The sequence below is a fragment of the Allobosea sp. P1_A7 genome (assembly GCF_056406775.1).
This window is the reverse complement of sequence record NZ_JBFTZN010000012.1, coordinates 1-47,964: the sequence shown is the minus strand read 5'-3', so window position 1 is coordinate 47,964 and position 47,964 is coordinate 1. Positions and strand designations below refer to the sequence as shown.

Here is a 47,964-nt window from a genome sequence, read left to right as displayed (position 1 = left end):
GCCATGGACCCCATGGATCCCTGCGGTCGCCCGGGACGACAATCAGGGACTGTCCCCCGATTTCACTCGTCCGGGGTGTGGGGCGGCCCGTCGCCGTCGTCAAGCGGGGTAAAGAGGTCCCCAAGCGGATCCTCGTCCTCCTGCAGGTCGAGACCATCATCGGGGATTGGCACGGTCAGGTCCTTCGAGAGCCGCCCCTCGATGAAGCCCGAGCCCTTCAGTTCGTCCAGGCCAGGGAGGTCGTCGATGCGGTCGAGCCCGAAATGATCAAGGAAGCCCGGCGTCGTGCCGTAGGTCACAGGCCGGCCCGGCGTCCGACGCCGCCCGCGCAGCCTGACCCACCCGGCTTCGAGCAGGATGTCGAGCGTACCTTTGGCGGTGGCAACGCCCCGGATCTCCTCGATCTCGGCCCGTGTCACCGGTTGATGATAGGCAATGATCGCCAACACCTCGAGCGCCGCCCGCGACAACTTGCGCGGCGGCTCCGCCTCGGCCGCCAGCAGGTAGCCGAGGTCCGGTGCGGTCCGAAACGCCCATTTTCCGGCGACCTGCCGCAGATTGACGCCACGCGTCGCGTAGATGTCTGTGAGTCGGGCAAGGAGCTGCCGTACGGCGACGCCGGACGGCACGGAATGGCTGAGTTCCTCTTCCGAGAGCGGTGCAGCCGATGCGAAGAGCAGCGCCTCGACGATGCGCAGCGACTGGGCGAAGAGCTGCGCCTCGCTCCCCTCGTCATCGTCGATCCGCTCAGGCGCCGCAGACATCGTCACCGAGCCATCATAGCGGCAGGGTCGGCGGCCGCGCCGAGCGCCGCCGGATATAGAGCGGCGTGAAGGCACCATCCTGGCGCAGATCGAGAATTCCCTCGCGCACCATCTCCAGCATGGCAGACAGCGCGGAGGCACGAACGGTCGCGCGCATTTCGCTTTGCGACAGCCCGTGGCTCGCCATGTAGCGGGTCAGGTAGGGGTCGATCGCCGTCCAGTCCGCCGCCTCGCCGACCAGTCGCTGCAGGACCTCCCGCGCCTCGACCAGGGACCAGACCATGCGATGCCCGACGGAGATATGGCTTTGCGCCCGCTTCTGGCGCTGCTGGCCATAGGCCGAGAGCAGATCGTAGAGTTCGGCCTCCCAGACCGGGCGGGCGCCGGCAACGATCGGCTCCGGCGCACCACGGGCGAAGACGTCCTGTCCCAGCCTTTCCCGGGACGCCAGCCGCCGCGCCGCCGCGCGGATCGCCTCGAGCCGGCGCAACCGCAAAGCCAGCGCCGTCGCCAGATCCGCGGCACTCGGCTCCTCGCCCTTCGGTGGTTCGGGCAAAAGCAACCGCGACTTCAGATAGGCGAGCCAGGCCGCCATCACGAGATAGTCAGCGGCAAGCTCAAGCCTGAGCGCTCTCGCCTGCTCGACGAAGGCTAGATACTGCTCGGCAAGCGCCAGGATCGAGATGCGGTGCAGATCGACTTTTTGCCGCCGGGCCAGGTCGAGCAGCAGGTCGAGCGGGCCTTCATAGCCGTCGACATCGACGAGCAGCGCCGGCTCGCCGTCAGTGCGCGCCGGCCTGGCCTCGTCCTCGAACGGCAGTTCGGCGTCCATTCCCGCCGCGTCCCCAAGCTGTCACCCCTGAGAACGCAGGTTCCGACTATCGGCCGCCCAACGCAAGGGCGCTGGTCAACTGGGCGCGCGCAGCCTCCACATCGAGCGGTTCGGGCTCATGCCGGATCCGGGCGAGCGCCATCGCGGCGCGGCGGGCCCGTGCCCCCGTCATGTCCGGCACAGCGCCGGCAACGGCGATCATCTCCTCCATGATGCCGTGGCAATGCAACACGATGTCGACCCCGGCGCGGATCGCCGCCCGCGACTTCTCGGCGAAGCTGCCTGAGAGCGCCTTCATCGAGATGTCGTCGGTCATGATCAGGCCGTCGAAGCCGAGTTCGCCGCGCATGATCTCTTTGACGACCCGACGCGAAACCGTGGCCGGATGCCCTTGATCGAGTGCCGTGAACACGACATGTGCCGTCATTGCCATCGGCATGTCGGCGAGATGTCGGAACGGCCGGAAATCATGCCCGCGCAGCGCCTCGAGCGAGGCGTCGACGACCGGCAGGTCATGATGGCTGTCGGCCCGCGCCCGGCCGTGGCCGGGCATATGCTTGACCACGGGGATGACCCCGCCCGCCAGGAGTCCCTCCGCCGCCGCGCGGCCGAGGCGCGCGACCATGTCGGGGTCATGGGCATAGGCGCGATTGCCGATCACGTCATGGCTGCCGGAGACCGGCACGTCGAGTACCGGCAGGCAATCGACATCGATGCCGACGGCCTTGAGATCATGCGCCATCAGCCGTGCCGAGAGCCGCACGATCTCGCGCTGTTGCACGGGGTCGTTGATCCCAAGGAAGGCTTGCGCCGGCGGATAGGCCGGCCAGTGTGGCGGCCCCATCCGCTGCACCCTGCCACCCTCTTGGTCGATCAGGATCGGCGCATGCCAGCCCACGGCCTCCCGCATTTGCGCGGTCAGCGCCGCGGTCTGTCCCGGAGTCTGGGTGTTGCGTTTGAAGACGATAAAGCCCCAGGGCCTGGCATCGCGGAAGAAGGCGCGTTCGTCAGGGGTGAGGCTGGTGCCGAGGCAACCGGCAATGAAGGCGCGGGATTTCATGAAGCAGGCCCGAGGCGGATTGCAAAGCAGCGGAAGCCGTCTTGTCGCATGATTCCCGCTCTGGCGCCTTAGCGGAAGAAGCCCGGGACCAACTGGCCCCGGGCTTCGCTCTCGACCTATTTGGCAGAGCCCAGGAGGCTCAGCACATCGAGGCTCAGCGCATCTGCTGCGCCATGCCGGCGTTGAACGCGTCGAAGGGCAGTTCTGCGACACGGAACCAGAGCTGTTCCTTGCGCCAGTAAGGCAACCACGAATCATAGAAGGTCTTGAAGGCCGGATTGCTGGCCGCAAGCTCGCCATAGAGCGCCTGCGCTTCCTTGAAGGCGGCGACCATCACGTCCTGCGGAAACGGCCTGAGCTCAGCGCCGCTGGCGACGAGGCGCAGCAGGGCGTCGGGATTGCCGTGGTCATATTTCGCGACGCAAAGCGCGTTGGCCTCGGCGCAGGCCGCTTCCACGATCGCCTTGTACGAAGCGGGCAGCGCGTTCCACTTCTCCAGGTTCACGATGAAGCTGACATTGGCGCAGCCCTCCCAGAAGCCGGGATAGTAATAGTACTTGGCGACGCGCTGGAAACCGAGCTTCTCGTCGTCGAGCGGACCTGAGAATTCGGCTGCGTCGATCGTGCCGCGCTCCAGCGCCGGATAGATGTCGCCACCGCCGATCTGCTGCGGCACGACGCCCAGCTTCGCCAGGATCGTGCCACCGAGGCCGGCAATCCGGAACTTCAGGCCCTTCAGATCCTCGATCGTCTTGATCTCCTTGCGGAACCAGCCACCCATCTGCGCGCCGGTATTCCCCGAGGGGATGGTGTGGAGGTTGTAGGTATTCATGAAGGCGCGGCAGAGCTCGAGCCCACCGCCCTGATAGAGCCAGGCATTGTGCTGGCGGGTGTTCAAGCCGAAAGGCAGCGAGGTCTCGAAGGCGAAGGCCGGGTTCTTGCCGATGTAGAAACTCGACAGCGTGCTGCTGCACTCGACGGTACCGTTCTGGACGGCATCGAGCGCCTGCAATGCCGGCACGATCTCACCCGGCGCGAAGACCTGGATCTGGAACTGGTTGTCCGTCGCTTCCGCGACGCGCTTGGCGATCTGCGTGCTGATGCCGAACAACGTGTCGAGGCTCTTCGGGTAGCTCGAGGTCAGGCGCCAGCTGACCTTCGGCTGGGCCTGCGCGATGGCCGGCGCAGCGATGGTCACGCCACCGGCTGCGACTCCGGCGCCTGAGGCCTTGACGAAAGTACGGCGATCCATGGATGTCCTCCTGAGTTCGGTGTCATCGTTTCAGGGCATGCCCTACCCGGATTCGACGCGTGCGTCTTTGACCGCGATCCCGGACGCCCAGCCCCTGCCAACACAGCACGACATAACACCGCCACCTGTCCGCGACACACGGCAAAGGAAAACCGCCGGTGGCAGAAGCCACCGGCGGTCTGATCATCTCGAAGTTGGCAATCAGTTCTTGGCGATGAAGCACTGGCCGCCGGCAGCCTGAAGCTGCGTGCACATCGTTGCCGCATCCTCGCGGGAATACGGCCCGATGCGCAGGCGATAGACGGTCTTTCCGCCAGCGAGATCCGTCTTCTTGACGATCGGCGACTGGCCGCCGAGCTGGCCAGGATATTTGCGCTGCAGGGCCGCGAATGCGGCGCGTGCCTCCGCTTCGCTGCCGGGAGCAGCGAGCTGCACGGCAAAGTCGCCGGTGCCGCTACGGATCGCGGCGGTCGCCGGAGCAGGCGTCGCAGCGGGGGCCGGTGTCGGAGCAGCACTTGCAACACGCACCGGCGCGGCCGGGGTGGTCGCCGGCGCAGGTGTCGCGACGCGCTCCTGAGCCTTCGGAACTTCAGGCGCCACGGCCGGCGTCGCAGCCGTACGCGGCCGCGGCGGATTGGTGCTTGCGGTCGAGGATGGATTGAGCGGCAGGTTCCCGCCGAGCCTGGTCGGCGCTGCGCCGGTCGCGAGCCCTGACGCGCCGTTGCTATAGGCCGCGCTCGCGCCGGGCGGAGGCGCCGGCGTGCCATCGGGACGGATCGAGACGGTACGCACCCGGCGCGGCTCGCCGAGGCCTGGTACGCTGGACGTTGCGATCAGACCAGCTTCGGCCGGCGAGACGGAGCCGCGCTCAGGAGCCGCCGGAGCCTGGGCCAGCGGATTGCCATTGGCGCCTGCCTGCGGCGTCGAGCCGAGTCCCGGCATGACCATCCGGCCCGGCATCGTGCGTGCCGCCTGCTGGATATCGACCGGCTGCTCCTCGCGGCTGACGACCTTGGTCGGGTTCGACGGGCTGTCCCCAGCACGCTCGTAAATCTGCTTGTTCTGATTCGGAATCTCGGCGCCGCCGGGATTGGTCGGCGCAACCTTGCTCGGGCCGCCATCGGCCGCGATGACCGGCGGCTGGCCGTCGCTCGTCACGGACGGACCGCGCAGGCCCATGTAGCCGCCGACGCCAATCACTGCGACGGCAATCGCGGCAGCGGCAGCCCAAAGGCCCTTGCGCGAGCGCCGCGGCGGCAAATCCTGATAATCATCTTCGGCCATCAGTGGCGGCTCGGGATAGTCCGCCTGCGTGTCGTGGCCGTAATCCTGATATTGCGCGTTGCCACGCTCCTCGTCGAGGTCACGCGCATCATGCGCGGCAGGCCGGGCGGGCTCCGACCGTGCAGCGCGATAGGGCTCCGGCTGTTCGACCGGCGTCGGAACATAGACCGCAGCCTGCCGGACCGGTTCGGCGGCAGGTGCCGGGCGGGCGATATCCCCGCGGCGAAGCAGCGCCTCGAACTCGTCGAGTGCCCCCAGCATATCGGCCGGCGGCTGTGCATTGTTGGCGGCAACAGGCTGCTGAGCCGGTGCCTGGGCAAAAGAAGGCTCCTGGCGCTGCCGGGCGCCCGGCCAGGCTGCAGCGGCGGCCGCTTGCTGCTGCACCGGAGCGGCAGCGGCCCGCGGCGAGAAGAGTTCCTTCAGGGGGTCATCCTGACCGACGATTCGGGTCAGCTCGACAAGCGGGTCGACAGACGCCCCTGCCTTTGGAGGCTGAGCCGCGCCGCGCAGCTGACGCTCGAGGTCATCGAGGTCGAGGGCGAAACGGTTCCTAGCTGGCTCACTCATGGTATGATCCATTCCAGCGCTGTCGGCGCCCGAATGGAACGCCGAACTCTACGCAAGGTCAATCTGACCGACTTTGCGCGCCGCCGGCGATCCTGGCCGTCAACGCATTTCTTCCGGCGCCGCAACCCCGACGACAGCCAGACCGGAGGCAAGGACGCTGCGCACCGCGTGCACGAACGCCAGTCTTGCTACCGTGGATTCTCGATCAGTTTGATTAACGAACCGTAATTGCGGCGAGTCTTTGCCCTTGTTCCAGAGCGAGTGGAACGCGCTCGCCAGCTCATGGACGAAGAATGCCACGCGATGCGGCTCATGTGCGCTGGCCGCTGCATCGATCATTCTTGGATAGGCAGCGATCATCTTGATGATGCCGATCTCCGCCTCGTCGGTCAGGCGCGACAGGTCCGCCTGCGCCAGCACCCCGGGCGACAGATCGATGCCGGGGAACGCTTCGCGCGCCTGCCGGAAGATCGAAGCGCAGCGTGCATGGGCATATTGGACGTAGAAGACGGGATTGTCCTTCGACTGCTCGACGACCTTGGCGAGATCGAAATCGAGCGTCGCGTCGTTCTTGCGGAAGATCATCATGAAGCGCACCGCATCGCGGCCGACYTCGTCGATGACTTCGCGCAGCGTCACGAAATCCCCGGAGCGCTTCGACATGCGCACCTGCTCGCCATTGCGCAGCAGCCGCACGAGCTGGCAGAGCTTGACGTCGAGCGAGCCCTCGCCATGCGTCACCGCTTTCACCGCAGCCGACATGCGCTTGACATAGCCGCCATGATCAGCGCCCCAGACATCGATCATCTCGGCGAAGCCGCGAACGAATTTCGACCGGTGATAGGCGATGTCATTGGCGAAATAGGTGTAGCTGCCGTCCGACTTGAGCAGCGGCCGGTCGACATCGTCGCCGAACAGCGTGGCCCGGAACAGGGTCTGCTCGCGGTCTTCCCAGTCCTCGTCCTTCTGCCCCTTGGGTGGCGGAAGCCTGCCTTCATAGATCAGGTCGCGCGAGCGCAGGTCCTCGATCGTCTCGCGCACGGCATCGATATTGCCGTCGACCGCCTGAAGCGAGCGCTCCGAGAAGAAGACGTCGTGAACGACCCCGAGTGCAGCGAGATCGTCCCGGATCATCGCCATCATGCCATCGATCGCGGCAGCGCGCACCGCCACCAGCCATTCGGACTCGTGCTTGCCCCGCAGGCTCTCGCCATAGGTCTTGGCCAGGCTCTCGCCGACCGACTTGAGATAGTCGCCGGGGTAGAGTCCCTCCGGGATCGCCCCGATCTCCTCGCCCAGCGCCTCGCGGTAGCGCAGGAAAGCGGAGCGGGCGAGTACATCGACCTGCGCGCCGGCATCGTTGATATAGTACTCGCGGCTGACCGCGTGGCCGGCAAAGGCGAGCAGGCTCGACAAGGCATCGCCGAAGACAGCGCCGCGCCCGTGGCCGACATGCATAGGCCCGGTCGGATTGGCCGAGACATATTCCACATTGATCTTCGGATCGGGCCGGAGCGCACCGCGGCCGTGATCCAGTCCGGCCTCGATCGCGGATTTCAGAATCCCCGTGAAGACGGCCGGCTGCAGCGTCAGGTTGATGAAGCCCGGCCMCGCGATCTCGGCCTTCGCCACGTCCGGATCACGCGCGAGCTCATCAACCAGCAAGGCTGCCAGAGCGCGTGGGTTGGTGCCGGCCTCCTTGGCGAGCACCATCGCGGCATTGATCGCAAGATCGCCATGGGCCGGGTCCCGCGTCGGCTCGACGACGACACGGGCGAAGGACAGCCCGGTCGGGATGGCGCCGCGATCTGCAAGCAGGGTCAGGGCGCTGTTGATGCGCGCGGAAAAGGTCTCGAACAGGTTCATTGCGACCGCAAGAATACGAAAACTGGAAGGAAGAAGTGCCCGGGCCTATCGCAGCGACGGGGTCGCGTCAAACAGGCGGCGATGCTCGTCGAGCGCGTACCAGTCGGTCATACCGGCAATATAGTCGGCAATCCGGCGGGCCTTGCGGGGCTCGTCGAGCTCCGTCATCCCAGCCGCCCAGTCGGGCGGCATCGCCTGCGGCGCCGCAGCAAAGCGCGTGAAAAGGTCGCGCACCACGTCGGCTGCCTGCTGGCGAATGACCCCGACCCGTGGGTGCCGGTACATGTTGGGATAAAGGAAGGCCTTGATCTGGCGATCGGCCGTCGTGATCGTCTCCGAGAAGGCGACAACCGGCGCTCCCGCCCGGCGGATCGCATCGGCATCAGTTGGCGCCAGCGCGGCAATGAGCTCCTCGGAGCGCCCGATCACATCCTCGACGAAGCGCGTGATCACCCGGCGCACCAGCTCGTTCGTGGCGCGGGATGTCTCGAGGCCAGGATGCAACCGCTCGATCTCGTCGAGCAGATCCGCCAGGAACGGCACGACGCGAAGCTCCGCATGCCCGAACAGCCCTGCCCGCAAGCCATCATCGATGTCATGGGCGTTGTAGGCGATGTCGTCGGCGAGCGCGGCGACCTGCGCCTCCGCAGAGGCATGGCTGTCGAGCCAGAGATCCTGCCGCTCCTGATACTCGACGATCGCCGCTGGGACACCAGTCTTCGCATAGCGGGCAGTCGGCACGCCGTCGGGGCCGATCAGCGGGCCGTTATGCTTGACCAGCCCTTCCAGCATCTCCCAGCTGAGGTTGAGCCCGTCGAAACCGGCATAGCGATGTTCGAGCCGGGTCACGATTCGCAGCGTCTGGGCGTTGTGGTCGAAACCACCGAACTTGTGCATGCAGGCATCGAGGGCATCCTCACCGGTATGCCCGAACGGTGTGTGGCCAAGGTCATGCGCCAGCGCCAGAGCCTCGGCCAGATCCTCGTCGAGGCCGAGCGCCCGGGCGAGTGCGCGCGCGATCTGCGCCACCTCGATCGTATGCGTCAGGCGGGTACGGTAATGATCTCCCTCATGCGAAACAAAGACTTGCGTCTTGTGCTTCAAACGGCGGAAGGCTGTGGAATGAATGATCCGGTCGCGATCGCGCTGGAAATGGCTGCGCGTCGGTGACGCCGGCTCCGCGATCAGGCGGCCGCGGCTCTGGCTCGAACGACAGGCATAGGCCGCGCGCCAGCGGTCGCCGGGCTCGCGGTCGGATGAAGGGCTCTGTGGCTGCGGCATGGCGGACCTATCGACGCCCCCTGCTTGTACAGGCGCTGCGGCGCAATTACCTTTGCAGACAACAAAGGTGCAAGGAGCATCTGCCTATGACGACCGATCTTCAGGTCAATCCGCGTGGCATCGCCGTCACCGGCAAGGCCGCGAATCGCATTCTCGCGGTGATGGCGAAGGAGCCGCCCGGCTCGATGCTGCGCGTCAGCGTCGCCGGTGGCGGCTGCTCGGGCTTCCAGTACATCTTCGATGTCGACCACGAAAAAGCGCCGGGCGACCTCGTGATCGAGCGCGACGGCGCAACCGTCCTGATCGACGAAACCTCGCTGGACCTGCTCGAAGGCTGCACGATCGATTTCGTCGATGATCTTGTCGGCCAGTCCTTCAAGATCACCAATCCGAACGCGACCAGCTCCTGCGGCTGTGGGACGTCGTTTGCGCTCTAGCGGGTCGGCAATGGGCAGCAGGGCCTGATGACGGGCCGTGCCTGACGCCATTCTCCCGAAGCAGCTGACGATTCTCGGCGAAACGCGCAGATCACCTCGGGCGCGAGAGGCGAGTTCATGGCCGCCGCTGTCCGACGCCGGGCGCTCGGCGCCCACAAAAAGGAAAAGGCGCCCTGACGGCGCCTCTTCCTTGGTCTGCGATCTGATTGTCGGCGCTCAGTGCGAGCTGATCGCGCCGCCCTGCTCCAGCCTGATCTCGGCCGCCATCAGGCCCTTCGGTCCAGGTCCGTAGCGCACCAGCACCGTCTGGCCGGGGATGAGCTCCACGATGCCGTAGCGGCGCAAGGTTTCCATATGGACGAAGATGTCCGGAGCGCCCTCGCCCTTCGAGACGAAACCGAAGCCGCGCAGGCGATTGAACCACTTCACCACCATGCGCTCGAGCCCGCTCGTCGGAGCAACCGAGACATTGGTGCGTGCCAGCGGCATCTCCGCCGGATGGCGCCCGGCCGAGGTATCGATCGACATCACGCGCACCGCCTGACGTCCGCGCGCCTTCGCGATCGCTTCCAGAACGATGCGGGCCCCTTCGGCGATGGCGTTGAAGCCATCGCGCTTCAGGATGGTGACATGGACGAGCACGTCGGCACCGCCATCCTCAGGAACCACGAAACCGTAGCCCTTGCTGACATCGAACCACTTGACGTAGCCCACGACCTCGACGCTTGCGTCGTGATCGAAGCCTTCGCCTCCGTCCAGCCGCATGATGCGGTTGAGTGATTGAATCGGACCGACCGGTGGCCGCCCGCTCTCACCGAACTCGTCGGACATGTCCCGCTCATCTCCGCGCGAACTGTTTGATTCGTGCCGATACGATACCATCGGTTCGAAGGCGCGATACAGCCGGCTTGGCGTCATCCACATCATCGCGATGGACACCGCGGCAGATTGGCAACGCTTTTGGCGCGCTCAGCCTGCCAGCCGGCCAAGCGCGGGGCCGATCTCGGCCCGCACCACGAGATCGGCGATCGCGTCGGGCTCCGTCGGTTCGCGATTGATGATCACGAGCTTCGCTCCATTGCGCTTGGCGATCGCCGGAAACGTCGCAGCCGGAAACACCACCAGCGACGAGCCCGCGACGAGGAAGAGATCCGCCCGCATGGTCAGCGCATGCGCCCGTCGCATCGCCGCTTCCGGCATGGCCTGGCCGAACGAGATCGTCGCGGACTTCACGATGCCGCTGCAGATGATGCAGCGCGGCGGCTCTCCGCTTGCCTCGAAGACCGGGCGGATCGCGGCCAGTTCATGCCGCCAGCCGCAGGTCAGGCAGGTGGCATAGGTGCCGTTGCCGTGCAGTTCGATGATCCTGTCCTCGGGGATGCCGGAATCCTGATGCAGCCCGTCGATATTCTGCGTGATCACTCCGGGAGAGCGCCCCTGGGCCACCAGATTAGCAAGTGCCTTATGGCCGCGATTGGGCATCGCACCGGCAAAATGGTCATCCATCGCGAACTTGCGGCGCCAGGCTTCGACGCGCGCCTCGCGGCTGGCGACGAAAGCGTCGAACGGGATCGGTCTGTGGATCATCCAGGGCGAGCCGGGCGACCGGAAATCCGGCACGCCGGATTCGGTCGAGATCCCGGCTCCGGTGAAACTGACGATCACGGCAGCGCGGTCGAGCAGCACGTGGAGTTCGTCGATCGCGTCGTTGGTCTCGTCCTGCATGGGCCCACTCGTCCGCCTTTGCCGCTGCCTATATGAGCGCTGCCCCGTGCTGCGGCCAAGCCGATTGACGCGGAGCCGGACGCGCCTCAAAGCTGCCGTCATGCTCCAGACTGTCCGCCCCACGCTGAACCCCGACCTTCTCGACACCGGCACGCCGCCGATCCCGCAGGCGCAGGGTTGGGCTCGTTCCTATGACGGCCGCTCCGGCCCGCTGATCGATCTTTCGCAGGCTGTGCCAGGCTCGCCACCACCCGCGTCCCTGCTGCAGCGCCTTGGCGAGGCCGCCGCCCTGCCCGATCTGACACGCTACGGCGCGATCACCGGCGATCTTTCGCTGCGTGAAGCCTATGCCGCCGAGATCGGCAGGATCTATGGCACTCCATTTGCGTCGACCGAGATCGCCATCACCTCCGGCTGCAATCAGGCCTATGTCGTGACCATGATGGCGCTCGCCCGGGCAGGCGACAATGTGCTGCTGCCGACGCCCTGGTACTTCAATCACGAGATGACGCTGACAATGCTCGGCGTCGAAGCGCGCCCGCTCCCCTGCGATCCGGCTTGCGGCTTCGTTCCGGATGCCGAGCAGGCGGAAAGCCTGATCGATGCAAAGACCCGCGCGATCGTGCTGGTGACGCCCAACAATCCGACCGGCTCGGTCTATCCGCCCGAGACCATTGCGGCCTTTGCCGCGCTCTGCGCGAGGCGCGGAATCTGGCTCGTCATTGACGAGACTTATCGCGACTTCCTGCCGGACGGAGTGAAGGCGCCGCATGAGATCTTCGCCACAAGCGGCTGGCGGGATTCCGTGATCGGCCTCTACAGCTTCTCAAAGGCCTATGCCGTGCCAGGCTGGCGCCTTGGCGCCATCACCGCCGGAGAGGCGGTCGTAGAGCAGATCGGCAAGGTGCTGGACTGCGTCCAGATCAGCCCCGTGCGGGCCGGCCAGCAGGCGGTTGCCTGGGGCATCGACGGCATTCGCGACTGGCGCGAGACCAACCGTGCCGAGATCAATGCACGGGCCGGCGCCTTCCGTGCCGCGATGGCGCCGCTGAACGGCTGGCAGGTGCTCGCAGCCGGGGCCTATTTCGCCTATGTCGCGCATCCATTCGCAGACGTGCCCGCGGCAGAGGTGGTGCGGGCCCTGGTCGGGGAGCGTGGCGTGCTCGCCCTGCCCGGCCCCTATTTCGGCCCCGGGCAGGAACAGCATCTGCGCATCGCCATCGCCAATGTCGGCAAGGAACGGATCAGCGAGATCGGCGAACGGCTCTCGGGCTTTACGCTCTGAATGAAACTCGGGGTCATCCCGGGTGGCCGATGGGCGACCGGGACGACCATTGGCCAGAACCTTACCGAAGCAGGGCGGCGTAGCGCTCGCGATAGGCGTAGACCAGCAGACCGCCACTGACGATCAGGATGAGTGCGACCGGCAGGCCCTGCGGATTGATGGTGAGGTGGAACAGCACGATCACGGCCATCACCGGCGCAATCAATGCGAGCCCCAGGGCCGGCACGATATTGAGAAGCAGGCTGAGCGCCCCGACAAGATTGACGCTTTTCAGAAAGGGCCAGAAGAAGCCGGAATTCTGCAGAGCGAGCTCGAATTCCATGCCCTTCGGCGAAGTCGGCGGATGGATCAGATGGCTCCCCGTCGCCAGGAACCAGAAACCGTCGACTGCGCTGACCAGGAAGATCAGGCCGAGCAAAAGCCGCGGCACGGTGACAAGCAGAATGTGCTTCATGAGAGCGCCCCCAGCGCTTTCGTCTTGGACAGCGCGGCCGATGGAACCGCGCTCCCCTCCTGTCAAACGACTGCGATCACATCGTTGCGCCGATCTGCCAGGGCACGAACTCGGCATCGCCATAGCCGAGCTGCTCGGATTTGGAGCGCTCGCCGGACGCAACGCGCAGCAGCGTCTCGAAAATCTCGCGGCCCTTCTCCTCCAGCGTCACGCCATCGAGGATGTCCCCGCAATTGATATCCATGTCGTCGATCATCTTCTCGTAGATCGGCGTATTGGTGGCGAGCTTGACCGAAGGTGTCGGCTTGCAGCCATAGGCCGAGCCACGCCCGGTAGTGAAGGCGAGGATATTGGCGCCTCCCGCGACCTGCCCCGTCGCCGCGACCGGGTCGTAGCCAGGCGTGTCCATGTAGACAAAGCCCTTCGATTTCACCGGCTCGGCATAGTGATAGACGGCCGCCAGCGTCTTGGTGCCGCCCTTCGCCGCCGCACCCAGCGACTTCTCCAGGATCGTGGTGAGCCCGCCCGCCTTGTTACCCGGCGAGGGGTTGTTGTTCATGCTCATGCGGGCGCGCTCGGTATACTCCTCCCACCACTTGATCACGCCGACGAGCTTCTCGCCGACCTCGCGCGTTGCAGCGCGGCGGGTGAGCAGGTGCTCGGCTCCGTAGATTTCGGGCGTCTCGGACAGGATCGCCGTGCCGCCATGCTCGACCAGGATGTCGACGGCAGCGCCCAGCGCCGGATTGGCCGTGATGCCGGAATAGCCATCGGAACCGCCGCATTGCAGGGCAAGCGTCAGCTCCGAGGCGGGTACCGTCTCGCGCACGGCGCGGTTGGCGATCGGCAGCATCACCTTCAGCGCCTCGATGCCGGCGGCGACGCTCTTCCTGGTGCCGCCCGTCTCCTGAATCGTCATGGTGCGGAAGATGTCGCTCTCCTCGACGCCATAGGCTTCCTTCATGCGCTTGATCTGAAACCCTTCACAGCCGAGGCCGACGACCAGCACCGCCGCCATGTTGGGGTTGCAGGCATAGCCCCAGGTCGTGCGCTTCAGGACCTCGAAGCTCTCGCCATTGTAGTCGATGCCACAGCCGGTGCCGTGGGTCAGCGCGATGACTCCGTCGACATTGGGGTAATCGGCCAGAATGCCCGAGCGCTTGATCTCCTCGGCCATGAAGCGCGCGACCGAGGCCGAGCAGTTCACCGAAGTGAGGATGCCGACATAGTTGCGCGTGCCGGCCCCACCGCCCTTGCGGCGAAACCCCTCGARCGTCGCCTGCTGCTCGACCGGCAGCACGAATTCAGGCTTCGCCTCGGCGCAGAAATCATAGTCGCGTTCGAAGGCGTGGAAGCCGGTATTATGCTCGTGCACCCATTCGCCAGGCGGGATGTCGACCGTGGCAAAGCCGATGATCTGGCCGAATTTGCGGATCGGCTCGTCCCTGGCAATTGGGGCCAGTGCGACCTTGTGGCCGCGCGGAATGCGTTTCAGGGCGACGACACCCGCTGCGGTGACGCCTGCATCGATCGGGTCGACCGCGACCGCGACATTGTCGGCGGCATTGAGCTTCAGCGTACGCGGCGGCAAGACCTTGTCGAGCATGAGAGGAACCGTCTGCTTGGGGGTGGCGACCCAGGGCCGCGCTCTTCCAAGACATGCGCCTGTCCTGCGCTTTTTTCAATCGGTTGAAAGTAAGCCCGGCCTTGCATGCGACGCCGGATCGTCAGGCCGGCCTATCGCTCGACCGAAACACTGAGCTGCATGGTCGGGTGGATGCCGCAATAGAGCTCATATATGCCGGCCCGCGTGAACGGGATCGTCACCGACTGACCGGGCTCCTGCGCTCCGGAGTTGAACGGCTTGGGACCGGTGTCCAGCCGCACATTATGGGTACGGACATCGTCATTGTTGATCGTCAGGCTCTGGCCGGCATGCAGCCTAACGGACGAGGGCTGGAACATCTTGTTCTTCTGCGAGATCGTCGTGCCCAGGTCCGCAACCGCCAGCGCAGCAGGCCGGGCAGCGCTGAGGGCAGAAACCGGTGCGGGCGGATTTTCGCTCGACAGCGTCGCCAGGAAGGCCAACAGCGCGGCGCGCTCCTCCGACGTCAACCCGATCGGCTTGATGTCCGGCGAGAGGCTCGGCCGCTGCACGACGCCGTGCTCATAGTGATCGAGCACGGCATCCAGCGTCGGCAGCGAGCCGTCATGCATATAGGGCGTGGTCCAGGCCAGCTCCCGCAGCGACGGCGTCTGGAACGCATGATCGGCTGCTCTCAGATCGATAATCTTGCCGCGCCCGAGATCGCTCCCCGGCAGACCGACATCGTGAAAGGCACGATCGGTGAAAGCCCAGCCGGAGTGGCAATTGCTGCAGCCGGCCCAGCCGGTGAAGAGCGCAAAGCCCCCTGTTCTTCGCTGGTGAGGGCGGTCTCGTCGCCTTCGACCCAGGCATCGAAGCGGGTCGGCGGCGAGACCAGGCTTCGGACATAGGTCGCGAGCGAGGCGCTGATCTGGTCAGGCCCGATGCTCCGGCTACCGGGAAACGCGCTCGCGAAGGCCTTGCGATAGTCTGGCCTGCGCGAGAGCTTGACGGCGATATGCGGCAACGTCTCGGCCATCTCGAGCGGGCTCTCGATCGGGCCGTGCACCTGCTCCTCGATCGTGCGCGCCCGCCCATCCCAGAAGAAGGCTGCGCCCCAGGCGAGGTTCCACAGATGCGGTGTATGACGTGCCAGCGGCACCAGTGCCACGCCCTTCCCGATCGCAACGCCGTCGGTGAAGCCGAGCGCCGGGTCATGGCATGTCGCGCATGAGACCGTGCGGTTCGAGGACAAGGCCGGATCGCCGAACAGGCGCCGCCCGAGCTCAAGCTTGGCGGGGTTGAGCGGGTTCGAGGCACGGAACGGCACGGCGCTGGGACGTCGATAGCTCGCGCGCGCAGCGGTCAGCCCTGCACCCGTTGCGGATTGGGCGGGCTCCACCGCCTGCGAGCCACCGATCAGCGCGAGCGCGGCAGTGGTCGCGCCGGCGAGAAAGGCGTTCAAAAGGGAGGCCGACAGGGCCATCGCCGTGCCTCAGCGCAGGAAATTCCCAGCCTGGAGCTCAACCCGAGCGATATCGCCGCGCACGGCGCTGGTATCCTTGACCGGCTTCTTCGGTGCGACCGCCGTCGGCCACGCCTTCTTGAGTTCGGCAAGCGCAGCCTGCAATTACTTGAAGGCAGTCGCGTCCTTGGCGGCAAGCTCGCCGGCAACCGCATCGATCATCGCAGCCGAATGCCAGACGAAGCCGCGCGAGTCCTGATACTCGACCGCCTTGGCGATACGGCCCTTCTCGATGGCGTTGCCATATTCGTCGGCGGCGACCTTCAGGGTCTCGAGCGCTGTCTCGACCGAGAAGCGCGGCCAGTTCTTCTCGGCCTCACGGAGCCCGGCATCGGCCTCGGCGAGGCGCTCCTGCACCAGCTTCAGCGCGCCGTCATAGGCATCCTTCTTCCTGGCCTTGACGGTTTGCGCCAGCGCCTTCAGCGCGGCCTCGAAGGGACGGACCTTGTAGGTTGCGAGATCGTTCTTGATGCCACCATAGATTTCTTCAGCCGGGTGCAGGAAGTGCGGCAGCGCCCCACCGAAGCGCCCATCCTTGACCAGTTCGTCGCCAACCAGGAGGTGGCCCCGGATCAGGGCGATCGAACGTGCAAATTTGAGGTTGGGCGCCAGCGCGTCGGCTTTGCCGCCTTCGCCCCCCTCTCCACCTTCGCCGCCCGGCCCCTTGGCCGGCGTTGCCTTCACTGGAGCGCCATGAGCGTGCTGGGCAATGTCGAAGGAGCCGCTCGCATGCAGGGCCGGAGCAGCGGAGGTCTCTGCGAAACCGGCCGCCGCCACGCCTGCTCCCGCAGCGATCACCGTACCGAGACCGATCCACAGCTTGCTCGAAGTCTTCATCATGTCATCCCGGGTTGGCCGACAGGCGGCGCTGCCACGCAGGGCCTGGCAGACATCCCACGTAAGAACACGACCTCTCGAATGAACCCGAAAGCTGACATCGTCAAGCAACCGCATCGCCTAGAAGTACGATTACATTGATTCTAAACTAGACATCAAGGTAATCACCCTAGTAATCCCTTGATGCCAGCTATTTTCTGCCCCGGCGCAAACTGTAGATGCGGCCTTCAGCGAGCGAGAATCTCCATGATCCTGCCGATCGGCAACATCCTGACACAAGCCGAGATCGAAGATGCCCGTGCCGCGTTGGCCTCGCTGCGCTTCGAGGATGGTGGCAGGACCGCGGGCTGGAATGCGAAACTGGTCAAGAACAACCGGCAGGCGGCTCCGGGTGCGCGCGCCGATGCGCTCAAGACTCTCCTCGCGGAGCGCATTCTCGCCAATGAGGTCTTCGCGGCCGCCGTCCGCCCCAAGGCCCTGACGCCGCTGCTCTTCAGCCGCTACGAGCCCGGCCATGCCTATGGCAGCCATGTCGACGACGCCCTGATGGGCGGCATGCGCACCGACGTCTCGTTCACCCTCTTCCTGGCCGACCCCGCGACTTATGAAGGCGGCGAACTGGTGATCGAGACCACGTCGGGCGACGAGGCGATCAAGCTCCCGGCCGGTTCGCTCATCGCCTATCCCTCGACCACGCTGCACCATGTCGCGCCCGTGACCAAGGGCGAACGGATTGCTGCCGTCGGCTGGGCTCGCAGCTTCATCCGCGACGCAAGCCAGCGCGAGATCCTGTTCGATCTCGACCGGGCCCGTCGCGCACTGTTCGGCCGCGAGGGCAAGACGCCCGAGTTCGACCTGATCTCCAAATCGGTCGCGAACCTCACCCGGATGTGGGCGCAGGACTGACTAGATCATTGGACCGGATATCGTATCCAGTCCAATGATCTAACCCTTTGTTTTGCATCGACTTTCCCGAAAGCCGCAATCCACTTTTCGGGCCGATGCCTTAGCGGGTGCCAGCACCCGGAGTTCCCGTCGCCGCCAGGCCGGCAAGCGTCTCGTCGACGATCGCATCCTTGGCCAGTGCCACCGACACGACCAGCGGGTGCTCATCCGCCCCGGGCTCTTCCAGCGCCGCGAACTGGCTGTCGAGCAGCGCCGGCGGCATGAAATGGTGCTGGCGCGCCGCCATGCGCTGGCCGATCAGCTCCCGCGAGCCCTTGAGATAGACCAGCGCGACATCCGGCCGGTCACCGATGATGACGCGGCGATAGGCACGTTTCAGTGCGGAACAGGTGACGATTCCGTTCTTGCCGGTCGCGCGCAGCTCGTCGATCCAGGCCGCGATCGCCGCCAGCCAGGGCTTGCGGTCCTCATCGTTCAACGGCGTACCGCTCGACATCTTGGCGACGTTCTCGGGCGGGTGGAAGGAATCCGCATCACGAAACGGCCAGCCCAACCGCTCGGCCAGACGCTCGCCGAGCGAGGTCTTGCCGGAGCTGGCGACGCCCATGACGACGATGACGGCCGGCATCTGCCCATGCGGGAAAGCGCTCATGACGCTCACGGCTTCTTCGGCTCGACATGCCCGCCGAACCCGGCGCGCATCGCCGAGAGCACCTTCTCGGCGAAGGTGTGGTCCTTGCGCGACCGGAAGCGGGTGTAGAGCGAGGAGGTCAGCACCTCGGCCGGCGTCGCGGTCTCCACCGCGGCCTGCACCGTCCAGCGCCCCTCGCCCGAATCCGAGACATGCCCGGTATAGGCAGACAGCTCCTCGTCGGCGGCCAGTGCCTCGGCCGTGAGATCGAGCAGCCAGGAGGTCACGACCGAACCGCGCCGCCAGACTTCGGCAATCTCCGCGACATCGAAATCGAAGCCGTATTCGGGTGGCAGACCGTCCTTGGCCGAGGCATTGCGCAGCAGGTCGAACCCTTCGGCGAAGGCCTGCATCATGCCGTATTCGATGCCGTTATGGACCATCTTGACGAAATGGCCGGCACCGACCGGGCCGCAATGCAGATAGCCCTGCTCGGATGCCGGGTTGCGGCCCTCGCGGTGCCGGCTCTCTGGAATGTCGCCCTTGCCAGGGGCCAGCGCCTTGAAGATCGGCTCCAGACGGTCGAAGCCCGCCTTGTCGCCACCGACCATCAGGCAATAGCCGCGCTCCAGCCCGTGAACGCCGCCGCTGGTGCCGATATCGAGATAGTGCAGCCCCTTCTCTGCGAGCTCCTGCCCGCGCCGGACATCGTCCTTCCAGAAGGCGTTGCCGCCATCGATCAGTGTGTCGCCGGGCTGGACGTGGGCCGCGAGTTCGCTGAGCGTCGCCTCGGTGATCTCGCCGGCCGGGAGCATCACCCAGATCGCCCGCGGTGCCTTCAGCTTCGAGACGAGATCGGCGAGATCGGCGGCAACCACCGCGCCTTCACTTGCCAGCGCCGCGCCGGGCTTGGGATCACGGTCGTAGACCACGCATTCGTGCCCGGCCTTCATCAGCCGGCGGACGATATTGGCTCCCATGCGGCCGAGGCCGATCATTCCAAGCTGCATAGCAAAGGCTCCTGCCGGGGATCCTGAACCGGCTTTGGGAGCGCTTCATGCCTCGTGCAGCGGGTTGGAGCAAGCGGAACCCGGCAGGGGTCAGCCGCGCTGCAGCGCCCGCCAGCGTCCGGGGGGCACGCCATAGGCGCGGCGAAACTGGCGGGTCAGATGGCTCTGGTCGGCAAAGCCGCAGGCCATCGCCACCTCGACGAGCGAGGTGCCGCCGAGCAGGAGCCTGCGCGCCTGCTGAAGCCGGCGCATCACGAGATAGTTATACGGGCTGGTGCCGAAACAGGCGCGAAAATGCCGGGCCAGAGTGAAGCGATCGAGGCCGGCAATGGCTTCGAGTTCGCGGGAGGCCACCACCTCGTCGCGATGGGCGTCGAGATATTGGCGGGCTCGCTCAGCGGCAGGCCGGTCGAGCGCGTGTCCCGTCGGCCGCGCAGCCGATGGATCGAGCGCGAGCAACGCTTCGGCGAGCGGCAGCAGGATATCCTCGGCGGCGATCTCGTCGAGCGGCGCATCAAGATCGCGCAAGGCATGGGCTACCGCGCGAACGAGCCGCGCATCCTGCGAAACTGCGGTCGAGACGAAGGGCAAGGCGCAGCCCTGCGCTCCCAATGCCTCCCGGATCAGTCGCGGCTCGACATAGAGCATGCGGTAGCTGAACCCCTCCGGAATCCCGGCGCGCCCGTTATGGATCTCGTCGGGATGCAGCACGATCGCATGCCCGCTCAGGCTGTCGCACCGGCTGCCGCGATACTCGAAGCTCTGCACCCCGGACAGCGTCTGCCCGAACGCATAGGTGTCATGGCGATGCGGATCATAGGCAAAGCCGCGGAAGAACGCTTCCATCCGCTCGATGCCGTCTATGCCCGAGCCCGTGCGCACCCAGTCGGCGCCCTCCGGCCCGCACGATCGTTCAAGACGAGCCTTCCCGGCTTCGGTTAGCGATTGGGTCATGCGTTACGATACCAAGATCGCCATCGTGGTACGCGAGAATCTCGCTCCCTGGCAAAAACTCAATGTTGCGAGCTTCCTGGCCGGAGGGCTGGTCGGCGCTTCGCCCGAACTCGCGGGCGAAGCCTATCGCGACGGCTCCGGCCGTTTCTACGGCCCTCTGATCCGCCAGCCCGTCCTGATCTTTGCGGCGGCAGGCGAGCAGTTGAAGCAGGTTTTGGAGCGCGCCCGCGCCCGTGGCGTGCGCCCGCATCTCTATACCAGCGAGCTGTTCACGACCGGCAACGACAGCGACAACCGGGCCGCCGTCGCCGCCCTGCCGACCGAAGCGCTCGATCTCGTCGGGCTGGCGCTCCACGCCGAACGCAAGGAAATCGACAAGATCGTCAAGGGCTTGACCCTTCACACCTGAATCAATCTCTGAACCTGTGCTCCGTCGAGCTCGCCCATCGCACCCGACAACACGATCTCGCCGCGATCCATCACGAACATCGTGTCGGCGAGTTCGCGCGCGAAGTCGAAATATTGCTCGACCAGCACGATCGCCATGTCGCCGCGCTGGCGCAGATAGTCGATGGCACGGCCGATATCCTTGATGATCGAGGGCTGGATGCCCTCGGTTGGTTCGTCGAGCACCAGCAGTTTGGGTCGGGTGACCAGCGCCCGCGCGATGGCGAGTTGCTGTTGCTGGCCTCCCGAGAGGTCTCCGCCGCGTCGTCCCAGCATGGACTTGAGCACGGGGAATAGGTCGAACAGGTCATCCGGGATGAAGCGGCTGCGGCGTGGCAACGGCGCGAACCCGGTTTCTAGGTTTTCCTTGACGCTCAGCAGCGGAAAGATCTCGCGCCCCTGGGGCACGAAGCCGATGCCGGCCCGCGCCCGATCCTCGCTGCGCAAGCTCGAGATGTCCTCGCCCGCAAAGCTGATGCGCCCGCCGCTGATCGGCTGCTGGCCGACGATGGCGCGCATCAACGAGGTCTTGCCAACGCCGTTGCGGCCCATGACGCAGGTGACTTTGCCGGGTTCGGCGGCAATCGAAACCCGGCGCAGGGCCTGCGCCGCGCCGTAATGCAGGTCGATGGCTTCGACGTTCAGCATCGTCCGATGTCCAGCCGCTTCGCCTGATCGAACAACCGGTTCCCATGTTTCCCGATCATGCTCACCGCCCCAGATAGACTTCGACGACGCGCTCATTGGCGCTGACCTGATCGAGCGGCCCTTCGGCCAGCACCGCACCTTCGTGCAGCACGGTGACCTTGACGCCGAGTTCGCGGATGAACCCCATGTCATGCTCGACCACGATCACCGAATGGTCCCTGGCAATCTCCTTGAGCAGCACCGCCGTTTCGGCCGTCTCGCCATCGGTCATGCCGGCGGCCGGCTCGTCGACGAGCAACAGCTTCGGGTCCTGAGCCAGGAGCATGCCGATCTCGAGCCACTGCTTTTGCCCGTGCGAGAGTGAACCGGCGAGACGGCTGCGCGCATCCCCCAATTTGATGATGCCGAGAATATTGTCGACGCGCTTCTGGTCGGTTGCCGCCGTCTTCCAGAACAGGGTTCTGGCCACCGTGCGTTGCGATTTCAGCGCCAGCAGGATGTTGTCCTCGATGCTGTGGAAGTCGAACACGGTCGGCTTCTGGAACTTGCGGCCGATGCCGAGATTGGCGATTGCGGCCTCGTCGAGCCTGGTCAGGTCGACCGAGCCGCCAAACATCACCGTCCCCTCGTCCGGCCTGGTCTTGCCGGTGATGATATCCATCATCGTCGTCTTGCCGGCGCCGTTGGGCCCGATGATGGCCCGCATCTCGCCCGGCGCGATCACCAGCGAAAGCCCGCGGATCGCCTTGAAGCCGTCGAAGGAGACGCTGACGCCATCGAGATAGAGCAGTGAGGAGGTGAGCGCTGCATGGGCCGGGATCATGCGCGTCACTCCGCCGGGGCCGGTTCGGCCAGCGGGGCGGCTGGCTCGCGCTTGCGCCGCCTCCCCCACCAGTCCTGCGCCGTGCCGAGAATGCCCTTGGGCATGAACAGGGTGACGAAGACGAAGAGGGCTCCGAGCGCGAAGAGCCAGTAGGGCGCCATGAAGCCGGAGGTGAAGACCGTCTTGGCGTAGTTCACCACGACCGCGCCCAGCGCCGCGCCGACCAATGTGCCGCGCCCGCCAACCGCGACCCAGATCACGGTCTCGATCGAGTTGGCCGGAGCAAATTCGCTGGGGTTGATGATGCCGACCTGCGGCACGTAGAGCGCGCCTGCGACGCCAGCCATGCAGGCCGAGACGGTGAAGACGAAGAGCTTGAAACGGTCGACCCGGTAGCCGAGGAAGCGCGTGCGCGATTCGGCGTCGCGGATCGCGATGACGACCTTTCCGAGCTTGGAATCGACAATGCCGCGGGCGATCAGGAAGCCGGCGATCAGCATCACGCAGGTCATCGCAAACAGCGCCGCGCGCGTCGCCTGCGCCTGCACGTTGAAGCCCAGGATGTCCTTGAAGTCGGTCAGCCCGTTATTGCCGCCAAAGCCCATGTCGTTGCGAAAGAAGGCCAGCAGCAGCGCATAGGTCAGCGCCTGGGTGATGATCGAGAGATAGACGCCGGTGACGCGGGACCGGAAGGCGAACCAGCCGAAGACGAAGGCGAGCAGCCCCGGCACCACCAGCACCATCAGCATGGCGAAGGGGAAGGAGGAGAAGCCGTACCAGTACCAGGGCAGTTCGTGCCAGTTCAGGAAAACCATGAAGTCGGGCAGGATCGGATTGCCATAGACGCCGCGCGAGCCGATCTGGCGCATCAGATACATGCMCATCGCATAGCCGCCGAGCGCGAAGAAGGCGCCGTGGCCAAGCGAGAGAATGCCGCAATACCCCCAGACGAGGTCGAGCGAGATCGCGAGCAGCGCATAGCAGAGGTATTTGCCCCAGAGCGACATGGTCGAGGTCGGGACATGAAGGACCGAGTTCTCCGGCAGCAGCAGATTGGCGAGCGGGACCAGCACCGCCAGTGCGACCAGAAGTCCGAGGAAGATGAGGCCGCGCTTGTCGAGCCCCTGGATGAGAAAGCGGGTGATCATGCCTCCACCGCCCGGCCCTTCAGCGCAAACAGGCCGCGCGGGCGCTTCTGGATGAACAGGATGATGAAGACGAGCAGTGCGATCTTGCCGAGCACCGCGCCGGCATAGGGTTCGAGCAGTTTGTTTGCGACGCCGAGCGTCATCGCGGCGACGAGCGTGCCCCAGAGATTGCCGACGCCGCCGAAGACGACAACCATGAACGAGTCGATGATGTAGCCTTGGCCGAGATTGGGGCTGACATTGTCGATCTGCGACAGCGCAACGCCGGCCAGCCCCGCCACGCCGGAGCCGAGCCCAAAGGTCAGCGCATCGATCCGGCCGGTGCGAATCCCCATCGCCGCCGCCATCCGCCTGTTCTGCGTCACTGCGCGCATCTGCAACCCCATCGGCGTGAGCTTCAGGATGGCCAGCAGGGCGGCGWAGACGAGCCCGGCGAAGACGATGATCCAAAGCCGGTTCCAGGTGATCGCAAGCCCGCCGATCTCGAAGACCCCCGCCATGAAGGCCGGTGCCCCGACCTCGCGATTGGTCGGACCGAAGGCGGTGCGGACCGCCTGCTGCAGGATCAGGCTGATGCCCCAGGTCGCGAGCAGCGTCTCCAGCGGCCGTCCGTAGAGGAAGCGGATGACGCCGCGCTCGATCGCGACACCGACCAGCCCCGCGACGAGAAAGGCCGCCGGTAGCGCAATGGCGAGCGAATAGTCGAACAGGCCTGGAATGCGGGCGCGGATCACCTCCTGGACCACGAAGGTGGTATAGGCGCCGAGCATCACCATCTCGCCATGGGCCATGTTGATCACGCCCATCACGCCGAAGGTGATGGCAAGCCCGATCGCGGCGAGCAGCAGGACAGAGCCGAGCGAAAGCCCGTACCAGAAATTCTGCGCCGCGCGCCACAGGGCGAGCTTGCCCTCGATCTCGGAGATCGCCCGCACCTGCGCCTCCTTCAGCGACTGGGGAACGTCGCCCGGCAGGGAGCGCAAGGTCGCCAATGCATCCTGGTCGCCACGCTCGCGCAGCACATCGATCGCGCCGAGTCGGTCGAAGGGCTGTGCGTCGGCCTTGCTGATCAGGATCGCCGCCTGCGCCTGGCGCAGCGCGATCCTCGCCCGATTGTCGGTCTCCTTGGCGATGGCGCCATCCAGGACCGGCAGCACCGAGGCGTCGCGCGATTTGAAGACCGCCTCGGCGGCGGCGGCGCGCCGGGCCGGATCGGGATTGAGCAGGCCGAGCCCACCCAGCGCCGCCTGGATCACGCGCCTGACATTGTTGTTGAGCCTGACAGCGCTGACACCTGCCGGCTCGGCAGGGAGCGGCTGGCGGGTCCGCGCATCGCTGAAACCGCCTGCCCCGGTCCTGATCGCGACCGTCCCGCCGCCCGCGAGCAGCCGCCCCTCGGCGAGCGCCTCGATGATCACGGCCGCGTTCGGATGAGCGGTCTGGACCAGAATCTCGACCGCCCGCGCCGTGTCGGAAAAGCTGTCCGCCCCCAGCCGGGCAAAGGCCTCGTCGGCGCTCTGGGCGAAGGCCACGCCCGGCGCGAGCAGGAGAGCCGTCGCGACCACGATCATGCGCAGCAATCTGGACAGGAGAAGCATCGGCTCGCTCTTCATGACGCGCTCAGATCGGGACCTCAGCTCTCATCCCGGGAACCGCGCAGACGGAACCTCGGGGATGCGCGCTGCCTTGCTTGCGAGAGCCGCCGCAGGTCGCGGCAGAAAATGAGGGGCGGCCGGGCGCTATTCGCCCGTGCCGCCCCTCCCCCTCATGACCTCACGCGCCGCCGCACTTGCTGGTCTTGACGTTGAAATTGCCGCATTTCTTCTCAACCCAGTCGCCGACCAGATCCTTGGAGCCATCGAGTTCTTTCGACCAGGCGTCGCCGGGCACGAGGCCTGTCTTCGAGACGACGTCGAACTGGCCATCGGCCTTGATCTCGCCGATCAGGACCGGCTTGGTGATGTGATGGTTGGGAAGCATCGTCGAGACGCCGCCGGTCAGGTTCGGCGCCTCGATGCCGGGCAGTGCATCGATGACCTTGTCCGGATCGGTCGACTTGGCCTTCTCGACCGCCTTCACCCACATGGCGAAGCCGATGACATGGGCTTCCATCGGATCGTTGGTGACCGCCTTGTCGTTCTTCTTGAAGGCCTTCCACTGCTTGATGAAGGCGTCATTCTCCGGGGTCTTCACCGACTGGAAGTAATTCCAGGCGGCGAGATGGCCGACCAGCGGCTTGGTGTCGATGCCTGCAAGCTCTTCTTCGCCGACCGAGAAGGCTACGACGGGAATGTCGATCGCCTTGATGCCCTGGTTGCCGAGCTCCTTGTAGAAGGGCACGTTGGCGTCGCCGTTGATGGTCGAGACCACCGCGGTCTTCTTGCCGGCCGAGCCGAATTTCTTGATGTCCGAGACGATCGTCTGCCAGTCGGCGTGGCCGAACGGCGTGTAGTTGATCATGATGTCCTCGGCCTTGACGCCCTTGGACTTCAGATAGGCCTCGAGGATCTTGTTGGTCGTGCGCGGATAGACGTAGTCGGTGCCGGCGAGCACCCAGCGCTCGACCTTCTCTTCCTTGGCAAGGTAATCGACGGCCGGGATCGCCTGCTGGTTCGGCGCGGCGCCAGTGTAGAACACGTTGCGCTCACTCTCCTCGCCCTCGTATTGCACGGGATAGAACAGAATCGAGTTCAGCTCCTTGAAGACGGGCAGAACCGATTTGCGCGACACCGAGGTCCAGCAGCCGAAAACGGCGGCGACCTTGTCCTTGTTGATCAGTTCGCGCGCCTTCTCGGCGAAGAGCGGCCAGTTCGAGGCCGGGTCGACCACGACGGCCTCGAGCTTCTTGCCGAGCACGCCGCCCTTCTTGTTCTGCTCCTCGATGAGCATGAGCATGACGTCCTTCAACGTCGTCTCGGAGATCGCCATCGTGCCCGAGAGAGAGTGGAGGATGCCGACCTTGATGGTCTCCTGCGCAGCGACCGGCAGGAACGACCCCAGGAATGTTGCGCCCGCCAGTGCGGCGCCCAATACGACGCGACGAGTAGTATTCACGGCCTGATCTCCCGAACACTTTTGTTGGCGCGCTCCCCTCGAGCGCTGACTGGCCTTGCCGGCCTGTTCAGGAAGGTTCGCAAGCGACGTGCCAACCGGGGAAAGCACGCAAATCCGTGTCATCAGGACGAAATCGAAGACAATTTCTGCCAATCACCTCGCGCCGCACGCAACGATGCTGCAATCGCGAAGGGACTGCTCATTTTTTAGACAGAAACCGTGCCTGCCCTTTTTGCAGCCCGCACGCCCGCACAGTCGAGCCCGGAAACGCAGTGGTTTCGACGAAGGGGACAGCGTAAATTTTAGCATTTACGAAGTAAGGAGAATCGCCTTAGCCTCTCTCTTGTCGGTAACAACTGAAAGGAGGTGATCCAGTGTCTCATTGTCATCAACCGCTGGTGCAAGGCGGGCGGACCTGGACTCATTCCCTGTGGGAGTCTTGTTCCGCGTGAGTTTTCGCACCTTCAGGTCCGGTTCGCCGGGCCGCGGTTCGACAATGGAAGGGCTGCCCGAAAGGGCGGCCCTTCTCGTTTCCGGGAGCAGCCCTGCAGTCCCGGTTCTGGCGCAGCAGCTCCGGACGTGGCACAGAGGCCACGTGTTTCTTCATTCTCATTCCCATCAGACGAGTTTAGCCCGTGTCATCGCTCGCGCCTGAACCGAGCCGCGAGGCGATTCTCGACTTCATCGAGAGCGAGCGCCTTGCCGGCCGCGAAGKCGGCCGCCGCGAGATCGCCAAGGCTTTTGGCCTTTCGGGCGGAGGCAAGATCTGGCTGAAGCGCATGCTCAAGGATCTCGCCGAGGAAGGCGAACTCGGCGGCGACGGCAAGGACAGGCCGGTTCATCCGCGCGGCGCCCTGCCCCCCGTGCTGCTATGCGAGATCAAGGCCCGGGATCGTGACGGCGACCTTGTTGCCGCCCCGCTCGAATGGAACGAGGCCGATGAAGGCGCTCCGCCCAGGATCCTGGTGGAACGCCCGCGCGAAATCCGCTCGCGCAAGCTCGCCTCCGCCGCTGCCGGGGTCRGCGATCAGGTTCTGCTCAAGCTCACCCGCCTCCGGGGCATGGACGGCTTCGCCTATTCCGGCCGCGTGCTCAAGATCATGGGCAAGGGCAAGGCGCAGGTGCTCGGCATCTTCCGCGCCCTGCCCGACGGCTCGGGCCGGCTGATCCCGGTCGACAAGAAGGCCCAGGGCCGCGAGGCGCTGATCCCCAAAGGACAGACCGGCGATGCTCAGGACGGGGACCTTGTCTCGGTTTCGCTGCGGCGCGAAGGCCGCTTCGGCCCGCCGGAAGCGCGGGTGCGCGAACGGCTGGGCTCGCTGAAATCCGAGCGCGCCGTCAGCCTGATCGCAATCCATACCCACGGCATTCCCAACGAGTTCTCCCCTGCGACATTGGCGGAGGCAGAAGCCGCCCCGCACGCCAGCACAGCTGGCCGCGAGGATTGGCGCGCGCTGCCGCTGATCACCATCGATCCCGCCGACGCCAAGGACCATGACGACGCAGTCCATGCTGCGCCCGACACCGACCCGGCCAATGAAGGCGGCTATGTCGTCACGGTCGCGATCGCCGATGTCGCATCTTACGTCCGCCCGGGTTCCGCGCTCGACCGCGAGGCGCTGGAGCGGGGCAACTCGGTCTATTTCCCCGACCGCGTCGTGCCGATGCTGCCCGAGCGCATCTCCAACGATCTCTGCTCGCTGCGCGGCGGCGAGGACAGGCCGGCACTCGCCGTCCGCCTCATCCTGAAGGCCGACGGCTCGAAGAAGAGCCATAGCTTCCACCGCATCCTGATGCGCTCGGCGGCGAAGCTCTCGTATCAGCAGGTTCAGGCCGCCATCGACGGCAAGCCGGACGACCTGACCGGCCCGATCCGCGAAAGCGTCCTGATGCCGCTCTGGGCGGCCTATGGCGTCGCCTCCCGCGCCCGCGATCAACGCCAGCCGCTCGACCTCGATCTGCCCGAGCGCAAGCTGATCCTCAAGCCCGACGGCTCCGTTGACCGTGTCATCGCGCCCGAGCGGCTGGCCGCGCACCGGCTGATCGAGGAGTTCATGATCCTCGCCAATGTCGCCGCCGCCGAGACATTGGAGAAGGCTGGCAGTCTACTGATCTATCGCTGCCATGACGAGCCGTCGCTCGAGAAGATGCGGGCACTCGGCGAAGTGCTGGCCTCGGTCGGCATCAAGCTGCCGAAGGATGGCGCACTGCGCCCCGTGCTGTTCAACCGCATCCTCGCCATGATCAAGGGCTCGGAGAACGAGCTCTTCCTGAACGAGGTGATCCTGCGCACCCAGGCACAGGCCGAATATGTCGCCGAGAACTACGGACATTTCGGGCTCAACCTGCGCCGATATGCCCATTTCACCTCGCCGATCCGGCGCTATGCCGACCTCATCGTGCATCGTGGCCTGATCTCAGCCTTGAAACTCGGCGATGACGGACTGCCCAAAGCGATCACGCTCGCCGAACTGCGCGAGACCGCGACCCGGATCTCAGCCGCCGAGCGCCGCGCCATGGCGGCCGAACGCGAGACCACCGACAGGTTGATCGCCCATTTCCTTGCGGACCAGATCGGCTCGAGCTTCGACGGACGCATCGGCGGCGTGAACCGGGCCGGCCTGTTCGTGAAGCTCGACGGCACCGGAGCAGACGGTTTCATCCCGGCCTCGACGCTGGGCGGAGACTATTATCGCTACGACGAAGCGGCGCATGCTCTGACAGGCGAGCGCACAGGCGAGAGCTGGCGCCTCGGCGATCGTGTCCATGTCCGCCTCGTCGAAGCCGCCCCCGTCGCCGGCGCGCTACGCTTCGAATTGCTCTCCGAGGGTCGGCGTGTGACATCGGGCCACTCTGGCAAAAGCGGCCCGAGGCGACCATTGTCCGGCCGAGCCAAGGGCAAGCCCCCCTTCGGCAAGGCGAAGCCGGGCAAGAGGCGATGATGTCGGTTCAGGTTCACAGTTCCATCGACCAGCCGGTCGAGCGCGACTGGCGTTTGGCGATCCGCCGCGGCCTGATGTGCCGCTGCCCCCATTGCGGCGAAGGCCGGCTGTTCCGGAGCTTCCTGAAGTCCGTCGACCGCTGCGAGGCATGTGGCGAGGCGCTGCACCACCAGCGTGCCGATGATCTGCCGCCCTATATCGTCATCACCATTGTCGGCCACGTCATCGTCGGCGGCCTGGTGCTGGTCGAGAAATATGCGGAATGGCCGATGTGGTTGCATATGGCGGTCTGGCTGCCGCTGACACTGTTCCTGTCGCTCGTGCTGATGCAACCGGTCAAGGGCGGGGTCATCGGCCTGCAATGGGCCATGCGCATGCATGGCTTCGACAACGCACCTCCCCTGCCCGAGCGCCAGCCCGGCACATCCATGGCATCCCGGCAATGAACGACAACGCCGTCATCCTGACTCAGGCAGAGCGCAGCCGGACCGCGACCAACACCCGGCCGCATGACGCTGCGACGATGTTGATCCTCGATCGGAGCGGCGCAGCCCCCCGGGTGCTGATGGGCAAACGCCACCTCGGACACAAGTTCATGCCTGGCAAATTCGTCTTCCCGGGCGGACGCGTCGACGCCGGCGATCGGYGCATGGCAGCAACCGGCGCGATTCCGCAGATCTGCGAGGACCGGTTGGCCAAGCGCACAGTGCGCCCCAGCCCGAACAAGGCCCGAGCGCTGGCCATGGCCGCCATCCGCGAGACCTTTGAGGAGACCGGCCTGCTCTTCGGCTCGGATGAGTTCGGAGTGCCCGAGAATCCCCCGGAAGGCACCTGGACCGAGTTCGCCAGCCATGGCGTCTATCCCGATCTCAGCGCCGTAACCTTCGTCGCGCGTGCCGTCACACCGCCGCGGCGCCCGAAGCGCTTCGACACGCGTTTCTTCGTCGTCGACTACGATGCGCTCGGCGGCAGCGTCGAGGGCGTCACCGGCCCTGATTCCGAGCTGATCGAACTGGTCTGGGTCAATTTTGATGAAGCGAGGCAGCTCGACCTGCCGACGATTACCCAGGTCATCATCAAGGAAGTCGAGGCCAGGATAGCAGCCGGCTTCAGCCCGTATCTCCCGKTGCCCTATTTCTGGGAGAAGAACCTGAATTTCGTGCGCGAGGAACTCTGACAGGTTGCCCCTGAGGCAAACTGTTCGCTCCGTCCGGGCATTCTTTCTTGACTTCGCCACTGGCTTGCGGCATCTCCCCGGGAACGGTTTGCCGGGTTCCCCCGGCCATTTTGTTTTATGAGGGCCAGACCGCGGCCCGCCAGGCTCGAGGACGGAACCCATGGCCAAGGCCGTGACCATCAAGATCAAGCTGCTGTCGACGGCGGATACCGGCTTCTTCTACGTGACGAAGAAGAACTCCCGCACGATGACCGAAAAGATGTCGAAGAAGAAGTACGACCCGGTCGCGCGCAAGCACGTCGAGTTCAAGGAAACCAAGATCAAGTGATCCTGGTCGCCTTTTCGGCATAACCAAAGTTCAAGGAACCGCCCGTGATCCGGGCGGTTCTTTTTTGCCTACGATTCGGTCCTGTTCAGAACACCTGTCTGGGCACGAACAGGCAGAACGGCTTCTGCGACGGAGCAATCACGCTACCGGTCAGGGTTCCACCCCGCCGGCAAATATGAAAGCGGCCATCCAGGGACGCACGCGTCGCCCCCTCAGGGATGAAATAGCCGTCATAGGTCAGGTAGCCGCCGGGCACGATCCGGGGATCCGGCTCGCGCGCGTCCACATCCTGGCCCATGGGCCAGCAGTCTTGGTCGCTGCAACAATCGTATGGATACCAGCTATGTGCATGGACAAGCCCTCCGCCCGGCAGAAACGCCGCGAGGCAGAGCGCCAATGCGAGAATACGCATGGGTCGCTCCCCGTTTGAGGATCTCAGGCCAGCCTCTTCTGCCCCGGGTCCCACCGGAGTCGAATCTCCAAGAGAGTATCACGAACTGGCGCAGGCGGGGATGCGCATGCTGCATCGCAGCATAAACACATTCCAGCGAGCTTGACCGGCAGAAATTGCAGCCCGCGCCCAAGTCTTCCGCCGACCTTCGGGGCTTGCCGAATGGCTCCGCTCCCCCCATTTTCGACGCGGACAATCTCCAGTCGCGATGCGGAGTTTCGTGTGAGCAGCGGTGACAAGAAGGCGGCACGTCCCGCCAGGCCGCACGGCGCCGTGCGTGAATTCCTGAAGCTGATCGTCGAACTCGATTCCTCGCGCTTCGCGTCGAGCAGAATCAAGGCTGGGCTGATGCTGCTTGGCCTGCTCGCGGCTTTCGGCCTGTTCGGCTACGCCGTCGCGGCCGGGCTGTCGCACTATCTCTGATCGCGCGCCTGGGGGAGTGGTGGCCGGCCGGCTGCGGTTCTGATGAGGCCAGATGTCCCGCGGCCGACCGACCGAGCCCATCGGATTCCCAGGAGATGCGGCGGACCTGAGCTCCCGAGGGGCATATCGGGCAGCCCAAGGCGGGCTGCGTTGGAAATAACCCTACGCACYCGCCTTTCGATTGCAATTGAATCAGATCGATTCTCGAATCTTCATCGATGGTTAACCCTACCTGGAAAGGTTTACAGGGTTGGTTTACGCCGCACTGGCGACGATCACGCGGTTCCGGCCGCTTTCCTTGGCGCGGTAAAGCGCATCATCCGCCCGCTTCATCATCTCGGCCGGCGAGAGATCGCCGGCGCGCCGGCTGGCGACGCCGATTGAAACGGTGACGCCGATCGTCCGTGAGTTGCGCTGGATGGTGAAGGGCTCGACCTCGACCTTCTCCCGGATTCGCTCGGCCACGGCGAAGGCCGCATCCAATGTCGTATCCGGCAGTACGACGACGACCTCCTCGCCCCCCAGGCGGGCGACGAGATCGATGCCGCGCGTGCAGGCGCGCACCCGGTCCGCGAACTCGCGCAGCACCTCGTCGCCGGCGTCATGCCCCCAACTGTCGTTGACGACCTTGAAGCGGTCGACATCGAGGACGAGCATGGCAAGCGACCGGGCTCTGAGTGCCGATTCGTCGAAAAGGGTGCTGAGGCGGCTGTCGAGATAGCGCCGATTATGCAGCCCGGTGAGCTGATCCATCACCGCCATTTCCATGGAGGACTGGACACTGTCGCGCAGGCGCTCGGTGAAGCGCTTGCGACGAATCTGCGTGCGCACCCGCGCCAACAGCTCGTTACGGTCGACCGGACGCATCAGGAAATCATGTGCACCGATCTCCAGCCCGCGCAGGATGCGAGCGCGGTCCTCGGCCTCGCCGAGCAGCAGCACCGAGACGTTGCGGGTCCGCTCCAATGAGCGCAGTTGGCTGCACAGCCTGAGGCCGTCATGGTTCTGCAGGTCGAGACTGACAAGGATGGCTTCGAAATCGCCCTCGGCCGCCTTGGCGAGAGCCAGGTTCGGGTCTGCCTCGACCTCGACGCTGTGAAACGTCGACAGCGCGCTGGAGAGCCGCTCGGAAGCCGTGGGACGATCTTCGATCAGCAGGACGCGGCCGTTCAGCCCGGTCTCGGACGCCGCTGCAGCCAGCGGGTCGGCGATACCGAGGCGCCGCGATGCGATTGCCCGGTGGCGCAATTCGTCGGTGACCGACTTCAGCCGCACCAGGCTGCGCACCCGGGCGAAGAGGGCGGCATCGTCGATCGGCTTGGTCAGAAAATCATCGGCTCCGGCATCGAGCCCTTTCAGCCGGTCGCTCGGCTGATCGAGTGCGGTCACCATCACGACCGGGATATGGGCGGTGGTCGGGCTGTTCTTCAGCCGCCGGCAGACCTCGAACCCGTTCAAGCCCGGCATCATGACGTCGAGCAGCACGATATCCGCCTCGCCGCGCTCGCAGATCGCCAGGGCGTCGACCCCGTTGAGGGCCGTCGTCACGTCAAAATATTCCGCCGACAGCTTGGCCTCGAGCAGCTTCACATTTGTGAGGATGTCATCGACGACCAGGACACGCGCAGACATGGAGCCGCTCCCGCCGCTCAGGCCGCGCCGGCATAGGCGCGTACCGTTTCCAGGAACTTGGCAACCGAGATCGGCTTCGAGAGATAGGCCTCGCAGCCGCCCTCCCGGATCCGCTCCTCATCTCCCTTCATTGCGAAGGCGGTCACCGCGATCACGGGAATGGATTTGAGCGTGTCGTCTTCCTTGATCCACTTCGTGACCTCCAGACCCGAGACTTCGGGAAGCTGGATATCCATCAGGATCAGATCGGGATGATGGGCGCGCGCCAGCTCGATAGCCTCGATGCCATCGGCCGTCTTCAGCGTCGCATAGCCATGCGCCTCGAGAAGATCGTTGAAGAGCTTCATGTTGAGCTCGTTGTCCTCGACGATCAGGACCGTCTTCGTCATGCCGTTCCCCTGTTTCGCCTCGGAAGGCGTCGGTCTATTCCAGGCTTTCCAAGCCGACAGCTCCGTTCGATGATCATCCTAGCACGCCAGCCGTTGACGAAACGCAAACCTGATCCTGGACCCGACAACCGACCATGCCACGCTCGATCGCTTCACCCGATGCTGAAACCCTTGCCCTGCGCGCATTGGGCTTCCTCGCTGCCGATTCCGCGCGAATCGCGCTATTTCTGGCCGCAACAGGGCTTGGGCCGGAGACATTGCGGGCAGCAGCCGGYGAGCCCGGCTTCCTGGTCGCAGTGCTCGATCACCTTCTCGGCAACGAATCGCTCCTKCTCGAATTTGTCGGAAATTTAAGCCTGAATCCGGAAATCATTGGGCAGGCGCGGGAAACCCTCGCTGGCCCCCATCACGGTGACGATGCTTGACAGAAGAGCGTGACCGTCCGCGCCAAGCGCCTGCGTTCTGCCGCGATTGCCTCACTGACAACGACGGCGCGGCGGGAGCCTCACGCCGCTGTCGCGCCTGCGGCTCGCCGCGCCTGATCTGCCACCCCGAACGGGACAGCCTGAGCCTCGCTCATATCGACTGTGACGCCTTCTACGCCGCGGTCGAGAAGCGGGACGATCCGTCCCTGCTCGACAAGCCGGTGATCATCGGCGGCCGCAAGCGCGGCGTCGTCTCCACGGCCTGCTATATTGCCCGCACATACGGTGTGCGTTCCGCCATGCCGATGTTCCAGGCCTTGAAGGCCTGCCCGGAAGCCGTCGTGGTGAAGCCCAACATGGCGAAATATGTCGCTGTCGGGCGCGAGGTCAGGCAGCTGATGCGGGAACTGACCCCTCTGGTCGAACCGTTATCGATCGACGAGGCCTTCCTTGATCTCTCGGGCACCGAGCGGCTGCATCACGCCAGCCCGGCCATCACGCTGGCGCGCTTCGCCAGGCGGATCGAAGACGAGATCGGCATCACCATTTCCGTCGGCCTGTCCTACGCCAAGTTCCTGGCCAAGGTCGCCTCCGACCTCGACAAGCCGCGCGGCTTTTCCATCATCGGCCGCGGTGAAGCCGTCGCCTTTCTCGCGGACAAACCCGTCAGCCTGATCCCGGGCATCGGCAAGGCAAGCGCAGCCAAGCTGGCCGAATCCGGCTTTCGTCTGATCGGCGATTTGCGGGACGCGCCCACACAGGCGCTGTTCCGGCTCGCCGGCAAGGACGGACCGCGGCTGAAGAACCTCGCCAATGGCATCGACGCCCGCAAGGTGACGCCGGATCACGAGACCAAGAGCGTCTCCAGCGAAACCACGCTTGATGTCGACCTCTCCCGGTTCGACGAGCTGGAGCCGATTCTCTGGCGGCTGTGCGAGAAGACCTCGAAGCGCCTCAAGGCCCAGGAGCTTGCCGGGCGAACCGTCACCTTGAAGCTGAAGACGGCAGAGTTTCATTCGATCACGCGTGCGAGCCGCCTGCCCGAACCAACGCAGCTCGCCGGGCGCCTCTTTGCGGCCGGACGCGAACTGCTGAAGCGCGAATGCACCGGGCAGCGCTACCGGCTGATCGGCATCGGCGCGAGCGATCTCACCGGCCCCGAGGAGGCCGACCATGGCGACCTCGCCGACGTTGCCACGCCGCGTCTCAAGGCCATGGAGGGCGCGCTCGACAAGCTCCGCGCCCGCTTCGGCGATGATGCGATCGGAAAAGGCCTGAGCCTGCGCAGCCCGGACCAACCGCCATCGGGGACCAAGTCTACTTCGCACAATCCCGATGAGGCAGAAGATCCAGACGCGTGAGCGTGCCGCGCAACGCGAAACTGCCATAGTCCATCCGGACCGCGCCGGTGACACCATTCTCATACAGTTCGAACGAGATCGAATAGGCCGGCGTGACCTCGCCTGAACCGACCTTGTAATAGGATACGGTGACCGGCCAGCGTGTCAGTTTCTCGAATTCCGGGCGCCTCAAGGGCGCCTCGCTCGGCGGCGTTTCGATGTGCTTGCCGATGACGGAGAGCGTGTCATAGACCTCCTTGCCACTATTGGCGCCGTCATAGAGCCGCACGCTAAAGGTGTTCTGGCCCGCTCGCGCCGCCAGGATCAGCGCTTTCATCTGCGCATTGGGGAACAACGCGTCGCCGGCCTCACGATGCGTCTCCGCCTTGGGAGCGGTCAGCTTGACCTCATAGCCGTCGGCTCCCGACTTCTTCGCAGTGCCGTCGACGACTTCGGTCGGCGCGCCACTTGCGGAACTCTCGGTCTTAAAGCGGTAGCTCTGGCCGTCTCCTGCTTCGAAGCTCGTCGTCCGGGCATCGATCGTGCGCGGCCCGCCCTCACTGGTGAGCTGGGTCACCTGCCGGAAGGAGAGTGCATAACCCTCGCAGGCATCGCCGGTGAAGTCGAATGCAATGCGCCCGCGAGCCGCCTCGATGTTCTTGGCCGGTTTCCCATCGTCGARCATGAGATCGTAGACTGCGCGGTGCGGCACCAGGACGACGCGATCCCCTGGTTTGGCCTGCGCCAGAGCGGCCGTTGGCAATGCCATCAGCAGGAGCGTCGCAGCGCCCGCCGAGCCAAGGAGACCGAAACCGATTCTGTTCATTTGCCCGCCGCCTTGCTGCACCTGATCGCTGAGTCTAGTGCAATGCGGCAATGGCGCAAACAAGGCGCATATCGCGGCGAGCTACGCCCATGGCACAACCCCGCTTGGCAGGCCCCGCGCTTGCGGCTTACCCGGCCATCGGCCATGTAGGAATCCTGCGTCGCCGCAGCTCTGGGCCGAGGCCCAGGCGGGCCACCGCGCAGATGATCCGACTCGACCGAGCGCCAGGAGCCTGACCCGATGAGCGAAATCGAAGCCAACCTCGCTGCACTGGGCATCACCCTGCCCGCTCCCGCTGCGCCCGTGGCGAACTATGTGCCCTATGTCATCACCGGCAACCTGCTGGTGATCTCCGGGCAGATCTGCTTTGGCCTCGACGGCAAGCTCTCCGACAAGCACAAGGGCAAGCTCGGCGCCGAGATCTTCAACGAAGCCGGGCTCGAGGCCGCGCGTCTCTGCGCGATCAACGTGCTGGCGCAGGCCAAAGCCGCGCTTGGCGGCGATCTCGAGCGCATCAAACGCTGCGTCCGGCTTGGCGGATTCATCAACGCGACCCCGCATTTCTCGGCGCTTCCCGCGATCATGAACGGCGCGTCCGACCTGATGGTCCAGGTTCTCGGCGATCGCGGCCGCCATGCCCGCTCGACCGTCGGCGTCGCCGAACTGCCGGCAGATGCCGCTGTCGAGGTCGAGGCGATGTTCGAGATCGCCTGATGAGCGCGCGTCCTTCCCTCGACTGGCTGGTCGCGCGGCCGATCGCGCATCGCGGCCTGCACGACCTCGCCGCCGGCCTGATCGAGAACAGCATCTCGGCGGCAGACGCCGCCATTGCCGGCACCTTCGGCATCGAATGCGACATCCAGCTCAGCGCCGATGGCCAAGCCATGGTGTTTCACGATTTCGTGCTCGATCGGCTGACGGCTGAGACCGGCAATGTCAATGCCAGGACGGCGGATGCGCTTGCCGCGATTTCATTGAAGGGCAGCAGCGACAGGATTCCGACCCTCGACGCGTTTCTTGATCGGATCGCCGGCCGCGTGCCGCTGGTGATCGAGGTCAAGAGCCGCTTCGACGGCGATCTCGCGCTGACGCGACGCGCAGCCGAAATCGTCGCCAGGCGCTCCGGTCAGCCGATCGTCTTCAAGTCCTTCGATCCGACGATCGTCACTGCCCTGCGCGAGCTCGCTCCGGCGATCCCGCGCGGCATCGTGGCCATGAACGAATATGCCTATTCCGACTATGACCGGCTCGACGCGCGCCAGAAGCACGCGCTCGCGAACCTGCTGCATTTCGAGGAAAGCCGCCCCGATTTCCTRTCCTGGAAGGTCTCGGATCTGCCAAGTGCCGCCCCGTTCCTCTGCAACAAGGCACTTGGCCTGCCGCTGATGAGCTGGACGGTGCGCACCCCCGAGGATCGGGAAACAGCCCGCGCTCACGCCGACCAGATGGTCTTCGAAGGGTTCCGCCCTTGAGTGCAGGTCGCGRCCGCAACGACCTGCGGGTCCGGGTCGCGACCTCGTTGAAATCCGTGCCGGCGGAAGCCTGGGACGCCTGCGCCAACCCGCATGCGGCCAGCGTGCCTTCGCCTGCACGACTTGAATCAAGCTGCGAAGCAACCGATTCACTTTCTCAACACGACACAGATAACCCCTTCGTCTCTCACGCCTTCTTGAGAGCCCTGGAAGAAAGCGGCTGCGTCGGCGGCCGCTCCGGCTGGTCTCCCGCCTATCTCCTCGTCGAGGACGGCGACGACCGGCTGCTCGCGGCGGCACCGAGTTTCGTGAAGGGTCACAGCCAGGGCGAATATGTCTTCGATCATGCCTGGGCCGACGCCTATGAACGGGCCGGCGGGCATTATTATCCCAAGCTCCAGGTGGCCGCGCCTTTCACCCCCGCAACGGGTCCCCGCCTGCTCGCGGCGGACGGGCCGCGCACCGGCGAAGCACGCGCCGGCCTGATCGCCGGGCTGGAGGCACTGCGCGACCAGACACGCTCCTCCTCGATCCACGTCACCTTCGCGCAGGAGCCCGATCTCGGTGCACTGATCGAGGCGGGCTATCTCGAGCGCCACGATCTCCAGTTCCACTGGGGCAATGACGGTTTCGCGACCTATGACGATTTCCTCGCCACCCTTGCCTCGCGCAAGCGCAAGGCGCTGAAACGCGAGCGGCGTGAGGCGCTTTCGGTCGGCATCACGGTGGAGGTTCTCAGCGGCTCCGGCCTGACCGAGGCGGTCTGGGATGATTTCTTCGCCTTCTATCAGGATACCGGCTCGCGCAAATGGGGCCGGCCCTATCTGAACCGGCGCTTCTTTTCACTGGTCGGGCAAGCACTGGGCGAGCGCATCGTGCTGGTCATGGCCCGCCGCGCCGGGCGCTATATCGCAGGCGCCATCAATTTCCGCGGAGCGAACACGCTCTATGGCCGCAACTGGGGCTGCATCGAGGACCACCCCTTCCTTCATTTCGAGCTCTGCTACCACCAGGCGATCGACTACGCGATCGCACATGGGCTCGCCCGCGTCGAAGCCGGCGCCCAGGGCGAACACAAGATCGCGCGCGGCTATCGCCCCGTCATCACGCGCTCGGCCCATCACCTCGCCGATCCCGGTCTGCGCCGCGCGGTTTCGGCCTATCTCGGGACCGAGCGCGAGCATATTGCAGCCGCCTGCGCGGCGCTCGCGGCTGAGAGCCCGTTCCGCAGGGATGGACGCACAGATGAAGCGTGACAGCGGCGGCGCCCATCCTGCGCGAGAGGTCACATTCTGCGACGACGCAGTGCTCAGCTATGATCGTAGCCGCACCGCCTTCGCGTCCGGGGAGCCGCTGCTGCTCGACGACGCCTATCGCCTCGCCCACTTGCCGCTGGTTGCCCCGCATCACCCGGGCGTGATCGCAAATCTGCCGGGGCGCTTCTACGACATGGGACGGCACCCGTCGGTCTTCTCGCTCGTGCTGCCGGTCGACGATGCCGCGCTGCGTGCCTCGCCCGCGTTCATCGCCATGGAATCCGAGCTGAAGACCGCGCCATTCGCCGCAAAGATCGCCTGGGATATCCTGCCGAGGCGCGCCGAGCGCCTGCACGCCACCCTCTGCGGCTCGCTTGGCACGGACGTTCCGCCGTCCATCGATCCCGCTGCTCGAGCAGCGCTCGGCGATCTCGGTCGCCTCACCGTCGAACTGCGCGGCCTGTTCTCCGGAAACGTCAATCGTGGCCGGCTCTATCTGCGCGCCTATCCGGAGCAGCGCGACGGCCAGAACGTCTTTCATGCCATTCAATCTGCGCTCGGTCGGCAGCAGACCGATCTCTATGTCGTCGGCCTCTACAATCTGACCGACGACCTTTCCCCCGCCGAGGCCGCCGCGCTCGCCGGTATCGTGGAGCGCTGGTGGCATCGCCCGCTCCTGCGTTTCGAGGCGCGCGACCTCTGGCTGCTTGGCGCGCGCGACGATCTCGTGCTGGATGCCGCAATCATCGAGACGCTGTCTCTTGACGCTGGGCGGCAGCGCACCTCACCCTGACAGTATCTTTCCCGTAGAACGGACCGGCCAACGATGACCGCCTATGATTCTGCCAATGTCTTCGCCAAGATCCTGCGCGGCGAGCTGCCCAGCCACAAGGTCTATGAGGACGACGAGACCGTCGCCATCATGGACATCATGCCCCGTGCCGACGGGCACGTCCTTGTCCTCCCCAAGGCCGCCTGCCGCAATGTGTTCGATGCGCCGCCGGACGCGCTCAAGGCAGTGGCGCTGACGACCCAGAAGCTCGCCCATGCCGTGAAGAGCGCCTGCGCAGCCGACGGCATCACCATCCAGCAGTTCAACGAGCCGGCTGGCGGCCAGGTCGTGTTCCACCTGCATGTCCATGTCATGCCGCGCTGGGACGGCGTTGCGCTTCGCCCCCATACGGGTGCGATGGAGGCGAATGACGTGCTTGCGGCGAACGCCGAAAAAATCCGGGCCGCGCTAAAAAATATCTGAAGGCATGTCACAGGCGTCGGGCCTGCCTCGTCTTGCTTCCATCAGACACAGATGGAGAAGTTCATGCCCCAACGCCTCAATGTCTTCCAGGTTGCTCCGGCCGCGGTCAACGCCGTCCTGGGAATGCAGAACTATGTCGAAGAGTGCGGGCTGGAGCACAGCCTGCTCGAACTGGTGAAGATGCGCGCATCGCAGATCAACGGCTGTGCCTATTGCCTGCACATGCACTCGGCCGATGCGCGCGAGGCCGGCGAGACCGAAGCGCGGCTCTATCTGCTGAGCGCCTGGCACGAGTCGGAACTCTACACCCCGCGCGAGCGCGCTGCCCTGCGCTGGGCCGAGGCGTTGACGCGCTTGTCCGAAGCCAGTGCGAGCGACGAGGCCTTCTCCGAATTGCGCGAGCATTTCAGCGAAGCCGAAGCGGTCAATCTTTCGGTCGCGATCGGAGCAATCAACACCTGGAACCGCATCAATGCCGGCTTCCGAGCCCGGCACCCGCAGGATCGCCAACGGTCCGCGGCTGCCTGAGGCCGCCTCGCGCAGGGATCCTGCGCAAGAAATCCGAGAGTCCGCTGTCGCGGGCTCTCGCTCACCTGCGAGATGGCATTCATGACCCTGCAGACCGCGTTCGAACAGCATCGGCGCTTCCTGACCCGACTTGCGTATCGAATGCTGGGCTCCGTCAGCGACGCCGAGGATATCGTCCAGGATGCCTGGCTGCGCTGGCACGAGGCCAGTCGCGACGAAATCTCGAACCCTCGCGCCTATCTCGCCCAGGTAGTGACGCGGCTCTGCCTCGATCAGATGAAATCGGCCCGCAGCCGCYGCGAATTCTATGTCGGGACCTGGCTACCGGAACCGCTCGTCGAAAGACTCGGCAGCGCCGAGGTCGCCGATGACGAGCTCGATGCCCCCATCGCCCTGATGCTGGCTCTCGAACGCCTGTCTCCACTGGAGCGGGCGGCTTTCCTTCTGCACGACATCTTCGACATGGACTTCACTGAGATCGCCGCAATGCTGGAGCGCAGCGAGGCCGCCTGCCGTCAGCTCGCCAAGCGCGCACGCGACCATGTCCGGCTCGACACGCCGCCGCGCAACAAGGTTTCCCGGGAGGAGGCCGCGCGCTTCGCCGAGGCCTTTTTCAAGGCGTCACATCAATCCGACCCGACGATGTTGCAGCGTCTGCTCGCCCAGGATGTCGTCCTGCACAGCGATGGCGRCGGCAAGGTCCAGGCCGTGTTCAAGCTGATCTTCGGCGCCGACAAGGTCGCTCGTTTCTTTGCGCGCCTCTCCCACGCACTGACCCAGCGCAACGTCTCGACGACCAGCTATGAACCTGTACTGATCAATGGCCTGCCCGGCTATGTCAGCCTGGAGAACGGCCAGACCCTGCAGGCAACGGCGCTCGACATCCGCGACGGGCTGATCCGCGCCATCTACGTGGTCCGCAATCCCGACAAGCTGCGCCATCTTCAGCAGCCTGGTTCCTGAGGGAGCTGTCAGGCCGCCTGGCTCAGCATCCAGCCGCCGCCGATCAGCACCGCCTCGCCGACAATGACGGCGAGAAAAACGCGCCGTCGGTCGAACAGGACGATGGCCAGCGTCGCCGCCAACGCTCCGACGCGCAAGGAGAGCGGCAAGGCCGCGAGCGCGCCTGGCGGCGCGATGATCAACTTGGCGACGACCCCGGCGAGCAACGCCGTCGCCACCGCCCTCACCCATTCCAATGCGGGCGAATCGGCGTTGATGCGCCGCGCGAAGGCGACAGCGAGCCAGCGCCAGATCTCGGTCGGCAGGGAAGCGAAGAGCAGCAGCGCGAGATAGGGCCAGAATGGGCCGTCGAGCAGCGGGATCGGCTGGGTCATGCGCGCCGCGCCCCGATGCGCTGCACGGCAAAGGCGATGCTGCCGCCGATCAGGCCGGAGACGATCAGATCGAAGCCGCTGCCCATCAGACGGTCGAAGATCGGCGCCAGCGCAAGGCCAAGCCCCATCGCGATGAAGTCCCCGCGGTGGCGGATACCGGCAGCGATCGATGCGAGGAAGAAGATCGGGGTCAGGCAGAGCAGCCCGGCAGCAAGCGGAAGCGGAAGCGCTCCAACGAGGTAATAGCCTGCATAGGTGCCCGCTGCGCTCACCATCATGCAGGCATTGGCGAAGCCGAGGAAATAGGCCACGCGCTGGTGCGGCGCGATCCCCGGCAGGCGGCGCAGGCCCTCGGTCCAGGCGGTAACGGCAACGTAATGCGCGAGCAGCAGCTGCATCGCGATGCCTTGCCCCGGCCGGCGCAGCAGCGGCAGGATCGCCACCGTCATCGGCAGGAAGCGCAGCGAGGCAAAGCCGATCGCAAGCGCGATCGCGCTCCACGCAGCCCCCGCCGCGATCGATGCGAAGAAGATCACCTGCGACGGCCCGGCCCAGACCAGCATGGTCGAGAGCACAGCGACATCGACGGGATAGCCGACATCGCGCGCCAGCGAGCCGACACCGACGAGTCCAAAGCCGACAACCCAGGCCGGCAGCGACAGCGCATCGCGTATCCCGGCCAGCGCGGTGCGCTGCCAGCTCCAGTCGGCCGATACGCTCATGAGAGATTCTGCACGCCTGACGGGTCGGTCACTCGAAAAGCCGCACCGGCCTGAGATGGCCGGGCGGGACCCGTTCTAAACGCTCGCGCGCGGGAAGCCGACATCCGGCATCGCGCGGTCACCCTTGCACAGCCTGCAAAGGCAAGGGGTGGCTCTCAGGTGCCACCCTTCATCACGATGCCGATCAGCTCGTTGCCGAAATCGATGATTTCCTTCGGCACGCCGCCAACCGACTTGATACCGAGATAGATCAGATAGCCGAAGGCCGGCACGAGGATCCAGCCGAGGATTTCCTCGAACAGCACGCGCCGCCGGCGGCGGCGCGCACGCTTCTCGAACCAGCCAAGTTTTTCCTTGGCAGGCTGTACCGGGGCTTCGCCGCTGGTCTGGAGCGCGGCAGCTTGGGTCTTGCGTCGAAAGAACACGGTCTCAGGCCTTCGTCAGCGGGACCTTCGGCACGGTACGAATGGCGCGTTGCGCCGCCTTGGGCGGCTCGGCCGGGCCACCGCCCTTGCCGTCTCCGCCGCCCTTCGGCGCCCGGCGTGTGCCGGGCGTGCCCGGCTTCGCTGAGCCCTTCGCCTTTGCCCGCGGCGTGCGCTTCTCGGCCGCCGCCGCCACGTCCTTCTCCGGCTTGGGCTTGACCGGCCCGTCGGGGAATTCGAGCCCCAGCACCTTGATGCCGGTCTCGGACTGAACGACGACGACCTTGACCGCCCCACCACCCTTCAGGCGCCCGAACAGGACMTCGTCGGCGAGCGGTGTCTTGATCGTCTGCTGGATCAGGCGAGCCATCGGCCTCGCCCCCATCGCCTCGTCGTAACCGTTCTCGACCAGCCACTCGCGCGCTTCGTCGGTGAGCTCGATCGTGACATTGCGATCGGCGAGCTGAGCTTCGAGCTGGAGCACGAACTTGTCGACGACACGCGCCACCACCGTCTTCGGCAGATGGCTGAAGGAAATTACCGAATCCAGCCGGTTGCGGAACTCCGGCGCGAACAGGCGGTTCACCGCCTCGGTATCGTCCCCCTCGCGCTTGGCCCGCGTGAAACCATAGGCTGCGCGTGCCATGTCGGCGGCACCGGCATTGGTCGTCATGATCAGGATGACGTTCCTGAAATCGACCTGCTTGCCGTTATTGTCGGTCAGCTTGCCGTGATCCATCACCTGCAACAGGATGTTGAACAGGTCGGGATGGGCCTTCTCGATCTCGTCGAGCAGCAGCACCGAATGCGGATGCTGGTCGACCTGATCGGTCAGAAGCCCGCCCTGATCGAAGCCGACATAGCCGGGAGGTGCGCCGATTAACCGCGAAACCGTGTGGCGCTCCATATATTCCGACATGTCGAAGCGGATCAGCTCGACGCCGAGCGACGCGGCGAGCTGGCGCGCCACTTCGGTCTTGCCGACGCCCGTCGGGCCGGCAAACAGGTAGCAGCCGATAGGCTTTTMGCCATCACGCAGGCCGGCACGGGCCAGCTTGATCGAGGACGACAGCGCCTCGATCGCCTTCTCCTGGCCGTAGACCGTGCGCTTCAACGTGTTCTCGAGATTGCGCAGAACCTCGGCGTCGTCCTTGGAGACGGTCTTGGCCGGGATACGCGCCATGACCGCGACCGCAGCCTCGATCTCCTTCACGCCAATGGTCTTCTTGCGCTTGCTCTCGGTCAGCAGCATCTGCGAGGCGCCGGTCTCGTCGATCACGTCGATCGCCTTGTCCGGAAGCTTGCGGTCATGGATGTAGCGCGCCGACAGCTCCACCGCCGCCTTGATGGCGTCATTGGTGTAGCGGAGCTTGTGGAACTCCTCGAAATAGGGCTTCAGCCCCTTCAGGATCTCGATCGTGTCCGGCACCGACGGCTCGTTGACGTCGATCTTCTGGAAGCGACGCACCAGCGCCCGATCCTTCTCGAAATACTGACGGTATTCCTTGTAGGTCGTCGAGCCGATGCAGCGCAGCGTACCCGAAGCCAGCGCCGGCTTCAGCAGGTTGGAGGCATCCATCGCCCCACCCGAGGTCGCGCCAGCGCCGATCACCGTATGGATCTCGTCGATGAACATGATCGCCTTGGGATGGGCCTCGATCTCCTTGATCACCTGCTTGAGGCGCTCTTCGAAATCGCCGCGATAGCGCGTGCCGGCCAGCAGCGTGCCCATGTCGAGCGAGAACACCGTCGCGTCCTCGAGAACCTCCGGCACCTSTCCGCGGATGATCTTCAACGCGAGCCCTTCGGCGATCGCGGTCTTGCCGACGCCGGGGTCACCGACCAGCAGCGGATTGTTCTTCTGCCGGCGGCAAAGGATCTGGATGGTGCGCTGCACCTCGGCCTCGCGGCCGATCAGCGGGTCGATGCGCCCGTCACGCGCCTTGCGGTTGAGGTTGACGCAATAGGCCTCGAGCGCGCTTTCCTTCTTCTTCTTGTCCTTGTCGGCATCGTTGCCCTGGTCGGCCCGCGACTCGCGCTGCTGCTGCTCGGGCTCTTCCTCGCTGCCGCGCACCGGCCGGCTCTCGCTCGCGCCGGGGCGCTTGGCGATGCCATGGCTGATGTAATTGACCGCGTCGTAACGGGTCATGTCCTGCTCCTGCAGGAAATAGGCGGCATGGCTCTCGCGCTCGGCGAACATCGCGACCAGCACATTGGCGCCGGTCACCTCTTCGCGACCGGAGGACTGGACATGGATGACCGCGCGCTGGATCACGCGCTGGAACCCGGCTGTCGGCTTGGAATCGTCGCGGCCATCGGTGACGAGATTGCTCAGCTCGGCATCGATATAATCGACGAGATTGCGCCTCAGCATGTCGAGATCGACGCTGCAGGCGCGCATGACGGCGGCAGCGTCCTGATCATCGACCAGGGCGAGCAGCAGATGCTCCAGCGTGGCGTATTCGTGATGACGCTCATTGGCGAGCGCCAGAGCCCGGTGAAGCGCCTGTTCGRGACTGCGCGAGAAACTCGGCACTGATGCGCTCCTATTCCGCTTTCAGGAGGATGATCGAATCCAAGACTACTTCTTCTCCATCACGCATTGCAGAGGATGCATGTGCTTGCGCGCCAGGTCCATCACCAAGGTGACCTTTGTCTCGGCGACCTCGTAGGTGAAGATCCCGCATTCGCCGACGCCGTTCTGATGCACATGCATCATGATCTGGGTCGCTTCGGCGCGGTCCTTGTTGAAGAACCKCTCGAGCACATGCACCACGAATTCCATCGGGGTGTAGTCGTCGTTGAGCAGGAGCACGCGATAGAGATTGGGCTTGCGTGTCCTGGTCCGCGTCAGCACGGCGGTGCCGGCCCCTTCGCGGCCACCGCCATCGACGGGAGAACTTGGGCGTTTCGGCCGATCGGCCATTGAGAGCGGCGCGCGCAGGTCTTCGCCGTCGCCCCGAGGCCCCGCTTCCGTTCCGCTTCCCATGGTCGCCGCTGTCTTCAAAGCTATCGTCCTGACGCTTCACCGCAGATAATGCGCCGCAAGAGAATTTACAGGCCTCTCCTCCCCTTCGCCAGTCCGTTCCATGCAGGTGGGGCACAAGCATGGCGGGCACGAAGGAATTTGTGGATGACACAGGCCGAAGGCCCCGCCACCGCATGTCCATGATTGGGAACAAGCAACCAGCGTGCCGGATCAGCGGCAGGAACTCGTCTCAACGAGACCGTCACGGAGCGCCCTCCCGGCCGAGGTCCGAGGAAATTGTCCGCCTGATATCCTGATATGTTGAAACCGGGCGCGACGGGCCGGGCCGCGCCCCTGGGCGCCCCGCGGCGTTCAGCCGCCGGCCTCGAACTTGGCCTTGTAGGCAGCCGCCTGGGTCAGGGAATCGATGCCGAAGCTGACCAGGCCGACCGCGGCGCGGCCTGCGACAGCCCTGACGACCGCGGCACCCGGCTCGACGCCGAAGCCTCCGCAGAGCTCGATCAGTTCGACGCCCTCGGCGATCAGGGACAGAGCAACGTCAGGGGCCGCTTCGGGCGTCGGCACGAAGACGATCGTCAGGCGCTCCGAGGCCGTTTCCCGCACGATACGATCGATGGCAGGGTCGCTGCCGTCCATGAGGATCATCGAGGCCCAGATATTCACAGCAGGTTCTCCCGGTCATTGGGGTGCGTTGCTGCCTGTACGGTCCAGGCAGAGTTTCCAGCAGATCGCTTGTGCTCCGGCAACGAGCCGCCACAGGAGCATCGCGGCCAATTGAATGCCCTAACGGAAGGGCAAATCAATGGAAAGCACGCCTGCGCTCTGCTCCCCCGGCCTGCGTTGCCCTGGCGATCAGCTGCTCGCCGGCCCGCTCTCCGGGACAGCCCATCGGCCCGCTACGAAGCGCCCCTGTCGGCCAGGCCGAGGCAGGCCCGCCCTTCGCCGTCATGGAAGAGGCGAATGCCATTGCGCTCGAACACGTCCCGGTCCTTCCGCAGATTTTCCGACCGGACGCCCGCCGTTGAAGTTTCCATGCGGCGAATGGTGGAGAAGGAAACCTGCGCTTCCCTGGCAAGCGTAGGCGCCGACCAGTTCAGGAGCGCGCGCGCCGCCCGCACCTGCGCGGCGTGCAGCGGTGCCGTCTGCCGCGGTTGCGGACGGGCGTCGTGTTCATAGGTCGTGCAGCCAATCCACTCCCGGATCTCCCCGCTGGGTCCGCGCACCGGGAGCGCTCGTCCGGTGAGGGTGACATAATCCCCTTTCACGGTCCGGACCCTGATCGTGGCCTGATATTCCTTCTCCGTCGCGACCGCAGACTTCCAGGCTTCGAGGAAGGTCCTTCGATCATCCGGGTGAATGGCCGCCAGTTCATCCCAGTTCCTGGCTTCCGCCGGTGACTGCCCCGTGAGCTTCGACCACTCCGTCGTCTCGACCAGCTTTCCATTCGGATAGGCGCGCCAGACGTGATCACCCAGCAGGCGAGAGAGCGCCTGCCGCCACATCGTCTCGAGATCGAGCGTCGTCATGAGATGCTGTAACGGGGCCTGCGTCGCGCGCTGCCCATTGCCACTTGCGTCTRGAAGGGCAAGCTGTCGCCGTTCCCGTACCGACCCTGAAGGTGGAGGATTACGGGATGTGGCTGTTCATCGGATTGGATGTGTCATTGGCGAAGACT

The 47,964-nt window shown here is 65.3% G+C and carries 51 protein-coding genes; 18 read left to right on the top strand and 33 right to left on the bottom strand.

Going from position 1 to position 47,964, the window contains the following annotated elements; all coding sequences use genetic code 11:
* Window positions 1-62 precede the first annotated feature (62 nt).
* The 7 genes from scpB to AC1D34_RS03365 all read right to left on the bottom strand — a co-directional run bounded on the left by scpB (window position 63) and on the right by AC1D34_RS03365 (window position 8,906).
* Entirely contained in the window at window positions 63-764 is a 702-nt protein-coding gene (scpB, locus tag AC1D34_RS03395; protein ID WP_441490030.1) for an SMC-Scp complex subunit ScpB, read from the bottom strand.
* Between the two features lie 13 nt (window positions 765-777).
* Window positions 778-1,596, bottom strand: coding sequence for a segregation and condensation protein A (locus AC1D34_RS03390; protein ID WP_441489702.1), 819 nt, complete (start codon window positions 1,594-1,596; stop codon window positions 778-780).
* A 46-nt stretch (window positions 1,597-1,642) separates the two neighbouring features.
* Entirely contained in the window at window positions 1,643-2,656 is a 1,014-nt protein-coding gene (nagZ, locus tag AC1D34_RS03385) for a beta-N-acetylhexosaminidase (RefSeq protein ID WP_476823480.1), read from the bottom strand.
* Between the two features lie 154 nt (window positions 2,657-2,810).
* On the bottom strand, window positions 2,811-3,908 hold the full coding sequence (locus AC1D34_RS03380) for a TRAP transporter substrate-binding protein (RefSeq protein ID WP_476823479.1): 1,098 nt from the start codon (window positions 3,906-3,908) through the stop codon (window positions 2,811-2,813).
* A gap of 201 nt (window positions 3,909-4,109) precedes the next feature.
* Window positions 4,110-5,759 carry an SPOR domain-containing protein gene (locus AC1D34_RS03375; RefSeq protein WP_476823478.1) on the bottom strand — a complete coding sequence of 550 codons (1,650 nt, stop codon included), beginning with the start codon at window positions 5,757-5,759 and terminating at the stop codon, window positions 4,110-4,112.
* Window positions 5,760-5,858: 99 nt separating this feature from the next.
* Window positions 5,859-7,625: an arginine--tRNA ligase gene (gene argS / locus AC1D34_RS03370; RefSeq protein ID WP_476823477.1), complete on the bottom strand. Its 1,767-nt coding sequence runs from the start codon at window positions 7,623-7,625 to the stop codon at window positions 5,859-5,861.
* A gap of 45 nt (window positions 7,626-7,670) precedes the next feature.
* Entirely contained in the window at window positions 7,671-8,906 is a 1,236-nt protein-coding gene (locus AC1D34_RS03365) for a deoxyguanosinetriphosphate triphosphohydrolase (RefSeq protein WP_441489697.1), read from the bottom strand.
* An 86-nt stretch (window positions 8,907-8,992) separates the two neighbouring features.
* On the opposite strand from AC1D34_RS03365, the gene AC1D34_RS03360 reads away from it, so the two are divergent.
* On the top strand, window positions 8,993-9,343 hold the full coding sequence (locus AC1D34_RS03360) for a HesB/IscA family protein (protein ID WP_441489696.1): 351 nt from the start codon (window positions 8,993-8,995) through the stop codon (window positions 9,341-9,343).
* A 216-nt stretch (window positions 9,344-9,559) separates the two neighbouring features.
* Here the strand turns inward: AC1D34_RS03360 and AC1D34_RS03355 are convergent, their stop codons facing one another.
* Window positions 9,560-10,174, bottom strand: a complete 615-nt coding sequence (locus AC1D34_RS03355; protein WP_441489695.1) for a cold-shock protein — start codon at window positions 10,172-10,174, stop codon at window positions 9,560-9,562.
* 138 nt (window positions 10,175-10,312) lie between these two features.
* On the bottom strand, window positions 10,313-11,068 hold the full coding sequence (locus tag AC1D34_RS03350; protein WP_476823476.1) for an SIR2 family NAD-dependent protein deacylase: 756 nt from the start codon (window positions 11,066-11,068) through the stop codon (window positions 10,313-10,315).
* Between the two features lie 100 nt (window positions 11,069-11,168).
* Here AC1D34_RS03350 and AC1D34_RS03345 point away from each other — a divergent pair, with 100 nt between their 5' ends.
* The gene (locus tag AC1D34_RS03345) at window positions 11,169-12,353 is read left to right on the top strand and encodes an aminotransferase (protein WP_476823475.1); all 1,185 of its coding nucleotides are present in this window, start codon (window positions 11,169-11,171) and stop codon (window positions 12,351-12,353) included.
* A gap of 61 nt (window positions 12,354-12,414) precedes the next feature.
* Here the strand turns inward: AC1D34_RS03345 and AC1D34_RS03340 are convergent, their stop codons facing one another.
* The 5 genes from AC1D34_RS03340 to AC1D34_RS03320 form a co-directional block, all read right to left on the bottom strand.
* Complete coding sequence (locus AC1D34_RS03340) at window positions 12,415-12,807, bottom strand: hypothetical protein (RefSeq protein ID WP_441505987.1); 393 nt, start codon at window positions 12,805-12,807, stop codon at window positions 12,415-12,417.
* Between the two features lie 76 nt (window positions 12,808-12,883).
* On the bottom strand, window positions 12,884-14,413 hold the full coding sequence (locus tag AC1D34_RS03335) for a UxaA family hydrolase (RefSeq protein WP_476823474.1): 1,530 nt from the start codon (window positions 14,411-14,413) through the stop codon (window positions 12,884-12,886).
* 131 nt (window positions 14,414-14,544) lie between these two features.
* A complete protein-coding gene (locus tag AC1D34_RS03330; RefSeq protein ID WP_476823473.1) occupies window positions 14,545-15,024 on the bottom strand; it encodes a cupredoxin domain-containing protein in 480 nt (159 codons plus the stop codon).
* A 62-nt stretch (window positions 15,025-15,086) separates the two neighbouring features.
* On the bottom strand, window positions 15,087-15,878 hold the full coding sequence (locus AC1D34_RS03325) for a cytochrome-c peroxidase (RefSeq protein ID WP_476823472.1): 792 nt from the start codon (window positions 15,876-15,878) through the stop codon (window positions 15,087-15,089).
* 144 nt (window positions 15,879-16,022) lie between these two features.
* Complete coding sequence (locus AC1D34_RS03320) at window positions 16,023-16,754, bottom strand: hypothetical protein (protein WP_476823471.1); 732 nt, start codon at window positions 16,752-16,754, stop codon at window positions 16,023-16,025.
* A 246-nt stretch (window positions 16,755-17,000) separates the two neighbouring features.
* On the opposite strand from AC1D34_RS03320, the gene AC1D34_RS03315 reads away from it, so the two are divergent.
* Complete coding sequence (locus AC1D34_RS03315; RefSeq protein WP_476823470.1) at window positions 17,001-17,660, top strand: Fe2+-dependent dioxygenase; 660 nt, start codon at window positions 17,001-17,003, stop codon at window positions 17,658-17,660.
* A 100-nt stretch (window positions 17,661-17,760) separates the two neighbouring features.
* Here the strand turns inward: AC1D34_RS03315 and AC1D34_RS03310 are convergent, their stop codons facing one another.
* The 3 genes from AC1D34_RS03310 to AC1D34_RS03300 all read right to left on the bottom strand — a co-directional run bounded on the left by AC1D34_RS03310 (window position 17,761) and on the right by AC1D34_RS03300 (window position 20,255).
* Complete coding sequence (locus tag AC1D34_RS03310; protein ID WP_441489689.1) at window positions 17,761-18,312, bottom strand: gluconokinase; 552 nt, start codon at window positions 18,310-18,312, stop codon at window positions 17,761-17,763.
* 5 nt (window positions 18,313-18,317) lie between these two features.
* A complete protein-coding gene (gene gnd / locus AC1D34_RS03305; protein ID WP_441489688.1) occupies window positions 18,318-19,301 on the bottom strand; it encodes a phosphogluconate dehydrogenase (NAD(+)-dependent, decarboxylating) in 984 nt (327 codons plus the stop codon).
* Between the two features lie 90 nt (window positions 19,302-19,391).
* Window positions 19,392-20,255, bottom strand: coding sequence for an AraC family transcriptional regulator (locus tag AC1D34_RS03300; RefSeq protein WP_441489687.1), 864 nt, complete (start codon window positions 20,253-20,255; stop codon window positions 19,392-19,394).
* Between AC1D34_RS03300 and AC1D34_RS03295 the strand changes: the two genes are divergently transcribed.
* Window positions 20,254-20,664 (top strand): DUF2000 family protein, encoded by a 411-nt coding sequence (locus tag AC1D34_RS03295; protein ID WP_441489686.1) that lies wholly within the window; start codon window positions 20,254-20,256, stop codon window positions 20,662-20,664. The two genes, AC1D34_RS03300 and AC1D34_RS03295, sit on opposite strands and share 2 nt — an antisense overlap.
* Here the strand turns inward: AC1D34_RS03295 and urtE are convergent.
* The 5 genes from urtE to urtA form a co-directional block, all read right to left on the bottom strand.
* The gene (gene urtE / locus AC1D34_RS03290; protein WP_441489685.1) at window positions 20,655-21,350 is read right to left on the bottom strand and encodes an urea ABC transporter ATP-binding subunit UrtE; all 696 of its coding nucleotides are present in this window, start codon (window positions 21,348-21,350) and stop codon (window positions 20,655-20,657) included. The two genes, AC1D34_RS03295 and urtE, sit on opposite strands and share 10 nt — an antisense overlap.
* Window positions 21,351-21,411: 61 nt before the next feature.
* Window positions 21,412-22,173, bottom strand: a complete 762-nt coding sequence (urtD, locus tag AC1D34_RS03285) for an urea ABC transporter ATP-binding protein UrtD (RefSeq protein ID WP_441489684.1) — start codon at window positions 22,171-22,173, stop codon at window positions 21,412-21,414.
* 5 nt (window positions 22,174-22,178) lie between these two features.
* Entirely contained in the window at window positions 22,179-23,321 is a 1,143-nt protein-coding gene (gene urtC / locus AC1D34_RS03280; protein ID WP_476823469.1) for an urea ABC transporter permease subunit UrtC, read from the bottom strand.
* Entirely contained in the window at window positions 23,318-24,934 is a 1,617-nt protein-coding gene (urtB, locus tag AC1D34_RS03275) for an urea ABC transporter permease subunit UrtB (protein WP_476823468.1), read from the bottom strand. The genes urtC and urtB overlap by 4 nt, the downstream gene beginning before the upstream one ends.
* 160 nt (window positions 24,935-25,094) lie before the next feature.
* Window positions 25,095-26,375, bottom strand: coding sequence for an urea ABC transporter substrate-binding protein (urtA, locus tag AC1D34_RS03270; RefSeq protein WP_441489681.1), 1,281 nt, complete (start codon window positions 26,373-26,375; stop codon window positions 25,095-25,097).
* A 635-nt stretch (window positions 26,376-27,010) separates the two neighbouring features.
* Between urtA and rnr the strand changes: the two genes are divergently transcribed.
* From rnr to rpmG, 4 genes are all read left to right on the top strand, one after another.
* Window positions 27,011-29,317 carry a ribonuclease R gene (gene rnr, locus AC1D34_RS03265; protein WP_476823467.1) on the top strand — a complete coding sequence of 769 codons (2,307 nt, stop codon included), beginning with the start codon at window positions 27,011-27,013 and terminating at the stop codon, window positions 29,315-29,317.
* A complete protein-coding gene (locus AC1D34_RS03260) occupies window positions 29,317-29,763 on the top strand; it encodes a DUF983 domain-containing protein (RefSeq protein WP_441489679.1) in 447 nt (148 codons plus the stop codon). The genes rnr and AC1D34_RS03260 overlap by 1 nt, the downstream gene beginning before the upstream one ends.
* Window positions 29,760-30,494 (top strand): NUDIX hydrolase, encoded by a 735-nt coding sequence (locus tag AC1D34_RS03255; RefSeq protein WP_476823466.1) that lies wholly within the window; start codon window positions 29,760-29,762, stop codon window positions 30,492-30,494. The genes AC1D34_RS03260 and AC1D34_RS03255 overlap by 4 nt, the downstream gene beginning before the upstream one ends.
* A 160-nt stretch (window positions 30,495-30,654) precedes the next feature.
* A complete protein-coding gene (gene rpmG / locus AC1D34_RS03250; protein ID WP_038367996.1) occupies window positions 30,655-30,822 on the top strand; it encodes a 50S ribosomal protein L33 in 168 nt (55 codons plus the stop codon).
* A gap of 85 nt (window positions 30,823-30,907) precedes the next feature.
* On the opposite strand, the gene AC1D34_RS03245 is transcribed toward rpmG, so the two are convergent.
* The gene (locus AC1D34_RS03245) at window positions 30,908-31,234 is read right to left on the bottom strand and encodes a cytochrome P450 (RefSeq protein ID WP_244523503.1); all 327 of its coding nucleotides are present in this window, start codon (window positions 31,232-31,234) and stop codon (window positions 30,908-30,910) included.
* 261 nt (window positions 31,235-31,495) lie between these two features.
* Here AC1D34_RS03245 and AC1D34_RS03240 point away from each other — a divergent pair, with 261 nt between their 5' ends.
* A complete protein-coding gene (locus tag AC1D34_RS03240; protein ID WP_441489677.1) occupies window positions 31,496-31,696 on the top strand; it encodes a hypothetical protein in 201 nt (66 codons plus the stop codon).
* A gap of 255 nt (window positions 31,697-31,951) precedes the next feature.
* On the opposite strand, the gene AC1D34_RS03235 is transcribed toward AC1D34_RS03240, so the two are convergent.
* Window positions 31,952-33,328, bottom strand: a complete 1,377-nt coding sequence (locus AC1D34_RS03235) for a PleD family two-component system response regulator (protein WP_441489676.1) — start codon at window positions 33,326-33,328, stop codon at window positions 31,952-31,954.
* A 17-nt stretch (window positions 33,329-33,345) separates the two neighbouring features.
* Window positions 33,346-33,717, bottom strand: a complete 372-nt coding sequence (locus tag AC1D34_RS03230) for a response regulator (protein ID WP_043232944.1) — start codon at window positions 33,715-33,717, stop codon at window positions 33,346-33,348.
* Window positions 33,718-33,851: 134 nt separating this feature from the next.
* Here AC1D34_RS03230 and AC1D34_RS03225 point away from each other — a divergent pair, with 134 nt between their 5' ends.
* Window positions 33,852-34,142, top strand: a complete 291-nt coding sequence (locus AC1D34_RS03225) for a DUF3572 domain-containing protein (protein ID WP_441489675.1) — start codon at window positions 33,852-33,854, stop codon at window positions 34,140-34,142.
* Window positions 34,139-35,503 (top strand): DNA polymerase IV, encoded by a 1,365-nt coding sequence (locus AC1D34_RS03220; RefSeq protein WP_441489674.1) that lies wholly within the window; start codon window positions 34,139-34,141, stop codon window positions 35,501-35,503. Before AC1D34_RS03225 ends, AC1D34_RS03220 begins: the two co-directional genes overlap by 4 nt.
* Here the strand turns inward: AC1D34_RS03220 and AC1D34_RS03215 are convergent.
* Window positions 35,460-36,308 (bottom strand): cell envelope integrity EipB family protein, encoded by an 849-nt coding sequence (locus AC1D34_RS03215; protein WP_476823465.1) that lies wholly within the window; start codon window positions 36,306-36,308, stop codon window positions 35,460-35,462. The genes AC1D34_RS03220 and AC1D34_RS03215 overlap by 44 nt on opposite strands.
* A gap of 240 nt (window positions 36,309-36,548) precedes the next feature.
* Between AC1D34_RS03215 and AC1D34_RS03210 the strand changes: the two genes are divergently transcribed.
* From AC1D34_RS03210 to AC1D34_RS03180, 7 genes are all read left to right on the top strand, one after another.
* Window positions 36,549-37,022 (top strand): RidA family protein, encoded by a 474-nt coding sequence (locus tag AC1D34_RS03210; RefSeq protein WP_441489672.1) that lies wholly within the window; start codon window positions 36,549-36,551, stop codon window positions 37,020-37,022.
* Window positions 37,022-37,780 carry a glycerophosphodiester phosphodiesterase family protein gene (locus AC1D34_RS03205; protein ID WP_441489671.1) on the top strand — a complete coding sequence of 253 codons (759 nt, stop codon included), beginning with the start codon at window positions 37,022-37,024 and terminating at the stop codon, window positions 37,778-37,780. The genes AC1D34_RS03210 and AC1D34_RS03205 overlap by 1 nt, the downstream gene beginning before the upstream one ends.
* The gene (locus tag AC1D34_RS03200; protein WP_476823464.1) at window positions 37,777-39,036 is read left to right on the top strand and encodes a GNAT family N-acetyltransferase; all 1,260 of its coding nucleotides are present in this window, start codon (window positions 37,777-37,779) and stop codon (window positions 39,034-39,036) included. The genes AC1D34_RS03205 and AC1D34_RS03200 overlap by 4 nt, the downstream gene beginning before the upstream one ends.
* On the top strand, window positions 39,026-39,829 hold the full coding sequence (locus AC1D34_RS03195; protein ID WP_441489669.1) for a hypothetical protein: 804 nt from the start codon (window positions 39,026-39,028) through the stop codon (window positions 39,827-39,829). Before AC1D34_RS03200 ends, AC1D34_RS03195 begins: the two co-directional genes overlap by 11 nt.
* 33 nt (window positions 39,830-39,862) lie before the next feature.
* Window positions 39,863-40,291 carry an HIT family protein gene (locus AC1D34_RS03190; protein ID WP_441489668.1) on the top strand — a complete coding sequence of 143 codons (429 nt, stop codon included), beginning with the start codon at window positions 39,863-39,865 and terminating at the stop codon, window positions 40,289-40,291.
* A 63-nt stretch (window positions 40,292-40,354) separates the two neighbouring features.
* Entirely contained in the window at window positions 40,355-40,819 is a 465-nt protein-coding gene (locus tag AC1D34_RS03185) for a carboxymuconolactone decarboxylase family protein (RefSeq protein ID WP_476823463.1), read from the top strand.
* Between the two features lie 81 nt (window positions 40,820-40,900).
* Window positions 40,901-41,782: a sigma-70 family RNA polymerase sigma factor gene (locus tag AC1D34_RS03180; protein WP_476823462.1), complete on the top strand. Its 882-nt coding sequence runs from the start codon at window positions 40,901-40,903 to the stop codon at window positions 41,780-41,782.
* Between the two features lie 8 nt (window positions 41,783-41,790).
* Here AC1D34_RS03180 and AC1D34_RS03175 read toward each other — a convergent pair whose 3' ends face one another.
* From AC1D34_RS03175 to AC1D34_RS03145, 7 genes are all read right to left on the bottom strand, one after another.
* Entirely contained in the window at window positions 41,791-42,156 is a 366-nt protein-coding gene (locus AC1D34_RS03175) for an AzlD domain-containing protein (RefSeq protein WP_476768378.1), read from the bottom strand.
* On the bottom strand, window positions 42,153-42,878 hold the full coding sequence (locus AC1D34_RS03170) for an AzlC family ABC transporter permease (protein WP_476768379.1): 726 nt from the start codon (window positions 42,876-42,878) through the stop codon (window positions 42,153-42,155). Before AC1D34_RS03170 ends, AC1D34_RS03175 begins: the two co-directional genes overlap by 4 nt.
* Before the next feature lie 155 nt (window positions 42,879-43,033).
* Window positions 43,034-43,303, bottom strand: coding sequence for a hypothetical protein (locus tag AC1D34_RS03165; RefSeq protein WP_441489663.1), 270 nt, complete (start codon window positions 43,301-43,303; stop codon window positions 43,034-43,036).
* Window positions 43,304-43,307: 4 nt separating this feature from the next.
* The gene (clpA, locus tag AC1D34_RS03160; protein WP_476823461.1) at window positions 43,308-45,836 is read right to left on the bottom strand and encodes an ATP-dependent Clp protease ATP-binding subunit ClpA; all 2,529 of its coding nucleotides are present in this window, start codon (window positions 45,834-45,836) and stop codon (window positions 43,308-43,310) included.
* Window positions 45,837-45,881: 45 nt separating this feature from the next.
* Complete coding sequence (gene clpS / locus AC1D34_RS03155) at window positions 45,882-46,226, bottom strand: ATP-dependent Clp protease adapter ClpS (protein ID WP_043233033.1); 345 nt, start codon at window positions 46,224-46,226, stop codon at window positions 45,882-45,884.
* 414 nt (window positions 46,227-46,640) lie between these two features.
* The gene (locus AC1D34_RS03150; protein WP_441489661.1) at window positions 46,641-46,952 is read right to left on the bottom strand and encodes a DUF6506 family protein; all 312 of its coding nucleotides are present in this window, start codon (window positions 46,950-46,952) and stop codon (window positions 46,641-46,643) included.
* A 233-nt stretch (window positions 46,953-47,185) separates the two neighbouring features.
* Window positions 47,186-47,815, bottom strand: coding sequence for a PAS domain-containing protein (locus tag AC1D34_RS03145; RefSeq protein ID WP_476823460.1), 630 nt, complete (start codon window positions 47,813-47,815; stop codon window positions 47,186-47,188).
* Window positions 47,816-47,964: the final 149 nt, after the last annotated feature.

Bases quoted from the DNA above. Each gene is read 5' to 3' on its own strand.
- scpB (WP_441490030.1), bottom strand. From the start codon at position 764: ATGTCTGCGGCGCCTGAGCGGATCGACGATGACGAGGGGAGCGAGGCG.
- AC1D34_RS03390 (WP_441489702.1), bottom strand. From the start codon at position 1,596: ATGGACGCCGAACTGCCGTTCGAGGACGAGGCCAGGCCGGCGCGCACT.
- nagZ (WP_476823480.1), bottom strand. From the start codon at position 2,656: ATGAAATCCCGCGCCTTCATTGCCGGTTGCCTCGGCACCAGCCTCACC.
- AC1D34_RS03380 (WP_476823479.1), bottom strand. From the start codon at position 3,908: ATGGATCGCCGTACTTTCGTCAAGGCCTCAGGCGCCGGAGTCGCAGCC.
- AC1D34_RS03375 (WP_476823478.1), bottom strand. From the start codon at position 5,759: ATGAGTGAGCCAGCTAGGAACCGTTTCGCCCTCGACCTCGATGACCTC.
- AC1D34_RS03365 (WP_441489697.1), bottom strand. From the start codon at position 8,906: ATGCCGCAGCCACAGAGCCCTTCATCCGACCGCGAGCCCGGCGACCGC.
- AC1D34_RS03360 (WP_441489696.1), top strand. From the start codon at position 8,993: ATGACGACCGATCTTCAGGTCAATCCGCGTGGCATCGCCGTCACCGGC.
- AC1D34_RS03355 (WP_441489695.1), bottom strand. From the start codon at position 10,174: ATGTCCGACGAGTTCGGTGAGAGCGGGCGGCCACCGGTCGGTCCGATT.
- AC1D34_RS03350 (WP_476823476.1), bottom strand. From the start codon at position 11,068: ATGCAGGACGAGACCAACGACGCGATCGACGAACTCCACGTGCTGCTC.
- AC1D34_RS03345 (WP_476823475.1), top strand. From the start codon at position 11,169: ATGCTCCAGACTGTCCGCCCCACGCTGAACCCCGACCTTCTCGACACC.
- AC1D34_RS03340 (WP_441505987.1), bottom strand. From the start codon at position 12,807: ATGAAGCACATTCTGCTTGTCACCGTGCCGCGGCTTTTGCTCGGCCTG.
- AC1D34_RS03330 (WP_476823473.1), bottom strand. From the start codon at position 15,024: ATGCATGACGGCTCGCTGCCGACGCTGGATGCCGTGCTCGATCACTAT.
- AC1D34_RS03325 (WP_476823472.1), bottom strand. From the start codon at position 15,878: ATGGCCCTGTCGGCCTCCCTTTTGAACGCCTTTCTCGCCGGCGCGACC.
- AC1D34_RS03320 (WP_476823471.1), bottom strand. From the start codon at position 16,754: ATGAAGACTTCGAGCAAGCTGTGGATCGGTCTCGGTACGGTGATCGCT.
- AC1D34_RS03315 (WP_476823470.1), top strand. From the start codon at position 17,001: ATGATCCTGCCGATCGGCAACATCCTGACACAAGCCGAGATCGAAGAT.
- AC1D34_RS03310 (WP_441489689.1), bottom strand. From the start codon at position 18,312: ATGAGCGCTTTCCCGCATGGGCAGATGCCGGCCGTCATCGTCGTCATG.
- gnd (WP_441489688.1), bottom strand. From the start codon at position 19,301: ATGCAGCTTGGAATGATCGGCCTCGGCCGCATGGGAGCCAATATCGTC.
- AC1D34_RS03295 (WP_441489686.1), top strand. From the start codon at position 20,254: ATGCGTTACGATACCAAGATCGCCATCGTGGTACGCGAGAATCTCGCT.
- AC1D34_RS03300 (WP_441489687.1), bottom strand. From the start codon at position 20,255: ATGACCCAATCGCTAACCGAAGCCGGGAAGGCTCGTCTTGAACGATCG.
- urtE (WP_441489685.1), bottom strand. From the start codon at position 21,350: ATGCTGAACGTCGAAGCCATCGACCTGCATTACGGCGCGGCGCAGGCC.
- urtD (WP_441489684.1), bottom strand. From the start codon at position 22,173: ATGATCCCGGCCCATGCAGCGCTCACCTCCTCACTGCTCTATCTCGAT.
- AC1D34_RS03260 (WP_441489679.1), top strand. From the start codon at position 29,317: ATGTCGGTTCAGGTTCACAGTTCCATCGACCAGCCGGTCGAGCGCGAC.
- rpmG (WP_038367996.1), top strand. From the start codon at position 30,655: ATGGCCAAGGCCGTGACCATCAAGATCAAGCTGCTGTCGACGGCGGAT.
- AC1D34_RS03245 (WP_244523503.1), bottom strand. From the start codon at position 31,234: ATGCGTATTCTCGCATTGGCGCTCTGCCTCGCGGCGTTTCTGCCGGGC.
- AC1D34_RS03235 (WP_441489676.1), bottom strand. From the start codon at position 33,328: ATGTCTGCGCGTGTCCTGGTCGTCGATGACATCCTCACAAATGTGAAG.
- AC1D34_RS03230 (WP_043232944.1), bottom strand. From the start codon at position 33,717: ATGACGAAGACGGTCCTGATCGTCGAGGACAACGAGCTCAACATGAAG.
- AC1D34_RS03210 (WP_441489672.1), top strand. From the start codon at position 36,549: ATGAGCGAAATCGAAGCCAACCTCGCTGCACTGGGCATCACCCTGCCC.
- AC1D34_RS03195 (WP_441489669.1), top strand. From the start codon at position 39,026: ATGAAGCGTGACAGCGGCGGCGCCCATCCTGCGCGAGAGGTCACATTC.
- AC1D34_RS03190 (WP_441489668.1), top strand. From the start codon at position 39,863: ATGACCGCCTATGATTCTGCCAATGTCTTCGCCAAGATCCTGCGCGGC.
- AC1D34_RS03185 (WP_476823463.1), top strand. From the start codon at position 40,355: ATGCCCCAACGCCTCAATGTCTTCCAGGTTGCTCCGGCCGCGGTCAAC.
- AC1D34_RS03175 (WP_476768378.1), bottom strand. From the start codon at position 42,156: ATGACCCAGCCGATCCCGCTGCTCGACGGCCCATTCTGGCCCTATCTC.
- AC1D34_RS03170 (WP_476768379.1), bottom strand. From the start codon at position 42,878: ATGAGCGTATCGGCCGACTGGAGCTGGCAGCGCACCGCGCTGGCCGGG.
- AC1D34_RS03145 (WP_476823460.1), bottom strand. From the start codon at position 47,815: ATGACGACGCTCGATCTCGAGACGATGTGGCGGCAGGCGCTCTCTCGC.